Source organism: Faecalibacterium sp. OM04-11BH (assembly GCF_003482185.1).
Taxonomy (GTDB): Bacteria; Bacillota; Clostridia; order Oscillospirales; family Ruminococcaceae; genus Faecalibacterium; species Faecalibacterium tardum.
Genome location: NZ_QULS01000013.1, coordinates 1 through 57,200, shown reverse-complemented (window position 1 = coordinate 57,200; position 57,200 = coordinate 1). Strand labels below are relative to the sequence as shown.

The following is a 57,200-nucleotide window of genomic DNA, read 5'->3' as shown; positions in this document are numbered from 1 at the left end:
TGACCGGTCTGGCTGCAGCCGAAGGGATGGGTGAAGGTGTACAGACCCTCGATGGAGCCGGTGACCAGATCCTGATTGTCGGCTACCATCTTCTTGGCGATATCGTTCACACAGCCCACGGTGGGGATGATCCAGATCTCGTTGCGGATGGCGGCACGGCCGTCCTTGCGGCGGAAGCCCATAAAGGTCTCCGGCTCGACCTTAGGCAGCGGAGCCAGATCCGGGGCGGGGTTATAGCTGTACTCCACCTCGCCGGACAGGTTGGTGTGCACGTTGTGGGTGTGCATCCAGGTGCCGGGGGCGGCGTCTGCGGTGGCGTGACCGATGGGGAAGCCGTACTTGATGACGTTCTCGCCGTTCTTAATGGGCTTGACTGCCATCTTGTGACCCTGCGGGATATCCTCCAGTGCGGTGACGGCAAGGCCGTCCACCTCCACCAGCGTGCCCTTGGCAATGGGGTGCAGGGCAACGACCACATTGTCGATGGGGCTGATATGAATTGCCTGCGGCATAGTTTTTCTCCTTATCGTATCGCACAAAAGGGCTGCTGCCCAAAGCAGCAGCCCTTTGTTGTGCGGGTAGGTTGATTTTTCAGCTTACAGGCAGCTCTTGTAAGCAGCCTCGGCACCCTGAGTGCGGATCATTTCCAGATCTGCCAGCACAGCGGCCTCCAGACCCTCGATCTTGGTCAGATCCTGATCCCACATCTGGGTGTTGGTCAGCACAGCATGCACCAGCTGCGCAGCGGTGTCGTCCTTGTGTGCGTAGTAGAAGTCCAGAGCCCATGCGTCATCCTGGATCTTGTAGGTGTTGCCTGCGGGGCGCTTGCAGATCAGGCCGTCAGCGGTGCGCTCCTGAATATCGTTGGAGTAGAAGGCGATGTAGGCTGCCAGAGACATGGTCAGGCACTTGGGCAGCTGCTTCTGCTCCTCGATATAAGCGAGGAAGGAGGGCATATTGCGAGCCTTCCACTTGGAGGTAGAGTTCAGGGAGATGCTCATCAGCTCGTGGTTGACGAAGGGGTTGTTGAAGCGGTCCTCAACAGCAGAGGCAAAATCCTCCAGATCCTTCTTGTCCAGCGGCAGGGTGGGGATGATCTCCTCGTGCAGCATCTTGTTCATAAAGCCGCGCACGGTGTCGTTGTGCATGCAGTCGCGGACGATGTCAAAGCCTGCCAGATAAGCGCCCAGCACAAAGCCGGTGTGTGCACCGTTCAGGATGCGGACCTTGCGCTTCTTGTAGGGGGTAACGTCGGGCACGACCATCACGTTGACGCCTGCCTTCTTGAACGGCAGCTTGTCCTCCAGACCTGCGGGGCCCTCGATGACCCAGACGCCGAACACTTCGCCCACGTCCAAAACGGCATCGTGGTAGCCGTTGGCCTCTTCCAGAGCGGCCAGCTCCTTCTGGTCACGGATGCGGCCCGGAACGATGCGGTCCACCAGAGTGGAGCAGAAGGTGTTGGCAGTGTTCATCCAGTCGATGAAGGCGGGCTCCAGATCCCAATCCTTGGCGTAGTTGTTGCAGCACTTCTGCAGCTCCTTGCCGTTGTTGTCGATCAGCTCGCAGCTCAGGATGACCAGACCCTTATCGGCAGCGCCGTTGAAAGCCTTGTAGCGCTCGAACAGCACGCGGGTCAGCTTTGCGGGGAAGCTGTTGGGGGGAACCTGATCGAACTGGCTGTCGCCCTTGGTGTAGGCAATGCCGGCTTCGGTGGTGTTGGATACAACCGTCTCCAGATCCTCAGAGCGAGCCAGCGCCAGAACCTCGTCCCACTTGCCATCGATGTAGGGGCACACACAGTCAGACACACAGGAGATCACCCGCTTTGCGTCCACCTTCTGGCCCTTTTCGCTGCCGCGCAGGTACAGGGTGTACAGACCCTCCTGCTCGTTGATCCAGTCTGCCATCTGGGGGAAGTTGCCGATGGGCTGCACCAGCTTGACCTTGCCGTTATAGCCGGCCTTCTCGTTTGCAATATCGTAGAAATAGTCCACGAAAGCACGCAGGAAGTTGCCCTCGCCGAACTGCATCACCTTAACGGGAGCATCCTTCAGGATGTAGCCGTTGTAGCCAGTGCCTTCCAGAACCTTGTAGTTCAAAGTTTCCATCTTATTGATCTCCTTTATAAACTTGCTTTGCATGGCAGGCTCTCGTTTTCCCTGCCATCTTCTGCTCCTATTTTATGCTGTTGTATACAAAGAAGTCAAGTGTTTTGTGCAATGTTTTTAGTCCAAAAATGGCTATTCAGCGCATTTCCAGCGGTTTATACAATTCTGAGGGTGAAATTTTGGCAGTTTTTCAGTTGTATACATCGGCGTTTTCCGGTATACTAAGGATAAGGCAGCCTGCCCGTCCAAAGCAGGTGCATTTCATGCCCGTTTTTGTCTAAATTTTAACAAACTCATCAGAGAAAAGGAGTTAAAATCCCATGAAAGCATTTATGGATAAGGACTTCATGCTCCAGTCTGCTACCGCACGGCATCTGTATCACGACTATGCAGCTGCTATGCCCATCTGCGACTATCACTGCCACATCCCTCCCCGCGAGATCTACGAGAACCGCCGCTTTGAGAACATCACTCAGGTGTGGCTGGGCGGCCGCAACCCGGACGGCAGCTATTTCGGCGATCATTATAAGTGGCGTGTGATGCGTTCCAACGGCGTGCCCGAGGAGTACATCACCGGTGACAAGCCCGACCGCGAGCGCTTCCAGAAGTTTGCCGAGGCTCTGCCCATGGCTATCGGCAACCCCATGTACCACTGGACCAATCTGGAGCTGCACGTTTTCTTCGGCTACGACGGCGTGCTGAACGGCGACACCGCTGAGGAAGTGTGGAACCTGTGCAACGACAAGCTGCAGCACGACCCCAAACTGACCGTCCGCGGCCTGATCGAGCAGAGCAACGTGGCCTTCATCGGCACCACCGATGACCCCATTGATGACCTGTACTGGCACAAGAAGATCAAGGAAGATCCCACCATCAAGTTCACCGTGGCTCCCTCCTTCCGTCCTGACAAGGCCGTCAACATCAGCAAGCCCGGCTTTGCTGAGTACATGGGCAAGCTGGCTGCCGTTGTGGGCAAGGAAAAGCTGGCCTGCATCGACTGCGTGACCGATGCCCTGACCAAGCGCATCGAGTTCTTTGCCGAGATGGGCTGCCGCGCTTCTGACCACGGTCTGGACTACGTTCCCTACCGTGAGGCCACCAAGGACGAGGTGAACGCCATCTACCAGAAGGTGATGAACGGCGAGAGCTGCACCGTGGAAGAGGCCGAGAAGTACCAGACCTACATCCTGATCCATCTGGGCAAGCAGTACCATCGTCTGGGCATTGCCATGCAGTTCCACTACAACTGCCTGCGCGGCATGAACCGCAAGATGAACAGCCTGCTGGGCCCCGACACCGGCTTTGACATGATCAACACCGCCACCTGCGGCGGCCAGATCGCACAGCTGCTCAGCGCCCTGAACGACACCGACGAGTGCCCCAAGACCATCATCTACAGCCTGAACCCCGCCGACGATGCACAGATCGGCACCATTCTGGGCTGCTTCCAGAACAGCGAGATTCCGGGCAAGATCCAGCACGGCTCCGCATGGTGGTTCAACGACCACAAGATCGGCATGGAGGATCAGATGATCCGTCTGGCAAGCCTTGGCCTGCTGGGCAACTTTGTGGGTATGCTGACCGACAGCCGCAGCTTCCTGAGCTACACCCGTCACGATTACTTCCGCCGCATCCTGTGCAACATCATCGGCCAGTGGGTCGAGGATGGCGAGTATCCCAACGACGAGAAGGCTCTGGAGAAGATCGTCAAGGGCATCTGCTTCGACAACGCAAAGCGTTACTTCAACCTGTAAGCGCTTTCTCCTTTTCCTGAACTGAATCCCCAGCGCCGCCCGCAGACAATGCCGTCTGCGGGCGGCGCTTTGTTTTGCCCTTTTACGTCTAAAATGCACCGGATATGCCTGTTTTTTCACCTTTCATCGGTTGTTTTCCGTCTTTTTCTACAACTTCTCCTTTATCCCTTGACTTCCCCGTATAAGGAGAGTATATTTTTGCATGGCATTCAGGCCAAATTACTGTATTTTTTGATTGAGGAAACCCATGAATGGTTTAAAAGAAGCCTTCAGCCGCGAAAATCTGCTGAAGAATCTAAATTTCTTTGCCCTGCTGAACCTCGGTCTTGTGCTTACGGCAGTGGGCATCGTATATTTTAAAAATCCCAACCACTTCGCCTTCGGCGGCACCTCCGGCCTGTCCATCCTGCTGGCAGACCTGTTCCCCCGGATCAATGTGGGCGGCTTTATGTGGATCATCAACCTGGTGCTGGTGGTACTGGGCTTTCTCTTTTTGGGCATCAAGTGCATGGGCTGGACGATCTACTCTTCCTTTGCACTCTCCTTTTTCGTGTCCTGCTGCGAGTGGCTGTACCCCTCCGGCGTGTCCCTGAGCGGCGATGCCATGCTGGATCTGGTGTTCGCGGTGTTTTTGCCCGCGCTGGGTGCTGCCATCGTGTTTGATATTGGTGCTTCCACAGGCGGCACCGACATCGTGGCGCTGATCCTTGCCAAGTACACCTCCATGGAGATCGGCAAGGCGCTGATGGTCAGCGATATCCTCATTGTGCTGGCCGCCGCCGTACGGTTCGGCATGGGCACGGGCCTATACTGTATCCTTGGCCTCATTGGCAAGTCCTTTGTGGTGGACGGCGCCATTGAAAACATCCGTCTGCGCAAGGTGTGCACCATTATGACTGCGAACCCGCAGCCCATTCTGGACTTCATCATTCACGACATGAACCGCTCTGCCACTGTGGAAAAGGCCTACGGTGCCTACACCCACCACGAGCTCAGCGTACTGGTGACCGTACTGACCCGCCGTCAGGCCTTGCAGCTGCGCAACTTTCTGCGGGAGAACGACCCCCACAGCTTTATCACCATCGTCAACTCCAGCGAGATCATCGGCAAGGGCTTCCGCTCCTTCAACTAAGACTGCCGCCCCCTGCCACGCAACTCCGTACTTGAAGAAAAACGCAAAATAGTGTATTATATAGTATTATGAGTAAAAGGGGGCACGCTGCGTGCCCTGACAGGGGGAACCTATATGGCTGATAAAAACTTTCTGACAGATATCATCGACGCCGACCTTGCCGAGGGCAAGGTGCAGCAGATCCACACCCGCTTCCCGCCGGAGCCCAACGGCTATCTGCACATCGGCAGCGCCAAGGCCATTTATATCAACTGGTCCATTGCCAACCAGTACGGCGGCAAATTCAACCTGCGTCTGGACGACACCAACCCCGCCCGCGAAGGCGAGGAGTACGTCAACAGCATCATCGAGGATCTGCACTGGCTGGGTGCCGACCCCAACGGCGGCATCTTCTACGGCAGCGATTACTTTGATAAGTGCTATGAGTACGCCGAAAAGCTGATCACCGAGGGCAAAGCCTATGTGGACGATTTGACCCGCGAGGAAATGCGCGAGTACCGCGGCTCCGATGCCGGCAAGCCCTCCCGCCCCTCTCCGTGGCGCGACCGCAGCCCGGAGGAGAATCTCGACCTGTTCCGCCGGATGCGTGCCGGTGAGTTCAAGGAGGGCGAAAAGACCCTGCGTGCCAAGATCGATCTGGCAAGCCCCAACATGAATATGCGTGACCCGGCCATCTACCGTATCAAGTACGCCGAGCATCACCGTCAGGGTAACAAGTGGTGCATCTACCCCATGTACGACTTTGCCCACCCCATTCAGGACGCCATCGAGGGCATCACCCACAGCATGTGCAGTCTGGAGTTCGAGAATCACCGCCCGCTGTATAACTGGGTCATCGAGAACATCTTTGGTGCCGAGTTCCCCAAGCAGCGCGAGTTTGCCCGCCTGAACATGACCAACACGGTCATGAGCAAGCGCTATCTGCGTGAGCTGGTGGAGATGGGCATCGTGGACGGCTGGGACGATCCCCGTATGCCTACCCTGTGTGGTCTGCGCCGCCGCGGCTACACCCCCACTTCCATCTTCACCTTTGTGCGGGAGGCCGGCATCTCCAAGTCTGACAACCTGATCGATATGCGCCAGCTGGAAGCCTGCATCCGCAGCGAGCTGGACCTGACCGCACAGCGCCGCATTGCCGTGCTGGAGCCGGTCAAGCTGGTGGTGGACAACTACCCTGCCGACAAGACCGAGTACTTTGACGTGGCCAACAACCCCAACCGCGAAGCCAACGATACCACCACCCGCAAGGTAGCCTTTACCCGCGAGCTGTGGATCGACGCCGAGGACTTTGCCGAGGTGCCGCCTCCCAAGTTCAAGCGCCTGACCGTGGACGGCGAGGTGCGTCTGATGGGTGCCTATATCGTCAAGTGCACCGGCGTGGATAAGAACGCCGACGGCAGCATTGCTGCCATCCACTGTACCGCCGACCTTGAGACCGGCAACGGCAACCCCGCCGATGGCCGCAAGGTCAAGGGCACCATCCACTGGGTAAGCGCCGCACATTGCGTGGACGCCGAGGTGCGCCTGTACGACAAGCTGTTCACCGAGGCCAACATGAACGGCATCCCCGAGGGCAGCGATTACAAGGACTACCTGAACCCGGAAAGCGTCACCGTGCGCACCGGCTGCAAGCTGGAAGAGAGCCTGAAGGACGCAAAGCCCGGCGAGAAGTTCCAGTTCGTGCGCACCGGCTTCTTTACCCCGGACAGCAAGAACCCCGGCGTGTACAACCGGGTGGTCACCCTGCGCGACAGCTTCAAGCCCGCAAAATAATCACCCCCAAGGAGAAGATACCATACCATGACCGCGAAAATGACCCGTAATATCCTGCTCATGCTGGCAGCCACCGTGCTGATGGGCATTGTGCTGAACCTGTATATCCACAACACCGGCACCGTACCCGCCGCCGACAACGCCGCCCCCCTGACCGATGGCAGCTACACCTCCTCTGCACAGGGTTGCTTGAGCGAGGTGACCGTCACGGTCACCGTGACCGGCGGCAAGGTGACCGCCGTACAGGTGGACGCCTCTGCCGAGACCCCGGAGCTGGGCGGCAAGGCCGCCGAGACGCTGGCAGCGCAGCTGACACAGACCGGCTCCACCACCGGTGTGGACGCCATCACCGGCTCCACCATGACCAGCGAGGCCATCTTTACCGCCATGGACGCCTGCCTTGCACAGGCGCAGTGATGCTGTAAAGCACAAGAACAAAAGCTGCCGCACAAAAAACTGAACTGCACCCCATTTGTTAGACAGTATGGTATACTGTTTAGGAAATGGGGTGTTTTTGTATGCCGGAAAAGAAAAAGCAAAAGACATATAGTGGAGAATTCAAAATTGAAGTCGTTGAAACAATGCGAAAAGAAAATCTAAGTTACAAAGAAACCGTGAGACACTTTGGGCTGAGAAGCGATAAGCAAGTGCGTATGTGGGAGCGCATCTATCTGGAAGAAGGCAAAGAGGCTCTCTTGCTGGAACGTCGTGGACGAGCTTGTGCAGCCAGCGGAACACGGAAAGGGCGAAAGCCGAAATTAGACAAGCAGGTAGAAGAAGATCTCATTGCAGAGAATCAACGGCTTCGTATGGAGATTGACTACTTAAAAAAATTGAGAGCCTTGGTACTGGAAGAGGAACGTCAAAACAGAAAGCACAAGTAGTTCAGGAACTAAGGCAGAAATATCCGTTAAAAGCGTTGCTGCAGCTTGCCGGGCTTCCTCGCAGCACGTTCTACTACTATCTGCATCAATCTCAAAAGCCTGCGAGATACCAGATGGTAAAAGAAGCAATCGTTGCGATCTTCAACAAGAACAAGAAGCGGTATGGATATCGCAGAATCACACAAGAACTACATAACAACGACATTTGCGTGAATCACAAGACGGTTCGGAAGCTCATGAAACAGTTGGGCTTGGTCTGCCATGTCCGTGAGAGAAGAAAGTACAATTCTTACAAAGGGGAGGTTGGCGAAGTGGCTCCCAATCTGTTAGAACGACATTTCAAAACGAACGAACCAAATCGAAAATGGGTCACAGACGTTACGGAGTTTAAGGTAAATGACCAGAAGCTTTATCTATCACCAATCATTGATCTGTTCAACGGAGAAGTGGTCAGTTATAACCTTAGCCACCATCCTAATTTTAAGCAAGTCACGGATATGCTGGAAGGTGCTTTTCGGAAGCTGCCAGATAAAGTAGATGATTTGATTCTGCATTCAGATCAAGGCTGGCAGTACCAGATGAAGCTTTACCAAAACCTGCTGAAAGCGAAAGGCATTACACAGAGCATGTCTCGCAAAGCTACTTGTCTGGATAATGCCGTCGCCGAAAACTTCTTTGGCTTGCTCAAGACAGAGTTGTTCTATTTGGAAAAATTCAGTTCCATCGACCAGCTCGAAAAGGCCATTGCTGAGTATATCGACTACTACAACAACCGCCGAATCAAATTAAAACTAAACGGCCTGAGCCCTGTGCAGTACAGGATCCAGACCGTTCGAGTCGCTTGATCTTATTTTTGTCTAACTTTTGGGGTTCACTTCACAGTTGTGCGGCAGTTTTTTTGTTTCTGTTCCTTCGTGCTGAACGATTTAGAATGCGCTCCGCGTTTGCTCTGCGCATGTTCAGCGGAAATGCTATTTATAATTTCGTAGTACCGGAGCGCCTGCGGACGCTCCGGTACTACATTTTCACGGTTGGGGTCGTAAAGGAAAGCTACATATTGTGCCATCATCCTTACGAACACTGTGCAGCAGGCCGTTTTTCATTGCAGAACCCGTTGGACTATGCTATACTTGATTTGCCGCTGCAAAAGCGGCAGGTGCTGTCTGCATTGCAGGTGGTCAGCTCCCTCCCGGCAGAAATGTCCGGAGAGAGTTACTTACTGTTCTCCTCCGGACGGTTTGAATGTTTTACAACAGGATACCCAAAGGAGGAGTTCCATCATGGAAGTTTTGAATATTGTTTTCAGTGCACTGAACCTTCTGGCCACAGTCATTATCGGTGTCATTCAGTTGACATGGACGATCTCGCGGGATGTCTTTGGGGACAAGCCGCGCGCAAAGCATTATTCTCACAACAAAAAGTAACGACCGCCCCAGCGTACCAATTCTGAGCGGTCGTTTACTTTTTTAATCGATTGCCAGAGAGGGTAGCTGACCATTGCAGGCAGCACCTTTTCTATTTGTAGTATAACGCCCCCACGCCGTTTTGTCAAGCAGCGCCGGTTTTACAGGGTGCTTTGCAGCCGTGCACCGCTGGCGTACTGGGTGCGGCGGTCCATCTGGTTATCCAGCGGCTGGCCGGCGGCATAGCGCTTGAGGTTATGTGCAAAGATATCCACGATGTTGTCCAGCGTCTTGGGCAGGCTGAAGCCGCCGGTGACATGGGGTGTGATGATCACGTTCGGCTCTGCCCACAGGGGATGCTCCGGCGGCAGCGGCTCGGGGTCGGTCACGTCCAGTCCTGCGCCGGAAAGCCGCCCGCTGTGCACGGCAGCTGCCAGTGCCTCACCGTCCACGGCAGTGCCGCGCCCCACATTGAGCAGGATGGCACCGGGCTTGCAGAGCGCCAGCCGCTCTGCGTTGAACAGATGCAGCGTCTCCGGCGTACCGGGCAGGCTCAGCGCCACAAGGTCAGCCTGCGGCAGCTCTGCGTCCAATTCGCTCTGCGCCACCACCCGGGTGCAGTAGTCCGGGCAGGGGGTATCCGGGTGCACGGTGCGGCGCACGCCCACCACCTTGGCACCCAGCGCATACGCCCGCCGGGCAAAGTTCGAGCCGATATCGCCCATGCCCACGCACAGCACCCGGCTGCCCGCAATGCTGCCCACAGAGTGGCCGGTGGGTGCCCAGCGGTGCTCCCGCTGGTTGTCCCGGTAGGTGGGCAGCTCCTTAAGCAGACTGAGCCACATTGCCAGCATACACTCGCTGATGGCCAGACCGTAAGCGCCGGTGGCGTTGGTCACGATGCACTTCTCCGGCAGCACCCCCGGCTCCAGATAGTTATTGGGGCCGGCTGCGTTGGACTGGAACCACTCCAGATGATCGTTCTGCCGGATCAGCGGCACCGGCAGGTTGCCCAGCACCGCATCAGCCCACAGGGCATCCTCCGCTGTGGCGGTATCCGGGGTGGTAAAGCGATATGCAAAGCCCTGCACCGCCTCAATGCGGGCCCTCTGCTCTGCACTGATGGGCAGGCAGACAAGGATATGTTTGGACATAATGGGGCTCCTTCCCTCTTTTTTATCTATCATACCGCAAACTGTGCGGCGACACAAGAGGGTGGTTCTGTGCTTTCAGACGCATCCCGTAAAAGAACAATGCCGAGCAGCCCGAAAGCCGCCCGACACCCCATTATATTTTAGTCCAGTGCACGGATGGCGTCCACCGTGCAACGGTACTGCTCTGCCACCTTTGCAAACTGCTCCTGCGTGCCCTCCAGCTGCCCGGCGCGCAGGGTCTCGGTCAGGGTATAGGTAGGCGCATACAGATTGGAAAATCCCAGATTCTGGCAGACGCCCTTGAGGGTATGCGCTCCGCGGAACGCCTCTTTCACGTCTCCCCTGCGCAGCGCTTCCTCCAGGATCTGAAAGCTGTCGTCCTGCAAGAACATCCGCACAAATTTGCAGATCATGGCTTCGTTATACAGCCGCCCAAGCACCTCCTGATAGTCTGCGCCCATCTTTTTATAGCATTCCTGTATCGTCATCGCTTACGCCGTGCCTTTCTTTTTTGCTATCGTTTGCTTTCCCACCGCCGCATCTTACTACGCTTCACGGCGATATAGTGTTATGATAGCACCTTTCCGGCCAGCTTGCAACTAGAGCGCAACAAATTTTGCACTCTATCTAGTTTTTGCGTTCTCTTTTTGGCAGTTGCACCAAAACCGCGCCCAGCTCTTCAAAAAGCGCCTGCTACCGCGCCCTTTTCCGCTGCTGCCAGCTGCCGCTTCTGCCGGCTGAAAAAAGCAGACCGTGCAGCGCCGTCAACTGCGGATTCCGTATTGACGAACCGCACAAAAAACGATATACTATATTTTGGCGGTGCAGCTGTGCCGCCGGATGCCGGGGTGTTGCGCAGTTGGTAGCGCGCCTGCTTTGGGAGCAGGAGGCCGCGAGTTCGAGTCTCGCCACTCCGATACTGCAAACGCACGTTGATTCGATAAGAGTCAACGTGCGTTTTTATTTTGCCGGTAAACTTGACGGGGAAAATCCAAATGTGTGCAAAAACTACGCACACTGCAAGGACGCTTTTAAAAAACAGAGCAGCCTTTTTTCTATTTCCTCCCCTTTTGCGGGATTGATAAAAGCCCACAAGTGCGGTATACTGAATAGTACTTTATTTAAGAGAAGTAAGGAGGTGCGGCCCATGGCGATCGGTGTGCCCCGCCCGCTGGCGATAGAAAAACCGCAGGCCGTAGATCTTATACAGGCGGCGCGGTATTTCGGTGCGCACGGCGAGCCGGACGCTGCCACGCTGGCACTGCTGCAAAAGTGCGCAGTGCCGCTGCTGGCGGCGGCGATGCCCCGGGCGGTGTGGCTGCTGGCAGACACCCCTGCCCTGACCGAGGCCGGGCTTCTGCCCGGTGAAGACGTGCACAAGCACCTGACCGGCTGCGGGCAGGCCATTCTGCTGGCAGTGACGCTGGGTCCCGGGGTGGATGCCCAGATCCGCCGGGCGGGCGTGGGCGATATTGCCGCCGGGGTAGCCTCCGATGCCTTGGGCAGCGCACTGGCCGAGCAGGCCGCCGATGCCGCCGAGGCGCAGCTGCGCCAGTGGGCGGCGACAGTGGGAAAGTATCTGACCGGGCGCTTTTCGCCCGGCTACGGCGATTGGGATATCGCGGTGCAGCCGATGGTGGCAGCGGCGCTGGACACCGTGCGCAAGGCCGGGCTGTGCGTCACCGACACCAACCTGATGACCCCGCGCAAGAGCGTGACTGCCCTGCTGGGGGTCAGCGACCACCCGGTAAAGGGACAACTGGCCGGGTGCGGCCATTGCGTGCTGCGCACCCGCTGCGAATACAGAAAGAGGGGAAAGACCTGTGCAAGTGAATGAACTTTTCAGACAGAGCAATACCATCCTGCTGGACGGCGGCATGGGCACCATGCTGCAAGCTGCCGGGCTCAAGCTGGGCGCACGCCCGGAAGAGCTGAACATCACCGACCCGGCGCTTATCGAGGGCATCCATGGGCAGTACGCTGCGGCGGGCAGCCGCATCGTCAACGCCAACACCTTCGGCGCTTCTGCCCACAAGCTGGCAGGCAGTGCTTACACGCTGGAACAGATCATCACCGCAGGCATTGAAAACTGCAAGCGCGCCTGTGCGCCCTACGGTGCGCTGACCGCGCTGGACGTAGGCCCGCTGGGCGAGCTGCTGGAGCCCAGCGGAACGCTGGCCTTTGAGGATGCTGTGGCCGAGTATGCCCGCATCGTCAAGGCGGGCGAAGCCGCCGGGGCAGACCTGATCTTTTTTGAGACCTACACCGACCTGTACGAGCTGAAAGCCGCCCTGCTGGCTGCCAAGGAGAACACCCATCTGCCCATTCTGGCCAGCATGAGTTTTGAAGCGGGCGGGCGCACCTTTACCGGCTGCACAGTGGAAAGCTTTGCCGCCACCGCCCGGGGCTTGGGGGCAGACGCCGTGGGCATCAACTGCTCGCTGGGTCCCAAAGAGATCTTCCCCATGGCAAAGCGGCTGGCCGAGGCCGTGCCCGGCAACTTCCCGGTGTTCGTCAAGCCCAACGCCGGTCTGCCCCGGGCGGACGGCAGCGGCTACGATATCACCCCGCAGCTGTTCGCCTTGCAGATGAAGCCCTACCGGGAGCTGCACCTGTTTGCCGCCGGCGGCTGCTGCGGCACCACCCCGGAGTTCATCAAGCTGCTCAACGGCACCTTTGCAGGCTGCACCCCGGGGCGTCCCGCGCACCGGATGCCCTCGGTGCTTTGCACCCCGGTGGACACGGTCACGGTAGACGGCATCACGGTGGTGGGCGAGCGCATCAACCCCACTGGCAAAAAGCGCTTCCAGCAGGCTTTGCGGGAAGGCGACATGAACTATGTGCTGGAACAGGCCGTCAGTCAGGCAGAGGCCGGGGCGCAGATCCTGGACGTGAACGTGGGCGCACCCGGCGTAGACGAGCCGGTGCTGATGGAGCAGGTGGTCAAGGCGCTGCAAAGCGTGACCAGCCTGCCTCTGCAGCTGGACTCCTCCAACGTGGAAGCGCTGGCGCGGGGTCTGCGGGTGTACAACGGCAAGCCCATCGTCAACTCCACCAACGGTGAGCCGGAAAAGCTTGCCGCCATCCTGCCGCTGTGCAAGAAGTACGGTGCCGCCATCGTGGGGCTTGCCATCGACGAAAAAGGCATCCAGCCCAAAGCCGCAGACCGCGTAGCCATTGCCCGCCGCATCACCGAGGCCGCGCTGGCGGCGGGCATCCCCCGGGAGGATATCTACATCGACTGCCTTACCCTGACCGCCAGCGCCCAGCAGGAGGATGTGCTGGCTACAGTACAGGCACTGGAGACCTGCAAAAAGGAGCTGGGAGTGCGCACCGTGCTGGGCGTGTCCAACATCAGCTTTGGTCTGCCCTGCCGCACCTACCTGAACACCACCTTCCTGACCATGGCCATGTACGCCGGGCTGGACCTTGCCATCATGAACCCCTCCAGCGAAGAGATGATGGCGGCGGTGTACGCCTACAACGTGCTGACCAACCGGGACAAACAGAGCACAAAGTACATCGAGCGCTTTGCCGACCGTGTGCCCGCCAGCACTGCGCTGGCACAGGCTGCAAAGACCGTGCCTGCCGCCAGTGCCGCCGAAACAGAACTTACCGGTCCCTACGCCGCCCTGATGAAAGCGGTGGAAAAGGGCTTGAAAGGTGACGCCGCCGCCCATACCCGCGCCCTGCTGGCAGAAAAGCAGCCGCTGGAAGTGGTGGACGAAGCCTTGATCCCCGCTTTGGACATTGTGGGCGGCAAGTATGAAAAAGGCACCCTGTTCCTGCCGCAGCTGCTGCAGGCTGCCAGCGCCGCCCAGAGCGCCTTTGAGGAGATCAAGACCGCCATTGCCCAAAAGGGCGAAGGCAGCGCCAGCAAGGGACGCATCGTCCTTGCCACCGTCAAGGGCGATGTGCACGACATCGGCAAAAACATCGTCCGGGTCATTCTGGAAAACTACGGCTTTGAGGTGCTGGACCTTGGCCGGGATGTGCCGGTGGAAACGGTGGTGGACACGGTGCGGGAAAAGGACGTGCATCTGGTAGGCCTTTCCGCCCTGATGACCACTACCTTGAAAAGCATGGAGGAGACCATCGCCGCCCTGCACGCCGCTAAGCTGGACTGCAAGATCATGGTGGGCGGTGCCGTGCTGACCCCGGAATACGCCGAGAAGATCGGCGCGGACTGGTACGCCAAGGACGCCAAACGCAGCGCTGACATCGCCAAGGAGTTCTTTGGGGTGTAACGCAAAAAATTTCAGATTCAGACTGCTGAGAAGTGCAGATTTTTCAGCAGTCTTTTTTCATGGGCAGGGCGTTTATTTGCAAACTGTTCAAAATTACCACAAAAAATTGCCACGATTGTCTGGCATAATAAGGGTGCACTCAGGGAGAACGGAACGGACATCCCCCATAACCTCCGAAAGGTTCTCCCCGCAAAAGCCCATGCAGGCACATTTTCCTGCGGGTGCGGTCGCAGCAGCGGCGCACAGCAGGCCCATAAAAAACTGTCTCCCGTTTCTATGCGAGGCAATAGCCAGAACGGCGGACAGACTACCAAATCCCTCCTGACCAAGCCGCAATGTTCAGGGGTTCCTATACAGCAGGCAGTGTCGCTTTCCTCCTCCTTTCCACGACACTGCCTGCTTTTTGTTTGCGCATTCTTCCGTGAAATACAGGCAGTCTCAAGGTCGGAATGTTGCCCTGCCGCCCGCTCCCCCGCATACAAAAACCGCCCCGGCTTCCTGTTATGGAAACCGGGGCGGTTCGTTTGCTTTATTTGTGCTTTTTCAAGCGCTCATGATTTTTCTGGATCTTCCGCGTGTAGTATCTGCAAAGGTTTCCTCTTCGCTGAACCGCAGCCAATAGGGATCTTCCGTCAGACAGGCATTGGTACGCTTAACAATTTCCCACGCATTGTAGTCCGGAAGGCCCATCATTTTCAGAATACCCTTGCAGTCCATCCGGTTTTTCGGAAAGATACGCTTCTTGGCCCAAACAACCACATCCACCAATGGAACTTTGCGTTTATCTCCGATGAAAAGATTCAATGGCAGATTATACTGCAGAACGCCCTCATTTGCGCAAAGATACTGTCCATCTTCGCTCAGGTGGGCGATTTCCTTTTTACACTAAAAGCACTCTTGCTCTGCGCTGTACCTCTTTTTCGATCATCTTCAAGCGATTTGGCGGCAGATTATAACGTGTCGCTCTGCGGTCAAAGGTGTAGCGCACAGCGATTTCTCCTTTCATCCATGATCTTTTTCTTTATTATACGGCATCAGAATCCGAATGAAAAGCACCACCGTCATTCCGCACAAAATTCAAGGATAAAATTTTATACCCAGAAATCTGCAAAAATCGGGTTTCTGATGTCATTTTGCCGATCCTCCACGAATTTTGCTACAAACTTGCTACAAACGACTGAAAAGGGGGCCTCCTACACGTTTCATTATCAATATGCAGAAGTGAATTTGTTTCACTTTTGCATATCAAAAAGCACGTAGATACAAGAAAAAGCCGCTTACCTTTTCAGGTAAACGGCCTTACGCTTGGTGGAGCATTGTCCACAGCACTCGAACCCAACACTTCCTCACGGGTGACCGTCTTGGCATCGTCTGTGAAGTTGAAATTGAGCACGACCCGGTCGTCAAAGACGTAGACCGAGTTGACAAAGGTATCAATGATCTGCCGCTGGTGCTCCGTACTGCCCACGTCACCCTTGCGGAATTTTTCAAGCCAGAACCGAATCCACTCACGGGTCAGGACGGGCTTTTTCAGCTCTTCTTCCAGAATACTGGTGTTCAGGGCTTCTTTCCGGGCTTCCAGCTCGTCCAACCGCTGCTTGGTGGTCGGGGTCAGGATGCCCTGTTCAATGGCTTCCAGAAGGTTTGCGAGCCGTTTCTCCGTATCCCGGAGCTGCTCTTTCAGAACAGGCAGGCGGGTGTTCTCCTGCTGCTGGGCTTCCATAATCAAATCTATCAGCCGTTCGATGATTTCATCGCTGAAAATCACCTTGATGGCAGTCTCCACCACGAACCGTTCCAACGGCTCTTTGCGGATGGCTTTCAGATCGCAGTGCGCCTTGCCGTGGCGTTTGGCTTTGCCGCACTTGTAGTAATAGTAGGTGTTTCCCATGTGGCTTGTGCCGCTTTCGCCGCCCATGAGCGTACCGCACTTGCCGCAGAACAGCTTGGTGGTCAGCAGATAGCTCACATCCTCTTTTGCAGGGCGACCGTGGGCGATCTTGTTCTGCTCGAAACGCTGCTGCACCCGGTTGAACAAGTCCTCGTCCACGATGGCGGGAATGCCGCCCGGTGTCACGATGTCTTTATATCGGTATTCACCGATGTAACGGCGGTTCCGGAAAATTTGGAAGAAGCTGTTCTTCACGAACGGCTTCCCGGTGCGGGTGCGCAGCCCTCGCTCATTCAGGGAGGCTGCGATTTTCTCGGCAGGCTCGCCGTTGGCGTACCGGGTGAAGATCTCCTGCACAATGGGAGCCGTCTCCGGGTCGATATGGTACAGTCGGTCCTCCTTGCCAATGGTGAAGCCCAGCGGAACGATACCGCCGTTGTACTTGCACTGGAGGGCGTTTTCGCGCTCACCGCGCGCTACTTTCAGGGCAAGTTCGGCGGAATAATATTCTGCCATGCCGATCAGCATACTCTCCACCATAATGCCTTCAGGTCCCTGCGAAATGGGTTCCATGGCAGACACCAGATGGACACCGTTCTTTTCCAGCTGGTACTTGTAGTTCACGGCATCGAACCGATTCCGGGCAAAGCGGTCGAGCTTCCAGACCAGAACCACATCGAAGATTTTCTTCGCGCTGTCCTTGATCATCCGCTGAAAGTCCGGGCGGTCATCCGTTTTGGCAGAGTAGGCACGGTCAATGTAGGTGCCGACCACAGTGATGCCGTTCTTCTCGGCGTAGTCCTTGCAGTCGCGCAGCTGTCCCTCAATGGACGCTTCACGCTGGCTGTCGGATGAATAGCGGGCGTAGATCACGGCGGTCATGGTTGCACCTCCTTGGCGTGTATTCGACTTGCCTTTATAGTATCGGGTCAAGCGCAGCTTGTCAACAATCTGCGAGCAGATTGAAATGTGAAAATTGCGAAACGCAGCGAAAAAGGTGAGAGCAAGAATCGTCCCGTGGCCACAAATTTTCAATTCTTGAAAATTCTTGCCCCTTTGGGACAGCTTCTTGTTGGGGCGTGCCTGCCCCAAACCCTGCTAGGAACGAGTACAGCAAACTGGAAGTTATAGTGCTATCTTTTTCCATTTTCTAATCTTAGTTCTAAATGTTCCGAACGGAGCAACCGTGTTAACATGTATAAACTTGTATACTTCCCAGACCGCTGTTTTGGTTGCTTCATCGGCCCACTTTCTCATATGTGGCTCGAATAACTCTTCGTCGCTTAATGAGTCAATCATTTCATAAATCGAATTAATATTCTCTCTCAGCATATCTTTCAACTCCTGCAACGACAGATAAGCATATGTATCTGTAAACCATTGATATAATTCGCCAAGCTGATTCCACTTGAAATCATCCGAAGGAGTCTTGACATGAAGACCATTTCTTTCGTCTGATTCCCATTTAAGAACAAGAGTTGTCCAGCCAACCTGGTAAGCAAGATTTTCTGCTGGAGTTCTGTCAACTTCCTCAACTCTCTTATCTTTTAATGATTCCGGAATAATATCAAATTCTGAAATGTACTTTGCAAAACTTTTATTTATCTCGTTCTTAAGTTCATCTTTATTCTCGTATGTTCTCACTAGTCTATCTCCTCAAATTTCGATTTGTTGAACTAAGCCGAGTATATCATACTCTCCAATGAAAGAACACCCCGATATAGTGAAATTTTGCCGTTTTCCTGCGTACGTGTGTACACACTCCACAGGAATTCTAAGGGGCCTGCCCCTTAGCACACGGACTTTGGAACAAAGTCTAGTGTGTTACACATTGTCAGAGGTGTACAGGCTCCCGGTACGCACGTACGCAGCGATTACCCCCAAACGCGCCATATAGGGGGACGATCAAGTTCGCACAAAGCGACCTTGATCCCGCAAAACAAAAGGCAGGATACCATCACCACGATGATACCCTGCCTTTGCTCGTTTACCGTTCCGAGTAGTCCTTCCGCAGAACCTCCGATAAACAAAAAACGTACCCGAACCCTTTCTCGTAAAGAATCGGGTTCGAGTACGAACTGTTTGGTGGAGAATTAGGGACTCGAACCCCAGACCCCCTGCGTGTGATGCAGGTGCTCTAACCAGCTGAGCTAATCCTCCATATTCGCTTGTGTTGTGCGCTCCGAACTGGAACGTGATTATTATAGCACGGCATTTGCCGAAATGCAAGCCCTAATTTAAAATTATTTTACTTTTTTCGAAACACTTTCCTTCCCAGCAAAAACGCCCTGCCGGGCTCCGGGCGTGCAACATTACCGCCGGGCAGCCGCACCGGCTGCGGCCTGCACAAAAAATGTGCGGCAGGCTGTTGCTCTTTGCCTGCAAATCGTGTATACTTGGGGGCAGAAAGCTGCATAAGAGAAATCGAGGGATGAATATGACACTTCGCGGGATCATCACGCTGGTAATATTGGCTGTGCTGTTTGCGCTGGCTGTGGTCTGGATCTCCAGACAGGGCGGCTGGAAGGGTGAGGGCTGCAACGGCAACTGTGCCTCCTGCCACAGCCATTGCGAGGACCCGGACACCAAAAAGAAATAACCCAAAACAGGGCTGCTGCACGAAACACGGTGCAGCAGCCCTAGTTTATGTTTGTACGCCAAAAACGTCTGCGGACATTTCCCCGGGGTACTTTTCACGGTTGTTTGCTCAGAGCGCACCGCGCTGGGCGGCGTAGACCGCGATGGTGCTCAAAAGATCCTGTAATGCCTTCTGGTAGGTGGTGCGGCCGATGTGCAGCTGCTCTAAAATCTCGTCCTCCGGGCGCTGCTCAAAAAAACGCATCCGCAGCAGGTCTGCCCGCATGGGGTCATGCACCTGATAATAGTCGATGCCCTCATCAATGGCGCTTTGCCAGCGGCGGTTTTCCGGCGTGCGCGCCCAGTGGCGCTCGCCATACTTGCGCAGGGCGTTCCGGGTCAGGTCGCGCTGTTCCGGTGTCACTGGCGCTTCCCCCTTTTGGGCAGTTCCAGCGTTGCACTGCGCGAGAACCGGTTCTCGGCATCGAAAAAGCAGGCGTCCCGCTCGGCCATCGTCAGGCCAAGCATGGTGGAAAGCCGCTCGGCTTCGTCCAGCTTGAACTGAGTCTCACCCAGCAGCTTGTGCCGCAGGGTGTTGCTGCTGATGTGCAGCACACTGGCCACATATTGCAGTTTGTAGCCGCTGTCTTGGATGTAGGTGTAGATCAGGTTCGTGTTTGCCATGGCTTCTCTCCTTTTTGTAGTTCACCGCGTTTGCAACAATCATTGGTTGTATTATACTCCGTTGTTGATTTGCTGTCAACCTACAATTTCCAAAACGCTCCGTAATTGTTGATTTTCAGGAAATTTTCTGTTATACTCAAAGCAGAAAACCGCGTCCTACACCACAACCCATAGTTTTCAGGAGAACTGTCATGTCCGATCTATCTACCCGTGTCCGGCTGCGCCGGGAGCAGCTTGGCCTTTCGCAGCAGGAGCTTGCCCGGCGCATGGGCTACCGCTCCCGTTCTTCCATCACCAAGCTGGAAAAAGGCATCAACGATCTGCCCCAGTCCAAGGTGGAGGAGCTGGCGCAGGCGCTGGAGACCACCCCCGCCGCCCTGCTGGGGCTGGACGCGCCCTGCGCCTGCCCCCTGGGCTTTGAGCCGTTGCCTGCCATGGTGCAGGTGCCGCTGATCGGCTCCATTGCCTGCGGCACCCCCATCACCGCCGAGCAGAACATTGAATGCTATATCGGGGTGCCCGCCGCGTGGCACGCAGATTTTGCCCTGACCTGCCACGGCGACAGCATGTCGCCCACAATATGCAACGGAGACATCGTTTGTATCCGCTGCCAGCCCGAGGTGGAGCAGGGCGAGATCGCCGCCGTGCGGGTGGGCGAGGAAGCCACCCTCAAGCACTTCCACCGGCAAGGCGATGCCGTGATGCTGCTGGCGGATAACGCCGCCGTCTGCCCGCCCATGTTCTACGCCGGCGAGCAGCTTTCGGAGCTGCACATTGAGGGCAAAGCCGTGGGGCTTTGCCGCGGTCTATAAGATAAGGAAAGAAAGGAGCAGCCTGTGTTCGGCAAAAAGAAAGTATCCTCCTACGACCCCGCCGCCCAGAAGCCGGTGCTGCGGTGCAGCATCTGCACCGGGGAGCAGGTGGCCGGATTTCAGGATCTGCACACCGGCCATTTTACCGAGGTACAGCTGATCCGCAGCCCGCAGGAATTGCAGGCCTTCCGCAGCCGATACGGCATCCCCGCCGACTGCCCCATTGAAAAGATCTATTGAGCAAGGAGTTCATCATGCAGCAGGCACCCGAAGCCATGACCCTGAAGGTCATTGCCCATATCCATACCGCCTTTCCCACCAAGTTCGGCATCCCGCGCCAGAGCGGGCTGGTGGAAGAGCTGCGGGGCGAGATCATCTTTACCCCGGAATACCGCAATCCCGACGCCCTGCGCGGGTTGGAGGATTTCAGCCACATCTGGCTGGTGTGGCAGTTTTCCGGTGCAGTGCGAGAAAGTTGGTCTCCCACCGTGCGCCCGCCGCGCCTTGGCGGCAACACCCGGGTGGGCGTTTTCGCCACCCGGTCGCCCTTCCGGCCGAACCCGTTGGGACTTTCCAGCGTTAAGCTGGAAGCCATTGAGCAGCGCCCGGATGTGGGACCGGTGCTCATCGTGCGCGGTGCCGACCTGATGGACGGCACCCCCATCTACGATATCAAGCCCTACATCCCCTACGCAGACTGTCACCCGGACGCCGCCGAGGGCTTTACCGGGCAGACCCGCACCCACCATCTGGAGGTGTCCTGCCCGGAGGCGCTGTGGCAGACCGTACCGGAGGCCGACCGTGCCGCTTTGCAGGGCGTGCTTGCCAGTGACCCCCGCCCCTCCTACCAGCACGACCCGCAGCGGGTGTACGGCATGGAGTTTGCCGGGCTGGAGGTGCATTTTACCGTGGACGGTGCTCAGCTCACCGTGCGGGACATTACCCTGTTATAAAAGGAGCCGTTCATGGAACTGCGGACTGTCAACACCTTTCTGCACATCGCCGAGCTGCACAGCTTTTCCCGCACCGCGCGACAGCTGGGCTACTCGCAGTCGGCGGTGTCCTCCCAAATCGCACAGTTGGAAGCCGAACTGGGCACCCCGCTGTTTGACCGCGTGGGCAAGACGGTGCGTCTGACCGATGCCGGGCAGACCTTTTTAGGCTACGCCCGCACCCTGCTGGAAACTGCCCAGCAGGCACAGGCTGCCTTGCAGCCCGCCCAGCAGGTGCGGGGCAGCCTGCGCATCGCGCTGGCAGATTCCGTGTGCAGCACCTTTTTGCCCGGACTGTTGCAGCGCTACCATGCCCGCTGCCCGCAGGTGGAGCTGGTGCTGCACACCGCCTCCACGGACGAGATGCTGCAACTGCTGAGCACCAATCAGGTAGACCTTGTCTACACGCTGGACCAGCCCCTTTTGCAGCCTGCGCTGGTGCTGGCTGCGGACGTGCCGGAGCCTGTGTGCTTTATTGCGCCGCTGCAGCATCCGCTGGCGCAGGAAAGCGTGCTCCCGCTGGATATTCTGCCCCGGCAGGAGTTTCTGCTCACCGAGCGGGGCATGAGCTACCGGGACGCGCTGGACCAGTGCATGGCGGCGCACGGTCTTGCCATCCATCCCTATCTGGAGCTGGGCAGCGCTGCGCTGCTGTGCCAGATGGTAGAACAGGGCATGGGGCTTTCCTTTTTGCCGGAGTACATCGTGCGCAGTGCGCTGGCCGAGGGGCGTCTGGCGCGGCTGAACGTACCGGACTGCACCGTCATGATGCACCGGCAGCTGTTCTACCACCGCGATAAATGGGTGACCCCCCAGATGAACGTATTCATTGAGCTGGTGCGGCAGGGCGCACAGACAAAATGATTTAGAATGCCCGCCGCGCTGCTTTGGGCATATTCAGCGGAAGAAATATTTTTATTTCGGGGTTCAGAAACGCCTGCGGGCGTTTCTGAACCCCATTTTCACGAGAGGGGCAACCCTCTCAGTCACGCCTTACGGTGTGCCAGCTCCCCCGAAGGGGGAGCCAAGGTCTAAGGCTTATTGCTGAAGGTTTAAAGTACAATGAGAAAGTTTCCCGCAGTGCTCTTGCCTCTCCCTTTGGGAGAGGTGTCACCGCAGGTGACGGAGAGGGCGCACGCCGTTGCCCTTGTTGTTAAAGCACTAAGTGCAATAAGAAACCTTCCCGCCATGCTAAAAGCTCCCCCTTTCGGGGGAGCTGACATCGCGCAGCGATGACTGAGAGGGTTTTCCAAAACGAAAAACCGCCGAAGGTTTCCCTTCGGCGGTTTTTCGTATGATAGGAGGATCAAAAATGATCTTTGCTAAGTCTTAGTTCAGGATGGTCTGCTCGGTCTCGATGTCGAACAGGTGCACCTTATGGGGATCGAATGCAACGCGGACGGTGTCTCCGTTGCGAGCCTTGGAGGTGGGAGCAACGCGGGCGGTCATCTTGTTGCCCTTGTACTCCAGGTACAGGTAGATCTCAGCGCCCATCATTTCGGAAACATCGACCTTAGCATCCAGCTGGCAGTCGGTGTGCTTTGCCATAAACTCGGGCTCGTCGTCGATATCCTCGGGACGGATGCCCATCTTGATCTTCTTGCCAACATAGGAATCCAGCTTGCCGTCGGCGGTCTTCTCCTTGGGCAGGGGAATCACGTCGCCGCCCAAGTCAACACCGTACAACTCGCCCTTCTTGATCAGGGTGCCGTCCAGGAAGTTCATCTGGGGGCTGCCGATGAAGCCTGCAACGAACATATTGCAGGGCATATCGTACAGGTTCTGCGGGGTATCGACCTGCTGGATGATGCCGTCCTTCATAACCACGATACGGTCGCCCATGGTCATAGCCTCGGTCTGGTCGTGGGTAACGTAGATGAAGGTGGTAGCCAGCTTCTTGTGCAGCTTGATGATCTCGGTGCGCATGGAGGTACGCAGCTTAGCATCCAGGTTGGACAGGGGCTCGTCCAGCAGGAAGACTGCCGGGTTACGAACCATTGCACGGCCCAGAGCAACACGCTGACGCTGACCACCGGACAGAGCCTTAGGCTTGCGGTCCAGCAGGTGCTCGATCTCCAGAATCTTAGCAGCCTCGTGCACGCGCTTGTCGATCTCGTCCTTCGGGGTCTTGCGCAGTTCCAGACCGAAAGCGATGTTCTTGTAAACGGTCATGTGGGGGTACAGAGCGTAGCTCTGGAACACCATGGCGATATCACGATCCTTCGGGGGAACGTCGTTGATCAGACGGCCGCCGATGTACATCTCGCCCTTGGAGATCTCCTCCAGACCGGCGATCATACGCAGGGTGGTGGACTTGCCGCAGCCAGAGGGGCCGACGAAGATGATGAACTCCTTATCCTGGATCTCCAGGTTGAAGTCGGTAACGGACGGGGCAGTTGCGCCCGGATAGATCTTGTAGATGTGCTGGCAGCTAATGGAAGCCATAATCGTTATCCTCCGTAAAATATTTGATGTTTCACGCCCTTGACGGCGTGTTGTTTCGTTGGTACTATAATAGCAGATAATTTTGTGATATAAAATAGCATTTTATTGATTAGAGGTGTCAGATATTGCTGTTTGACTGGAACACCATCGCCGCACCAGCTGCGCTGCTGGATGTGCAGCTTTCCGCGCCCCGCACCCTGACCGGCGAGGGGCTGTGGGTCTGCCTTGTTTCCAGCGGCAGATGCACCGCCTCCCTGCCCGGGGCGTCTGCCGCACCCGCCGGCTCTGTGCTGGTGCTGCCGCCGCAGTCCGCTGCGGCAGGACACCTGATCTTAAGCCGTGCCCCGCTCACCCTGACCCCGGAGGACAACTGCCACCTGTTGTGCGTTCAGCTGACCGGGCAGGCCAGCGCGCAGTTCTTAAACGGTCTGCGGGAGCTGCCCTACCTTGCCAAGGGCGAGACCTGCCCTGCCGCCGCCGAGCTGATGGGGCGGCTTGCAGAGGAAAAGCCCACCCACAGCCGTGCCTGCAGCCAGCTGGCCTTTGCCCTGCTGTGCGAGTTGGCGGGTGCCGACAGCGCCGCGCCCGCCCTGCCGCCGCTGGTGCAGGCCGCCATTGAGGATATCCGCGCCAACTATGCCGGGCTGTACGGCGTAGAGGAACTCAGCGAGCGGCTGGGCGTCTCCAAAAGCCATCTGGTGCGCACCTTTACCGCCGCCGTGGGCGTGCCGCCGGGCAAGTACCTGACCACCGTGCGCATCGAGGCCGCGCAGCGGCTGCTGCTGCACCGGGAGTACACATTGGACGTGGTGGCCAGCCTATGCGGCTTTTCCGGGGCGAACTACCTATGCCGGGTATTCAAAAAAGAAACCGGCCAGTCCCCTGCACAATGGCGGGCACTGACCGGTCGCGCCGCACAGGCCGGGCTTACGCCCGAGGAGACCATGCGGGAACAGGAGATGTATATTTAAGCCGTCTCGGCCTTTTTTCTGCGCAGCAGAAACAGGGTCAGCAGCGCGGTGAGCAGTTCCGAGGCCGGGAAGGCCGCCCATACGCCCGGCATCCCGAACACTGCGCTGAGCACCAGCGAGCAGACCACAATGGCTACCATTCCCCGGCAGATGGAGGTAACGGAAGCCTCCGCCGGGCGGTTCACGGCGCTCAGATAGCCCGCCGCCATGATGTTGAAGCCCGCAAAGAAGTAGCCCACAAAGTACATCCGCATCCCGGTGTGGGCGTACTGCGCCATCTGCACCGAGTTTTCGCTGTTGAACCAGCTTACAAAGGTATCGGTCAGGCCGAACACTGCGGCGTACAGCACCGCAGCCAGCACCAGCACGGTGCCGCTGCCCAGCAGCAGCAGCTTCCGCGCCCCGGCGCGGTCGTTCTGGCCGTAGCAGCAGCTCACCAGCGGCTGTGCGCCCTGCGCCACGCCGTTGAAGATGGCCGTAGCCACCAGTGCAAAGTTTGCCACCACGCCGTAGGCTGCTACGCCCACGTTGCCCGCCAGACCCAGCAGCAGAAAGTTGAACACCGTGGTGGTCACGCCGGAGGAAAGCTCGCCCACAAAGCCGGAGACGCCCAGCTGACAGCTCTGTCCCAGCAGCCTTGCCGAGGGCATCTGCCGCACGAATTGCAGGGTGTTTTCCTTTTTAAGGAAATGGCGGCTGCAAATGGCAATGCTGATAATGGGCGAGACCGCCGTTGCCAGCGCCGCACCGGCCAGCCCCAGACCCATGGGGAACATGAAGATATAGTCGAACACCACGTTGAACAGACTGCCGCTCAAGGTCGCCACCATGGCAAGGGAGGGGTCGCCGTCGTTGCGGACAAAGGCCGACACGATGTAGTTGCACATAAAAAACGGGGTGAACAGCAGAAAAATGCGGGCGTAGGGGATGCCCAGCGCCACGATGCCGACATCACCGCCCATGAGCCGCAGCAGCGCCCCGGGCGCAAAGACACCCGCCAGCATCCACGGGATAGACGCCAGTACGGCGCACAGGATGGCGTTGGAGAAATACCGCTGCCCCCGGGCATCGTTCTGTGCCTTGGCAATGGCGTAGCGGGTGGCCGAGCCCAGCGCGATCATGGAGCCAATGGCAAAAATAAAGTTATAAATGGGCAGGCAGAGGTTGAGCAGGGTAACGCCGTCTGTACCGGCGGCCTGTGCAATAAAATAGGTGTCGGCCAGAATATAGCACGAAGTACCCAGCAAGCCGAAAATATTCTGCGAGACATATTTAAAGAACTGTTTTGTCAGATCCATACACTTTTCCCTTTTTTCCCTGTTTTTGCATACGTCTGGAAATTGTAGCATATCTGCCGCTGCAAGTCAACCGCAAAACCCGCCCATTACCGTATAAAAGAAGCAGTTGCGCACAGCGCCCTGCGGGTGTATACTGAACACTGCCGCACCTTGCGGCACACCTGTATGCAGAAAGGAAGAAGCCCTATGTCCGACAGGATCTTATTTTCCATCGGCGAAGCGCTGATCGATATGATCCCCTCCCGGGTGGGGTGCAGCTTTGACGAAGTACCCGCCTTCAGCCCCCGGGTGGGCGGTGCTCCGGCCAATGTCTGCGCCGCCGTTGCCCGGCTGGGCGGGCGCAGTGCGCTGCTGAGTCAGCTGGGCGACGACCCCTTTGGCCACAAAATTGCCCGGGTGCTTGCCGCCTGCGGCGTGGAACTTTCCCATCTGGAATTTACCGGCAAAGCCAGCACCGCGCTGGTCTTCGTCAGCTTAGCGGAAAACGGCGAGCGCACCTTCAGCTTCTGCCGCAAGCCCTCCGCAGACCTGCTGTACGCCCCGGAGCAGATCGACCCGGGCTGGTTTTCGCAGGCATTTGCCCTGCATTTTTGCAGCGTCTCGCTGGTGGACAGTCCCATGCGCTACGCCCATCTGGCTGCCATCACTGCCGCGCGGGAGGCGGGAGCCATCCTCAGCTTTGACCCCAATCTCCGCTTTCCCCTCTGGCCGGACCGGGAGCAGCTGCGCCAGACCGTGTGGCAGTTTTTCCCCTTGACCCATATCCTGAAGCTTTCGGACGAGGAGTTGCCCTTCCTTACCGGCACCGAGGATATTGAAGCCGCGCTGCCCCGGCTGTTTACCGGCGATGTGCAGCTGGTGCTGTACACCTGCGGCAGCAAGGGTGCCCGCGCCTACACCCGCACCGTCAGTGCCCGCGCCCGCTGCCCCAAGGTGACGGCGGTGGACACCACCGGCGCGGGGGACGGCTTTATCGGCTCGTTCCTGTGGCAGCTGCAGCGGGACGGCGTGACCACCGCCGAACTGCCAAAGCTTTCCCGCAAACGCCTGACCGAATATCTGACCTTTTCCAACCGCTTCTGTGCTATCAGCGTGCAGCACCACGGCGCCATCGACAGCTACCCCACCTTGGAGCAGATGGAGCAGCCGGAGGCCGATTTGCCCCTGCCATAAAGGCAAATTTACAGCACATTTTGTATTTTTTAACATTTATATGCTATATTGTATAAAAAGTTCGCTCTTTCACCACCCAAAAGGAGGAACCCATGCCCTTTGAGTTTGCTTTTCTGGACTGGCTGTACCAGTTCCGCAACCCGGTAATGAACGCAATTTCCATCTTTTTTGATTACGCCGGGGCTCACGGCGAGATCTGGATCGCCTTCACCCTGCTGCTTTTGCTCTTCCGACGCACCCGCAAAGCGGGCTTTGCCATGGCGGTGGCGCTGGTGCTGTACATGGCGGCGGGGCACTTCTTCCTCAAGCCGCTGTTCGCCCGCCCCCGCCCCTGCGATCTCAACACTTCCATCACCATGCTGGTGGCGCGTCCGCACGGGCACTCCTTCCCCTCCGGGCACACCGCCTCCGGGGTGGCGGCAGCCTACGCGCTCTGGCTGCAAAACCGGAAGCTGGGCGCGCCCGCGCTGGTGCTGGCAGCCTTTATCGCCTTTACCCGGCTGTACCTCTATGTGCACTTCCCCACCGATGTCCTCGGCGGCGCAGTGCTGGGCATCGCGCTGGGCACTGTGGCCTCCGCATTTGCAAACTATATGGCAAATTGCAAAAAGAAACAACAAATTGTATAAGAAAAGGTCGCTGCATCCATTTGTGCAGCGACCTTTTTGCTCTATTATTCTGTCGGGAGCTGTACCTTCCGGTTCTGTGCCGGGTCCCAGCACACCAGCTCCAGCCGGCTGCCCGCAGGCAGGGCGGCGTCCGGCTTTGCCGCCTGCCAGCAGCGCTTGAGCACCGCAGCGGCTCCGGCGTCCTCTACGCCGGGCAGCTCGGTGCACAGCACCGTGCCCTGCCAGCCGTTCTCCGTGTACAGGCTCAGTGCGCCCGCCTTGCCGTCCAGAATGGCGGTAATGTCCTGCTGCAGCTGCGCGTAGCCCTCGGCGGTGGCGGCGTACTCGCCGTGCCACTTTTCAAAAAACACCGAGAACTCCCCGCACAGCTCAATGAGCAGATCCTCTGTGCCAGTAGGGCTTTGCACCACCAGCGCCAGATCCTGCTCTTCCATGTAGTCAAAGTCCGGGTCGTCCCATGTGTGCACGGTGACCTTCTGCCGGCTGAGCAGCATCAGCAGCTCCCCCTGCTTTTCAGCGGTGTCAAAATCGCCCTGCGGGCTGTTCCAATCTGTGTTCATCGGTGTTCCTCCGTTTTTCTGTTGTACGGGCGGGGTTTCCCCGCTGTATGATCTGTTCAATCCTTCTCCTCGCTGCCATCTGCGGGCTTTTCCGCTGCGGCGCGGGCCTTCTGTTCCTTTTTAGCGCAGTAGAGCGCGCGGTCGGCGCGGTCCTTCACTGCGACCACGTCCTCCCCGGAAAAGGCGGCAGAGCCAAGGGAGACCGTCGGCAAAATGGTAAGCGTCTTGCGCCGTTCCGCCAGCAGAGATTGCAGCGTTGCTGCGCAGCGGGCTTCGCTTGCCTCGTCCTTCAGCAGCACGCAAAATTCATCGCCGCCGATACGGTAGCAGTAGCCGCAGCGGGCGTAGGCTTTTTTGATGCAGTCCGCGATCTCGGCAAGGCAGACGTCCCCCTGTAAATGGCCGTAGCGGTCGTTGATCTGCTTGAAGTCATCCACATCGAACACCACCAGCACCCCGCCGCTGCGGCGCATCTCGGCGGTGCGGTTCAGGTAGCTATTCTGGTCCAAAAGCCCGGTCAGCGCGTCCAGCTGGTTCCACATCTCGCTGCAATAAATATAGTATAGCACCGACAGCAGGGTGACGCACAGCCATGTGACGTGCAGCGCCGGCAGCGCGATCTGAATCACGGTCTCCGCGCCCAGAAACAGGGTCAGCGGGTAGATCAGCGTGCGGCTGCGGTTCTGAAAGACCGCCGCCGTGCGCACCGTAGCCACCATAAGGTACAGCATGGAGGCATAATACATGATGACATAAATGAAAAAGTACCCACCCCGGGCATAGAGGTTTTCCGCACTCACCGAGAACACCGGCCCATAGGGCAGCGTTGCCGCCAGAAAAAGCAGATACGCGCCCTCGCAGCACACCGCCGCCTTGAACCCGCGCCGGATGATGGTTTTTTTGTCCAGCACATACACAAGGCACAGCGCCACCGCTGGTGTCAGCCCGAAGCCCAGATAGTTGGACAAAATATTCAGCCAGCGGTAGCCCGGCGGTGTGCCGTCCACCACGATGGTGATGACTTCCAGCACCGAGATCGCCGCGATCAGCGCAAAAGCCAGAAAGAACCCGCGCTTCTGCTTTTTATTCAAAGATTCGCTCAGCCTTGTAAGAAGGCACATAAAGCCAAGCACGAAAAGATCAATAGTCGTTAAAATAAAAAAATAGCTATCCATTGCAAATTATCTCACTCTGCGCGCTGATGCCTTTGATAAGGCGCAGACAACTTCGATATGTGTCGTCGCTAGAATCGGAACACATGGATTCAGCCTCGTTAGAAGCATGGGAACACAAAACAGCAGGGGAGTGGTTCTCCTTGCTATTCTTGCGAAGCGGCTTGAAATTCTTGCCGTCCACACTGTTTTTGAACCCGGTCTTGTAAACAAAGACAATCATGTAGGGGTCTTTGTTCCCATTACTATCATAACCGCCCACGATTACTTTTTCAACTATACTTTCAAAAATATGTCGGTCAAAGGTGTCCAGAACCTCGTTCTGTTCAAGGGTTTGCCGGAACGTGGCAACACGCTTGCGCATTGTAGATTCGGTTTCGGCTGCATCTTGCAGGCTTTCACACTCTTTCTGCAACTGCTCAATCTGGCTGGACAGGTCTAAATACTTTCGGTCGTAGGTCTCCTTGTCAATGGTATCTTCAAGACGCATATCAACCAGCTTGTTTTTCTTGACTTCCAGAGCGTGAATGTCCTTTTCAGCTTTTGCAAGACGCTTGCCCGCGTTGCTTTCGGAAAGGGCTTCTTCCGTCCGTTTCATAAACTCGTCCAGAACATCCTTGTTGTTCTGGCACAAGAGGCGATAGGATTCTACAAAAGCCCGTTCAATCGTTCTTTCGTCAACACCCTTGCTCTCCGGGCAGAACTTTTTTCCTTTTTTGGTGGAAACGACACATTGCCAGATTGCTTTATTATATTGTGAACTGCTATGCCAACTCCTCCTTGTCAGGGTGCCACCACAGAAACCACATTCTATCATGCAACTAAAAGCGTATTTCCGGCTGAACTTTTCACGTTTGCCGTCTACATTAAGGCTGCGGGGCTTTGCACGCCGCCGCAAAATTTCTTGGGCGGCTTCAAAGACTTCTTCCGAAATAATGGGCTCGTGGTGCTCACGAATATAAAATTGATCTTCCTCGCCGAAGTTGTACAGACGCCGTTTTGAAATAGGGTCAACGGTGAATGTCTTTCCTAACAAAATGTCGCCTTTGTATTTTTCGTTTTTGATAATGCCGATTACGGTACTGTCCGCCCATTTGGGACTGCCGCGTTTGGTTTTATAACCTAAGTTTTCAAGTTCTTTGGCAATAACCGAACCACCGGCACCCTCCGTGTATCGCTGAAAAATGTAACGGACAACAGCCGCTTCTTCTTCGTTGACGGTGAGGGTTTTGTCCTCTGGATTGTAGTCATAGCCTAAACAGCCCTGAAAACCGACCAGCTCACCGCGCTGCATTTTCATCTTCAAGCCCTTTTTGACATTCGCAGAAATATTTTCGACTTCCTGCTGTGCAACAGAACTTAAAATCACAAGGAGCAGTTCGCCGTCCATAGTAAGGGTGTTGATGTTTTCTTCTTCAAAAAACACAGCCACACCTTTATCTTTGAGCATCCGAACATATTTCAGAGTGTCAAGCGTGTTTCGTGCAAACCGCGAAATGGATTTGGTAATCACCATGTCCACGTCACCGTTCATACAGTCGTTGATTAACCGCTGGAAATCCTCGCGCTTTTTCACCTGCGTACCTGTGATAGCTTCATCAGCATAGATGCCTGCCAAAGACCATTCCGGCTTACTTTTTATAAGTTCGGTATAGTATTCGACCTGCGACTTGTAGCTGTTCAGCTGATCTTCGGTATCGGTGCTGACACGACAATAGGCGGCTACGCGCAGCCTTTTTTCAAAGTTTGTGCGCGCTCGTGGAGAGAGCGTGTTTCGCGCTTTAATGACTTCAACATCTTTCATGCTTGACCTCCTTGTTGAATGTGTTCCTTTCATTGCGTTAATCATAACGCCAATGCAACACAAAATCAAGAGGATAGTTCGGAAACCACACGATAATCTTTCATTAAGCGCTGCTTGATAAGGGAATACTCTCTATCGGTTATGAGCTTTCTTTCTAACAGCTGCTTCAAAAAAGCAAGCTGAATGCTATAACGTATCAAATTTTGTTCTTTCAAAAATATCCCCCTTTCACAAAATAAAAAATGAGCCAACGGACGGCTGCTGGCAGCAACCCACGGGAATCTCACCCCTGCATTCCTCATGCAGCCCTACTCATTGCCTGCGACGCTCTGAACGCTCGGACTTTGACGGTAAGGGAGTATCAGCCCGCCTGTATGTCATGGCCCACAAGCAGCCGCGCTTGCATTGCGGCATGGTGATGATCGCTCCACTTTTCAGAGAAAAGCATCATGGCGCACCCGCCGTCCGGCTCGATACAGACAGCAACGTATCCGTTTGCCCTATGATGCACCACCATTATCCTGCGGGCATATTTTTCAAGGTGCTGTCCCGAAACGTGGAAAGGGTCAGACCGTTTCGGCTTTGGTTACAATAGAAGAAATCAGTTTGATTTCCAGATGGCGTTTCATGTACTCGTCTATGCACACATGGGGCTGGCCGTGCTTATCGTAGAGAATGCCTGTACAGAGCTTGTTGATGTAACCTCTGTAATGCTGCAAAACCTGTTCAACTGCATCGGTGTCCCCAGCGCAGGCAGAGCGAATCACCGAGAGCGGCAAAAAATCTCTGCTCGTGTGTTCATAGGAGTTCATTTACGCCTAACCTCCCTCCGGCAAGTGCACCTTTAGCTTTTTTCGCAGCTCGTTCAGCGTTTTTGTCCGGTGGCGCTGTACAGCACTCCGGGACATTCCCATGAGGTCGCCAATCTCGCCATCGCCCAGTTCCAGAACGCAAAACAGAATCAGAATGCTTTGTTCTTGCTTTGGCAGGGCGGCAAACGCATTGGCAACAAGCTCATTGTCGAGGTGCAGATCACAGCCGTAGGACGAAAATATAAATTCTTCGCTCGGATAATGGTCTACACTCGTGAGCTGCCCCAGTTCTTCCAACGAAAGAACGCTGAATGACTTTTCACGGTCAAGCAAGCGTTTCTTATTTCGGTGATAGTTCCGGGCCTCATTTCGCAGTACCGCTTTGCAGAACGCATCGAATCGGTACTGTTCGCCATCGTTGCGAGGGATAGCTTCCATCTTCTCACCCCCTTTCCGTGGGGATGTCGGGTGGATTTTTCCCTTTCCGCTAATATGACACCTGAAACACCCGATTCTGCCCGCTTTTTTGAAAATTTCCAAAAATATTTTTTGAAGCAGGCAGATTTTCAGGTGGCAACAGAAAAGCCCAGCAAACCGAAAACGGCCAACCGGGCATAATGGCAGTATTAAACGCGTAGCAGCTACATTGTATAGTACATAGTAAAAGCCCTGCTGACCCTGTGCGGGAGCAAGGCTTTTTTTGATAGGTCAAGATTGAACGGTCGATAGAATATCAGGCGCATGGCGGCATCCTCCTATGGCCGCCATACGGACGATGAAACGCTCTGATAAGCAAAAAGAACCGGCGGCCTTGATTTTCTCAAAAGCCGCCGGTTCAAAATGGGCGCACGGATGTGTCTGCTGTACGACGGCTTTTTTCTTTTGCCGTCGTGCGGCAGCTTGCTAACAGGCTATTTCTCTTTATGAGGATTATTATAAAATCCAAATGTTACACAAATGTCCGAGGTGCCTTTGATTTCGACAGAAAAACAGGCTGAATTGTTACAAAGCTCGGACATTTCAAAAGAATTTTTTGAAAAACACTAAAGAAGCGGAGCAGCTAAAATCTGCTCCGCTTCGATATGATTGATCTAAGGATGTTTTGCTATTTGATTAAACTCACTCTGTCAACCGCAATCGCTCCACAACTGGAAGGTTAACGTCAGTTTTGTAGACCCATATAGGCACAATAAGGCAGATTAGCAACACCAGTCCAGACACCAGCACCAGTGGGATAAATGGATAGGAGAAAACAGCATAATAGGCCACTTTACTAAAAATCATATATAGCAAGATGAAGATTGCTGTTCCAATGGTGACTGCAAGGGAAAGGGAAACGCCCCAATAATAGAAACCTTCCATAAATAGCATTCGTTTGATTTGTCGCTTTGTCATTCCAATGCTTTCAAGAACAGCTAATTCATAGCGCCGAGTATTTACATTGACAACCATTGTATTGACAAAGTTCATGACACCAACAAGCAGCAGGATCACGGACAACCCTGTTCCTAAAACCTTTGCTGTAATGAGATATTCCTGCATTTCTTCTCGCCGTTCATATCGGGATATAATATCAATGTTAGCTTGTGATGCGGTGATTTGCTTTAATTCTTGCAGTATACTTTCGTCATGTTGACCATCCGTATCAAAGGCCACGCGGAACACTCTATATTGCGGAAAGAGTTCTTTCAAAGCTGTTTGACTAATATACAAATCAGGAGCCGTCCCTCTCTCATTGCCTCCTCCTGCTCGAAACCCTTCATTCAAATAACCGTTCGCTACAATAAAGGAATGCTGTCCGTTCTGCGTCTGGATTGTTATTTCCTGCCCCGGCTGAATAAGGTCTTCTACTGTTTTAGACAGCAGCACAACCTTTCCTTGTTCAAAGGCAGACGTGTCAATAGGCAAGTTTAAGGTTTTATTGATTTCTTCCAAATATGCACTGTCAATTCCAAAAACCCCACTAAAAAAGTTTTGCTGATAATTTTCTAATTTTGCCGGATCAGAAAAATCAATGCCGTTTACTCCGTCTAATGACGCAAGAAACTCGTGAAATACAGCATCGTCATATACAACATCTGCTACTACTTGAGGATAAGGTGCATAGGTCAACCTCAAATTCTCAATGCCGTCAAGCTGACCAACCTCTGAAACCATTTCGCTGGAAATTAAATCTTCTCTTTCGTGGATACCATATGTGAGTGCAAAATCGCTTACTCCCCATTGGCTCACATAATTCTCCGGGTTTAAACCATGTAATAGCCCTGTGACGACAAGGAACAAGGAAAGGCCGAAAAAAAGCGATGCAAAAACAAGGGTTGTACTCTTAGCATTACGAAAGACATTGTTCCATGCCATTCTGGACAACTTCATTTTGCTACAATTTCTGGCGCTACTCTTTGTGCTGGCTGCTGTATATTGGAGTGCTGCTATTGGTGAAACACTTCCGGCAATTTTGGCGGGCTTCATGCTTGCAATCATAACGGTAATGAACGTAAATATGGCCGCTCCTATGAAAATAAACGGCGAAAAAGATACTTTTGTTCCCACATCAGAATTTGTTGAATACATCATATTCAGGAAGTAAGGAACAATGCCAAAGGAAACAACCGCACCAAGTAACAGACCAATCGGAATACCAATACAAGAGATTCTGATTGCCTGCTTATAGATAATTCTCTTTATCTGCCTTTGGGTCGTTCCAATCGTTTTAAGACGGCCATAGAATTGCACATCTTTTATGACAGAGACATAAAGAATATTATAAATCAGCAGATAGCCGCTAAAGGATATAAAAACTGCTAAAATTATTACAGCTAAAATAATAGTTCCACCATTTGCCTGTTCTAATGGTACAATTTCAAATGTTTGCCCTTCTGTAAAGTCAATCTCACGCCGCAATCTTTCACAGTTTTTGTCAGCATTATCATTGCCTTGAAAACGGATCATTGCCGTAACACTATTATCCAGTGATACATTTAAGCTATCCTTAAAAGCGGATGAAACATAAACATAACCACGATTATTTGTGCGCATTGGAATGTAGTCCGTATAGTAGCCCGACAGCAAAAAGGTGTCCGTGACATAATCATAGCTATCGCCAATTTGGTATGACAACACAATCTCCATCCCTATTTGCGGATCAGAAATGCCCATCTGTTCAAGCACCCATGTAGGTAGCATAATTTCGTTTTTACTTGATGGGTAATTTCCTACAACACCTGATATAGTAGGAAGACGGTGGTGTTCCCACTCTGTATCATTTATCCATACTACACCTAATCTTGCGTTTCTCAGTTGTTCTGTATCAACACTACCTAAACGCTGCTGTATACCTACGTCAAGGACAAGGTTTGATTTTGAAATTTCAACCAACTGATTTTCTGTTACATTTGTGATTCCGACATCAGCGGTAGTTCCCATTAACCGAATTTGTTGCATTTGGTAGGTTTCAAAGTAACTAAAACCAATACTGAATGTCGCAGTTATCATAAATGCAGTTAGCACAAGAGCAATGATTGCAAATAAATTACGCTGCCGTTCACGATGCAAACTGCGCTTTGCCAGCTTCTTTTCAATGTCACTGGTATCATTTTCAAAAGGCCATGTCATAGCTTGCCACCTCCTTATTCCACAATCCTGCCATCCTCAATGCGGACAATCCGATCTGCAAGGCGGGCTATGTCGTCATTGTGGGTAATCATTACAACGGTTTGCCGGAACTCCGCGCTGGTGCGCTTGATAAGTCCCAGCACCTCGGCGCTGGTCTTGCTGTCAAGGTTACCGGTTGGCTCATCGGCCAGCACAATAGCCGGTTTGGTAATCAGAGCGCGGGCAATCGCCACACGCTGCTGCTGTCCGCCAGAAAGATTATTCGGCATATTTTTCAGTTTATCTTCCAGCCCCAGCAGGTGAACGATCTCGTCCAAAAACTTCTGATCCACCGTGTCCCCGTCCAGCTCCACCGGCAGGACGATGTTCTCATACACATTCAGAATAGGAACAAGGTTATAGTTCTGGAAGATAAAGCCGATGTTGCGGCGGCGAAAGATGGTAAGCTGTTCATCGTTCTTCTTTGCCAGTTCTTCGCCCCGGACGATCACGGTTCCGCTGGTGGGAGTGTCCAGCCCGCCCATCATGTGAAGCAGGGTGGACTTGCCGCTGCCGGATGTTCCCACAACGGCCACAAACTCGCCGTCCTCCACGGAGAAGTTCACACCGTCAAGGGCGCGGGTAATGTTCGGCTCTGTGCCGTAATACTTTTTCAGATCAATCGCCTGTAAAACGCTCATACTCAAAACTCCTTTCAAGGCTTTCTGCCTGTTGATAAGGCTATTGTAAAACCCAAATGTCCGCGAAATGTTACAGCGGCCAAAAAATTTCATTGAAAATCGGGGGTGAAATGTTACAACGCTCGGACATTTCAAAATTATTATTCAACTACCCTTAATCGAGCTACAATACTTGTTTTTCTAAAATAGCGAAACGAAACATGAGGAACTATAATCGCCACAACGCAAATAACAATTCCCTCTAATATCAACGGGAAAATCGTAGGCTGTATTGTAAACAGCCATAAGTCAGGTTGATTAAAGAAAGTAGGAAGAATTGTATTTGCAACAATAAGAGAGAGAGGTAAACCCATTACACAAATCAGAAATGCGTAAAACAATCCCTCCAACACGGTCAATTTGTTAATTTGTTTTTTCGTCATTCCGATGCTCTCTAATGTAGCAAATTCCCGTTGCCGGTTTATAATGCCCGTTATAATGATGTTGGAAAAATTCACAAGCCCGATACTTCCTAATAGAAACCCAATAAGGCCACCTATGATAAAAATAGTTTGTTTTAATCCATTCATAGTTTGTGCCAATGTTTCAGACGATGCGTATTCAACGGTAGGCAAAGAATTGATGTACTCGGTCGCTGGCAAAAAGTGTTCTTTTTCCACATCAAACACATAACTCATTATGGCTGGATTGTTATACAATTCCACAAACATCTCATTACTCATATAGAAAATAGGACAATCGCCGCCAACATCAGTGTAGCCAACATTCTTACCCGGAGATTCTACCAATGAAAAATCAACCACTGCACGCGCAATTACCGAAACCGTTTTATAAGGCAATCCATCTTTGTAAATGGTAACTTCCTGATTGAGCGGACAAAGAAATTCAGGAGATTCATTTGGGTTGATCGCTGAAATTTCTATAACATAGTTTCCACTTTCCAAATATGAGGTTAGTTGCTGTATATCTGTTTCTCCCTCAATGAAATTCAATTTAGGAAGTATTGATTTTTCTACCCCGTAAATATTGCAAAGAGGTCGATAATCAACACCGAGTTTTACTGGATAAGTTCTGCCATCAACCATACCACTTCGTATAAGGTGATTATCTTCTGTGTATTCGTCTAATACTTCCGTGACCAAACTACCATAATCATAAGTAACACTGACATCATCCAAAGTGTTTTTATAAATTCGACTTCCGTTCAGCACAGGAATATTATTTTCAATATCAGATATGATTTCATTACTAACAGAATCATCTTTAAATCGAAAACCTTGCACATTAGAAAATGTGTTTGGGCTTGCCACAACAAAATCAAATGAGGTAACAGAAGATACATATTTTTTAACATCAACACTATTTCCGATTGCGATTGCACTGTTTAGGAGAATAATGCAGAGTATCATGGATAAGACGATAAATATGGTACGCTTTGAATTTCTTCTTAAATTTCTCCATGCCATTTCTGTTATTCTATTCTTAAACGAAAGACGATTCTTGTTGGCACTATGATAATTGTCTTTTTCATAGTATCTAGTTGCCTCAATGGGCGAAATCGTAGCTGCAATTTTGAATGGTTTCTTTATACTCACCCAAACAGTAATCGCACTAAATATCCCGGCAACGACAAAAATAATAGGATTAAAACTCAAGTTCACAGAAAGATTGTGATACTCGCCTTTCATAAAATTAAGAATCCACGGAAGCATAAGTATTCCTACTATATATCCTAAAATCAACCCAATAGATATAGCAATTATAGACAGCCAAAATGCTTGCTTATAAACAATTCGCTTGATTTGCTTCTCCGTTGTTCCGATTGTTCTTAATAAGCCATATTTCTTTATTTCTTGAACAACAGAAATCTCAAAAATATTGCGAATGAGCAAATAGCCCGTTATTACAAAAATCATAATAAAAAACAGGGCTGCTATTATGGCAATCCAATTTACAGATGTACCAGTGGACGGGCTGGTTCCCCTAATTTGCAAAATAGTTGTCTGTATAGACTGGATCGCTCCAACACATAAAGTCGTTACAGAAGTAAAAAGCATTGATGTTAAAACGATTGCTATTACAGCAACAATATTTCGTAATTTGTTGGCTTTGAAGCTTCTTTGCGCCAGCTTCTTTGTAATGGCGCTGGTGTCATTTTCAAAAGGCCATGTCATAGTTGTATCACCTCCATATTTGATAAGGGTATTGTAAAACCTAAATGTCCGCGAAATGTTACAGCGGCCCAAAAATTTCATTGAAAATCGGGGTGAAATGTTACAACGCTCGGACATTTCAAAAAAATTTACGGCGGGCAGCCGGAAATGGCCGTCCGCCGCATTCTATTTTGTCGGCAGCATAATGGAAAATTCCGAGCCCTTGCCCGGCTCTGAAACCACTTTGATATAGCCGCCTTGCCGCGTTACGATCTCTCGGGCCAGATACAGTCCAATGCCCACGCCCTGCTGTTCGTGTACTTCTTCCTCACGATAAAAGCGCCGGAAGATAGCAGCCTGATTACTTTCGGAAATGCCCTTGCCGGTATCGGCTACTTTGATCTCCACATACATTTCCCACGGTATCACCGACACCGTAATTTTTCCACCTGCCGGAGTATACTTCACCGCATTGTCCAACAGGTTAAAGAGGGCTTCGGATGTCCACTTGCTGTCATGGGAAAAGGTCAAATTCTCCGGGCAGTCCACAGATACAGCGATTTTCTTTTTTTCCGCTGCATACACGATTCCACTCATGGCTTGCGCCACGGTATCAAAGAGGCAGACCGGTTTCTTATTCAACTGGATTACGCCCGTTTCCAACCGTGAGGTTTTCACAAGAGCCTGAAAGAGAAAGTCCAGTTTATCTGTCTGGGTGCGGATTCCACGGATAAAATCGGTACGCTCCGCCTCGGTCATAGGCTTTTCCAGCAGGGTGTCCGTCGCCATTTTCAGATTGCTTACCGGCGTTTTTACCTGATGGGAAATATCCGATACAAGGGTTTGTAACTCCTGCCGTTCCTCGTCCACCCGGCGACGGTTCTCCTGCATGATCTGGTAAAGTCTCGCCAGCCGGTGCCCGATTCTGGCGAGCTGGGTTTCGCTGTCCTCTGGCCGCTGGGGTGCTTCATTTCCGGCGATCATGTGGTCTAAGGTCTGGCACAGGTCAGTGGTAAACTGCGACAGTCGCTTTCCAAACGCCTGCGTCAGTACAAAAATCCCTACAATGGCGCACAGCAGCAGCGCCCCGCCTGTCAGCAGCACCGCAATCTGTTTTGTCACAAGAAAAAGAGCTATGGTGATCCCGGACATGGAGAGGACAAGCTCCATTGCCACCCGGCCAAACAGCCGCTTTACCGAGAGGTTTTGAAACTTCATTTTGCCTCGCCTCCCGTCCATTGATACCCCATGCCGTAAACGGTCTTGATGTAGGGTGCGCCGCCGTCGGCTTCAATCTTGCTGCGAATACGGCTGATGGAGGTTGTCAGGGTGTGTTCGTCCACAAACCGCTCGTCTATATCCCACAGCTTTTCCAAAAGCTGCCCACGGGTCAGCACTTGCCGGGGATTTTTACGAAACAGGTTCAGCATTTTGTACTCCATCGGGGATAGAGTCAGGGGCTTGCCGTTTAAGGAAGCCGTCTGCTCCGAGAAGTCCAGAAACAACCGCCCGTCGTCGTAAATGTCCTTGGCCGGTTTGTGGTGTTCCAGCATGGCGAACATGGCTTTGATTTTCCGCTGCAAGGCCCCAATCACAAAGGGCTTTGTGATGTAGTCCACCGCGCCCACCTCATAACCCCGTATCTGGTCGCTCTCCTGATCGTTGGCGGTCAGGAATATTACGATGGTGTCCGGGTGCTGAGGCTTTATTAGCTTGCACAGCTCAAAGCCGTTCCCGTCCGGCAGGTTGATGTCCAGCAGCACTAAATCAAATTCCCGCTGGCGGATGGCGTCGGCTGCGGTTCTGGCATTTAGGGCAGAAGTCACGCCATAGCCGTCTGCGGTCAGGTTATAGGCCACCATCTTATTCAAAAAACTGTCGTCCTCGACAATTAAAATCTGCTTCATATCCTCACTTCCTTTGCTTTTTGCAGATAGTATAACAGGCAAATGTCCGCGAAATGTTACAGCGGACGGATTTTTCAAAAAAGGGTTTCTTCCTTATTATAGGATAGCCCACTTTACAATACAATGCTCAAACTATGAACAATAAAGTTTAGCAACAATGCGCTTTGCATCATTTCGCCAATCGTCCATGAACTATAAAATGTATATGGGTGATGCAGAATGGCGAAAATCGAGGACTGTCCCGGCTTTGAAACGTTCGGAGCGGATGTCAAGGCAGCTCGAAAGGCAAAACAACTTTCCCGCAGTGCGCTGGCTGACATGATACATTGTGACAGCCGGTATCTTGCGAACATCGAAAACGAAGGCACGCTGCCCAGCCTGCCGGTGGTGATTCAGCTGATAAAAATATGTGGTCTGCCCGTGGAGCGGTACTTCAACCCGGAACTCATGCGGGAAGAAAGTGCGGAACGTCAGCGGGTCAGCCACAAGCTGCAGCTTTGCCCGGAAGAATACTTACCCATCGTAGAAGGTGCCATTGACGGTGCCTTACGAATCCATGAACAGGAAAAAGAGCCCGTGTGTGTCTGATTGTCATGCACGGTCATTGAGAGGATGCAAAAGCGTCCTCTTATTTTTTTTTGCATTTTGCGGGCAAAACGGGGGCGTTTCGGTGTCTTAGTAGTGGGAGAGGTAACGTAGCAAGCATAGGGAGTGTAGCCACTCCCGGCAAAAATGCTTGCTGGGGAGTACCCCAGACCCCCAAGAAACGAGGTGAAACTATGACGAACCGAACCCGAAAAATTGTTCTGCGTGTTCCCGTGACGCCGGAGGAACAGGAACTTATCCGGCAGAAGATGGCTCTGCTGCACACACGGAATTTTTCTGCCTACGCCCGGAAGATGCTGATAGATGGTTATGTTGTCCACATCGACACCACCAACATCCGGGCGCAGACCGCCGAACTGCAAAAGATTGGTGTCAATATTAACCAGATCGCGCGGCGGCTGAACAGCATGGGGCCGCTGTACACACAAGACGTTGCGGACATCAAGGGAGCATTGGCGCAGATATGGCAGTTACAAAGATACATCCTATCAAGTCAACGCTGAAAAAGGCATTGGACTACATCGAGAATCCGGCCAAGACGGATGAAAAAATGTTGGTGTCCTCCTTTGCCTGTGCCTACGAAACCGCAGACATCGAATTTGAACTGCTGTTGTCACAGGCCATGCAGAAAGGCAACAATCTGGCCCACCACCTGATACAGTCTTTTGCGCCGGGCGAAACCACGCCGGAGCAGGCCCACGAAATTGGCCGACAGCTTGCAGATGAAGTGCTGCAAGGAAAATATCCCTATGTGCTAACTACGCACATTGACAAAGGGCACGTCCACAACCACATTATCTTTTGCGCTGTGGACATGGTGAATCAGCGAAAGTATGTTTCCAACCGACAAAGTTATGCCTACATCCGGCGCACTAGCGATCGGCTATGCAAGGAATACGGCCTGTCTGTGGTGATGCCCGGTCAAGACCGGGGCAAGAGCTATGCCGAGTGGGACGCACACCGCAAGGGCACGAGTTGGAAGGCGAAGCTGAAAGCCGCCATAGATGCCGCCATCCCGCAGGTCAAGGATTTTGACGATTTTCTGCGGCTCCTGCAGGAGCAGGGCTACGAGGTCAAGCGTGGCAAGTATGTTTCGTTCCGCGCGCCCGGACAGGAACGGTTCACCCGCTGCAAAACGCTGGGCGAAGCCTACACCGAAGAAGCCATCACCCAGCGCATCAAAGGGCGGTTCGTGGAGCGGAAGCCCAAAGAAAACCGCAAAATTTCTCTGCGGATTGATTTGGAGAACAGCATCAAGGTCCAACAGTCCGCAGGGTACGAGAAGTGGGCAAAGCTCCACAACTTGAAACAGGCTGCCCGGACGCTGAACTTCCTGACTGAGCATGAAATCGAAAGCTACCCGGATTTGGAAAGCCGGGTGGCCGAGATCACCGCCGCCAGCACCGAAGCTGCCGCCGCATTGAAAGCAGCAGAGCGCCGACTTGCAGAAATGGCCGTGCTGATAAAGGATGTCACCACCTGTAAGGAACTGCACCCACTGTTGCAGGAGTATCAGCGGGCTGCTGACAAAAAGCAGTTCCGACGTAAACATGAAGGAACCTTGATTCTCTATGAAGCAGCGGCCAAGGCCCTGAAAGAGCAGGGCTTTCAAAAGCGGCCCGACCTCTACGCCCTGAAAGCCGAGTATAAGCAACTAACCGAGCAGAAAAAGCAACTGCAACAGCAGTACGCCGAAATCAAACGCCAGATGCAGGAGTATGGCATCATAAAGCAGAATGTGGACGGCATTCTGCGGATAGCACCGGGAAAGGAGCAGATGCAGGAACGGTAAATCTGCACAAAATATTGTTCGGATTTTTGAATTCCAAACGCTTAGACCGGGTGGCATTTCCGCCCGAAATCATGTAAAATAGACTTAGACAACGAAAGCGAGGAACCCTCTATGGCAGAAGTGAACGATAACAGCTCTATCCAGCTTTTTGAAGATCAGAAAATCCGCACTGCATGGGATGCAGAAAAGGAAGAATGGTATTTTGCCATCGTTGATGTGATTGCTGTTCTGACTGACAGCGCAGACCCACAGAACTATTGGCGCGTTCTAAAAAAGCGTCTTAAAGACGAAGGAAATGAAACCATTACAAATTGTAATGGTTTGAAAATGACCGCTCCTGACGGCAAAAAGCGCAAAACGGATGTTGCTAACACCGAACAGCTCCTGCGCATCATCCAGTCAATCCCATCTCCGAAAGCTGAACCGTTCAAGGCATGGCTGGCAATGGTGGGCAAGGAACGCATCGAAGAAACCATCGACCCGGAGCAAGCTATTGACCGTGCGCTTGATACCTATTTGAAGAAAGGCTACTCCGAAGAATGGATTCACCAGCGGCTTTTGGCAATCCGCATCCGCAACGAACTAAGGGACGAATGGAAGAAGCGCGGAGTGCAAAAGGGCAAGGAGTACGCCATCCTGACCGATGAAATCTCCCGCGCATGGTCCGGCATGACCACGGGGCAGTACAAGCGGCTGAAAGGTCTGACAAAAGAAAATCTCCGGGACAACATGACCGATTTGGAACTTGTGCTGACCATGCTGGCGGAAGCATCTACCACGGATATTTCCAAGACTGCAAAGCCGCAGACCTTTGAAGAAAACAAGCAGGTTGCTAAACGCGGCGGCAAGGTAGCCGGTATTGCACGGCAGGCTCTTGAAGCAGAAACTGGCAAGCCCGTTATTACAGAAAAGAATGCGTTTGACTTCCAGCAGCTTGTGACCGACATTGTAGAAGATGCCGCCGAACTGCCGGAGCAGTCCAATGACAATTTGAAAGAAAAATAATAACCAAAGGAGAAGTTCATCTATGAACAAGTATGAAATCGAAACAGCAATCCTGAAAGAGTTTGAGGCATTTTTACCCGCGATTGAAAATATGCCGTTTGATAAAGGTTTAATACTGATGCGTAAAGAAGCATGGCGGCTGGCGGATAAATATGACACCGATGGAGCAAACGTGTTCGCTATTGTGTTTAAGCGATTTGGAGAAATCAAGCATGGGTAAAGTGAAAAAAGGACTTGCACTTGTTCTTGCAAATGCGCTATATCAAACACAGCCGGTTTTATTGTCATGCAATAAAGATGGATTGGATATGAAAGCCAAGTTAGAACAGCTAGATTTTGATGTCTTACATTACGCAAATACAACTAGAGTGGCTACGCTTGAGGCAATCGCTGAATTTATTAAGCTGGCTGATTTATATTCAGTACTTTTGGTATACTACGCTGGACATGGAGTGCAAATCGATGGAAAAAATTATATTGTTCCGATTGATTGCATTTATAAGCCCATAAAGGATGTTTTTATTTCCAGTTCTTTAGTTGACGTAAGTACTATTACGAACTATATGAGTATGCACGAAGAAAAAACAAATATCCTGATAATGGATGCTTGCAGAAATAGTCTATCGTTTTTAAGAAGTTTTGGCAGTACAGGACTAGCAGAAATGACAGCTGGAAACGGTATGATCATAGCATTTGCAACGTCGCCTAATACATCAGCACTGGGTTCGGAAAGCCCTGACGGAAATGGATGTTACACTAAACGATTGCTTGAACACATTGATCACCCCAATATGAAAGTCGAGGATATGTTTAAGCTAGTCAGAAAAGATGTTATAAAAGACACTGCTGGCCAACAGGTTCCATGGGAAAATACTTCTCTGAATGGAAATTTCTACTTTTGTACAATGGCACAAGATGAAATCAATGAAGTCATTTATCAAAGCATTAGGAACTACCACTGTGCTGAAATGTTAATTAACCTAAGTAAACGCTTTGGATATACAGTATCCGATGTTATGAGAATCTATGAACGACAAAAGAGCGAAAAAGTTGGAGGCATTCGTATTGTTGATGAAAAGGAGTTTGAAAGTTATATATTAAAACAAATTTTAGATTTAGGGTTTGAATTTATAAATTACCGTTGGGTATATCGTAAAACACCTGTTTTGATGGGAGATTTTCAGCATGATTATACAAAAGCGTTATAATAGATAGCAAATAGCCGGACACAGTAGCCACAAGGCCACCGTGTCCGGCTGTTTCTGTGTTGACAACGACACATTACTTTGATTAAAAATAATGCGTCATTGTCAAGCTGACGGTATTATTCACCCGTAAAATCAAACCTCTGTCCGTCAAAGTCTGCATCGGTCATGCGCTCCAACTTTGCAATGGTACCGTTTGCCAGCCGCCGCATTTCCGTGTCCATATCCGGCAGGGCGGCGAGCATCCGCGCCATCGTGCGGCGGCGGTCAGAAGTGTGGTACATACAGATCAAATTTTCTTCTTCCACGCTGAAATTCATGGTCAGACCTCCATTTCGTGTTGTTTGCTGCGGGCCGCTGCCTTTTTCGGGCTGGCGGCCTGTTTTGTTTCGGAAAGCTGCTTGCGGACGGAAGCACGGGGTTTGCGAATGTTCTTATCTCGGTTCTCGTTTTTGTCAACCAGCGCGTAGATGCCAAAACGGTCTTTTACGCTGGACAGATGTAAAGATTTATACGGCAGCATGGCAAGCAGCTGGTCCGTGTCCCGGCTGGATGCCAGCTTGGTAAAATAGGGCGATACCTCTACCATGAAATGATTCTTGTCCGGGCTGTTGGGAGCAGCCAGACGCTTCATATCGGCTACGATACGCTGTGCCTCGGCCTCGATCAGCCCGGTGTGCAATGCCGCAAGGTGTTCTTTGAAATCACCGGGCTGTGCAGATTCCCGACTGCGCTGCTCCTGCCGGATGGCCGCTTGCAGAAGTTCCGGGTCACGGGGCTGCATTTCATACCGCACGAACTCCCCGAAATATTTGTCCGGGCAGCTGTCGAAATGCTCTTTCGGGCCAATCTCCCGCATCCCACTTTCGTAGATCAGACGGTTGGCACCCACGGGCAGGGCGGCATCCCGGATATGCTGGAAGTGCTGCTGATAGTCCAGTTCATACAGATTGCTTTGCACAGTTCCGTTGGCCGCGCCGGTCAGCTCCACTGCATAGGCAAGAATCCTGTCATGGGTCTGTTCGCCGCAGAATTTCCATGTGTTGTAGGCTTGGGTGTCTTTGAGCAGCACGTCCCGTTCCCGGAAGCAGAATGTTCCAGAGGGCCGGGACAGCCACAACAGCAGCTTATCTTCCGGCTGGTCGCTGCGGGCCGCTTCCCGCATCATCTTGATGTCATAGGCAAAATCGCTCTGGTAGTATGCGGTGTTCTGGTGCATGATAGCTTCCAGCGCAGTGATCACATCCATATTTTCAAATTTTTGCACGGCTTATACCTCCAATTCCTTTGCCTTTTCCCGTGGCAGTGTTTGCTTGCTCTGCTCCTTTTTCGCAGCATCCAGCTGTGCCCGGATGGACGGCTTTTTCGGTTTTGTTGCGCGGGACTTTTTTGCTTTTGGTGCCTTTTCCTCGGCCTTGACTGCGGCGGCAAGGTCCGTCAGGGAAATTTGTTCTCCGGCCTTTGCTTTGGCCTCCAACTCACTTAAAGAGGGCGCATTGTTCAGCACACTGTCAATCATGTTTTCGTTCTGTTCGGTGGAAAGCTCTGCGGTGCGCAGCGGGTTTTCCCGTAAGAACTCCGGCACCTGCTGAAAGCCCACACTGTCGCAGTAATAGGCAGTGTCGTGGCCGTTCTGATGCAGCACCACCACATCCGAAACAGACAGCGAATGCCCGTTGAAGTCTGCCGGATGGTCCACATTGAATGTGCGGTAGATGTCCTCCAACGTGGTACCAGCAGTCAGCGGCGCGGCGTATACTTCCGTATAGTTGGCCTTGTCCACAGTCCGGCCAGCGGCCTGCAGGTGGTCGTATGGCTCAAAACGGTAATCACGGGTGGAAGCCTCATTGCGCAGCTGGTAGATGGAAAAGCTGTCCTGCTGCGGTGCTTCAAATCCTGCCGCTGCGTATTCCTCTACCGTCATTCCGGCAGCGGCCGCTTCCTGCGCGATCTCGGCCTGCACCTGTGCCTTGTAGTCCTGCAAGCTCTGGTCAAAGTCAGCCAGCTTGGGCGGTTCCGGCAAGTTGTATTGGCCTTGGTTGAGCAGCGGGCGGCAGTCCTGCACATAGGTCACAACCGCGTTGTAATAGACGGTCTGTTCCGGCGAAATGTTCTGTTCCTCCCGCAAAGCAGCGGTAGCGGTTTGCTCCATAGCCGAAAGATTGCAATGCTGTTTGAGGTACGGAATAAACTCGGTCAGCACCATTTCCCGCTCTGCCTTGTCCTGCTCCCACGCTTCCGGGCCTTTGTTGTGCAGAACAAAATTCTTCCAGTTTTCATCTTTGGCGTAGTATTCGTGATAATTCTGGATATGTTGCACCAAAGAGCCCGCACCATCACCAAAATCCTGCCGTCCCTCGTAGTTGTCGGGTTGGCCGTTCAGGGTAAAATCAATGCGGAATGCAGTCTTATCGTACCAGCCGCCCTCGTAACCGTCCTTTTCCCGTTCTGTGTGCTGGGCAGTGTCCAGTTCTTCAAAGACACGGTTTGCCACGGACAGCGGCATGGTTTCGCCGTCCTGCAGCTTGTCGCTTTCACTCCACAGAATCGTGACTGTGGGCTCTGCGGCAGGGTCAGGAATTTTAGCAGGTTCGGGAAGTTCATTCGCTTTTTCTGTTGCCTCTTGGAACACCGCCAGCTTATCACCCAGCATAACTTCTGACACTTTAGCTGTCTGCCCCAGCAGAGCAAGAGCTTCCTCTCCGGCATCCGGCAGGGTCAGACCGGGTGCGTCCAGTTGGCCGCCGTCCAGAGCCTTATTATCCGGGCCATACAGGGTGTAGTCATAGCCGGAATCGCAGGTCTGGATGAACAGCGTAATGCCGTTGTCCAGCGCAAATGCAGCCTCCTGTGCAGTGGAAAGTTCTGTTTCCCGCTGCTGGCGCAGTTCTGCCAGATGTTCGTCCAGCGCAGAGATCAGCTCATGGGCCGCGCTGCGGATAATTTCCAGAGAGGCTTTCAGTTCGGCCAGTTCCCGGCCAGAACTCCACCCGGCCACATAGCCAAAGGAATACTCGGACGTGTCCAGCCCGTAATGCTGGCAGACGGCATAGGCCACGCTTTCGGCCTGTACTTCGCGGGTGCGGCTGTCCGGGCGGTTGGTCTGTTCCGGGTCGGTGGGGTCGATGGCGTGCAGCTTTGCATGGGCAATCTCATGGATGGCTGTCTTGATGGTTTGCAGCTGGCTCATGCCCTCTTGGATGGCAATGCGGTTGTCGAGCAGATGAAAGTACCCATGCGCGCCGCCCTCGATGTCCTCAAACCCGATGGGCACCGGGGATGTCTGCTCCAATGCCTTGAAAAAATCTTGGTAGTCCTGCACGCTGCCGGACAGTTCATTCACTGCAATAGAGGGCAGCGGTTCGCCCTCGGTCTGGCTGACATCGAACACAGACACCACCTTGAACGCCGGAATCTGCACCGTTTTTTCTTCCGTCAGCGGCTTGCCGTCCTTGTCCAGAATCGGCTTACCCTGTTCGTCCCGCTTTTCCATCTTCTGCTTGACCTTGTACGGCGCAGGGGCCAGAATTTTGATGCCTTTTTCGCCTTTCTTTACGGTGCGGTGGAACGTGTCTTTCCACTTGTTGAAGCCGGCCACCAGCTGCCCGCCCTGCATGGCAATCAGCAAGGTGTTGTTGAAGCTGTAATTGTGGAATTTTGCCATCGTGGTGAGGTAAGCTTTGTAGCGGTCACTGTCGAACAACTGCTGAATGCCTGTTTCCAGCCGGTCCGTGATTTCTTTCATCCGTTCTGCGCTGTCCTTACCGTTCAGGATAATGGGAATAACTTTCTGCGGTTCTGTTTCAGGTTGAACAGGCGGCGGGATATTGGCTGCATCCCGCATGACTTCCGGCACAGGAAAGGACAGTACCCGGTATTCCTCCGGCACAGGCTGGCCTTCGTGGACTTTCTGCCACTCGTCCCCGCTTTTGATAAGGTAGCCGTACTGGGTAAATGCGCCCTGCTCTTGCTGGGCCACATAGCGGCCAAACTGGGCCGTGTCGATGCCTCCTTTCCATTCGTCCGGCATATCCACCATGCCGGAACGGTTCAAGTAGTAGTCTCCCAGCTGGGCAGGGCCGCGCACATCCGGCAGATGCACATAATATTCCACGTTTTCGGGAAAGTCGGTGATTCTCCCGATGCTGAAAAGCTCACTCTGCGGGGCTTGCAAGGCGGCGTTCAGTTCTGCGCGTTCCCCGGCAGAAAGCGTTTCCAGCCGTGCGGCAAGAAAGTTCAGTTCGTCCACATTGGATGCCAGCACCATGTTGTAGGGGATGGCAAAACGCTTTTCTTCCTCGGCAAAATAGCCGGAAATGAAAAGGCCCTGCGGATTATCGGACGAAATGCCGATTTGCCGCAGGGCCGCTTGTACCTGTTCGGTTGTAGTGGGCAGGTCCAGCCAGATGCCATCCCTGCCTTGCTGCTGCCGATTTTGCAGCTGGATGGAAAATAATTCGCTCATTTGGTCACACTCCTTTTTTGCTATCCTACGGATAGAGAGAGCCGGTTATGGCAAAATGAATGCTTCACCTTACCATAACTGGCCCTCGTATTTTTGCCTTACTCTTTGCGCTCTACCCGGTAATTGACGTACTTGCCTCCCGTATCTGCCAGAAGCACCGTTGCATCATAGGTTTTGCCTGTCTTTTCGGAATAGAGACCCTTGACCTTTGCCTTGCCGTTTTTGAGCAGAGCGGCGGCGATCTTCGGGGTGAACGCCTTTTTTCGCTGCTCAAAGAAGCGGTCATTCTTCCACATTACGAACTGACAGCCACGATTTCCGCAGTAGAAGTTTTTCTTGCCCTCGTAGACGTTTTCACCACACCGGGGACACTTGCCGATGATAACCCGTTCCGACTGGAACAGGTTTTGCTTGTCCGCGCTGATGCAGAAGTAGGTCTTGACCAGCTGACGCACCTGCGCTTCAATTTCGGCCATGAACTCGTCCGGGTCTGCATTGCCCTTGGCAATCTCGGTCAGACGGTTTTCCCATTCAGCGGTTAGGGCGGGAGAGGTCAGGCTTTCCGGCAGAACCACCGCCAGATTGATGCCGTCCTTGGTGGGGACAAGCTGTTTGCCCTTGCGCTGCACAAAGCCCATTTGCACCAGCTTTTCCAGAATCGCGGCACGGGTGGCGGGAGTACCCAGTCCCTTGCGCTCTGCTTCCTCTGGCATATCCTCGGCCCCGGCCCGCTCCATTGCTGACAGGAGCGTATCTTCGGTGTAGGCTTTCGGCGGGGATGTGAAGTGTTCCGATACAGTAGAAGTTACGCGGAAACTCTGTCCCTCGGCCAGTTCCGGCAGGGTGTGCAGCACTTCTTCCTCGGTATCTGCTTTCAGGGTGGAGCGGAACCGCTGGTCGATCTCTTTCCAGCCGGGAACAAGCACCGTCTTTCCCTTGGTGGTGAACTCGTTCCCGGCGCAGGAGAACACAGCAGTCACAGTTTCGTACTCATGGGGCGCGGCTATCGCGCAGAGCAGTTTGGAGCAGACAAGGTTCATCAGCTTGCACTCACTTTCCGCAAGGCCGGTGAAGCCCTGTTTTACAAATTCGGCTGTGGGAAGGATGGCGTGGTGGTCCGATACCTTTTTGCTGTTCAGCACCCGGCCCACATCCGGGGTAAGTGCAAGCCCTTGGGCAATGGGCAGCAGCCTCAGCAGGTCAGACACAAGATGTTGTGCTGTCTGGCCCATGTCCTCGGTAAGATATTGACTGTCCGTGCGGGGATAGGTCAGCAGTTTCTTCTCGTAAAGCTGCTGGGCATAATCAAGGGTCTGCTTTGCCGTAAATCCGAACAAGCGGTTTGCTTCCCGCTGCAAGGTGGTCAGGTCATAGAGCTTGGGCGGCTGTTCTGTCTTTTTCTCCCGCTTGACAGAAGTACAGACGGCAACTGCACCCGTGCATTTTTCTTTGAGAGAATTTGCGGTTTCTGCATCCGAAATGCGCCCACTGTCCGCTTTCAAGCTGCCGGACTGGATGCCGACCGTGTAATACTTTTCTTTCTGGAAGCGCAGGATTTTTGCATCCCGGTCCACCAGCATTTTCAGTGTCGGGGTCTGCACCCGGCCCACCGTCAGGGTCTTGTGGTACAGCACCGAAAACAGCCGCGTTGCGTTGATGCCCACCAGCCAATCCGCCTTTGCACGGCAAAGGGCCGATTGGTACAGAGCATCGTAGTCCGAATCCGGGCGCAGGTTTGCAAAGCCCTCTCGGATGGCTGCATCCTCCATGCTGGAAATCCAGAGCCGCTTTACGGGTTTCGTGCAGCCGGCCATTTGGTAGACAAGGCGGAAAATCAGTTCTCCCTCCCGGCCTGCGTCGGTCGCAGCGGTCACACTATCCACATCGGGGCGGTTGAGCAGGGCACGCAGAACTTCAAACTGCTGTTTCTTCTCGTCCGGGACGATGAACTGCCACGGCTGGGGCAGGATGGGCAAATCTTCATACTTCCACTTGCAGTATTTTTCATCGTACTGGCCCGCCTCTGCAAAGGACACCAGATGCCCGATGCACCAGCTGACCAAATACCCACCGCCCTGCCAGTAGCCGTTTTGCTTTTCAGTGGCCCCGATCACGGCGGCAATGCTGCGGGCCACACTGGGTTTTTCGGCGATCACCAGCTGAAAGCTCATGTTTCGTCCTCCTGTCCGTCCTCTGAATGAATTTCGATTTCAGCCGGTTCCTCGTCTGCATCCTCGTCCTCGCCAAAATCGTACTCGTCCAGATCATCGTGCCCGGTAGTGTCGGCCTTGGGCTTGCGGAACTTGAAATAATAGAGTGCTGCGCCGCCGCCCGCCAGAGCCAGCACCAGCAGGATTATCAGATTGCCCATGTTGGACTTGGGCTTTTCCTGCGGCGTTTCGGTGTCGGTTTTCACCGCTTCCGGGACCGTGCAGTTGCGCAGGCTCTTTTCACACAAGGGGCAGCTTTCGTTGACGTTTCCGGCCTCACATTTCACAGTGCAGGTACAGACTTCGGCGGCCTGCGGTTCTTCATCCAGCAGAGCCAGCAAGTCGGCATCGTCCACTTGGTTCAGGAAGTGAACGGACGTTTCCTTGTCCTCGTTGGCACGGTCAATGAGAATGTAAAAATAATTCCCGGCTTTGGTGGTCACGGTGATAAGCTGTTTGTCCCCGTAGAAATCATCCACCAGTGTTGCGTTGCCTTTGGGCGTGATAGGTACACCCTCCGGCTCCATGCCGCCAGTGGTAGGTTTATCGTCCAGAATTTCCGGCAGAGGTTCCGGGGCAGGGTCAGAGCCGCTTGCAAAAGCGGGCATGGAAAAGGAGCAGAGGCAGAGCAGGATAGCCAGCAGTCCGGCAGCGAAACGGTTCCAGTTGTCAGATTTCATCGGCGGCATCCTCCTGTTTGTGGTACGGTGTGGCGGTGGGTGCAGCATTCAGCGCACCGCTGCGCAGGAAGGCCGCGAACTCGTCCGGCTTCATGTTCATGCTGCGCACCAGCTGAATGATCTGCAAGTTTTCCTGTTCAGTCTTTGCAGCTTCCAGTTCTTTCAACTGCTGCTGGTATTCGCTGATTTTTTCTTTGAGCCGCTCAATGTCGCGCTCAATGCGGGAAAGTCTTTTTGCCATACAAAATCCTTTCTGGCGTCATGGTAAACGCCCATAGCTGTAAAAATGTTCCTGCCAATATTTTGAGTTGAGGTTTGTGTAAGAGATAGGGTCGCCGCAGTGCAGCATGATGGAATTGCCTACATAGATACCGCAATGGCTCACGCCGGGGGTATCGTAGGTTCCCTTGAAAAACACAAGGTCGCCCGGTTTGACCTGCGCCGTCGAAACAGGGGTGCAGAGGTTGTAAAGGCCCTGTGCGGTCTGGCGGCCCACGTTCCAGCCGGAGTGATTCAGCACCCACGAAATGTAGCCGCTGCAATCAAAGCTGGTGCTGGGCGAACTGCCGCCCCACACATATGGGTAGCCGATGTACTTGGTGGCTTCCTCCATCATGGCGGCAAACTTATCATCTTTGAGGGCTTCCGGGGGAATGTCGTAATAGGTGGGCTGCTTGATGGTGGACGCATTGGGGTACTGTGCCTGCCCGAACAAATCCGGCCGGTTGCCCAGCGTGCGCATATAGAGCGAATAAGCACTGAGTTGTTCTTCGGTCAGCACTTCCACGGGCAGGTGGGATAAATCCTTGTTCTTCAGCTTGACCGTGCAGATGTAGTATTCATACGGTTCTTGGTAGGTGATAACTTGCGGCACACCATACGGGCCAATAATGACCATCATTTTTGTACGGTAACGTATCTGCATGGTCACGGTCTCGGTCAGGATGTACTCCTTTTCAAAGAGCATTTCAATCTCGCTTTGCACCTCGGCCAATGTAAAAACGCCATCATGGAGCGCGGACAAAATCGAGATCAGCACATAGGGGTCATGCTCGATTTCGTCCAGATAAAAATGGTATTCGTCGTAGTTGTGGGTGGCCTCGTAGGTGTCGAGATACCGTTGCAGTTTTTGTTCCAGCTTGGCGTAGGCTTTCTCTGCACCCAGCATATCCTTGTCCTTGGAAAAGTAAGAGGATGCCGTCACGCCGGTTCCAGCGGTGCCCGCCATCACGGTGCAGGACTGCAAACCCGTTATCAAGAGCAGAGCCAGCAGACCGAACACCGCCACGATCAGAATGGTTTTCCAGTTCCGGGCCGCAAATTCGGCTACCCGTTCGCCGCCCTCGGCCGCCAGCTTCGTTACCCGGAAACCGTTCTCTGCGGTGGCGGCTGCACCCTGCGCGGCGGCTTGTCCGGCCTGCCGTGCAGCTTTGGCATACTGCTGTTTGATACGCCGTTTCTGCCACATCCGGGAAATGGGGTTGCTGGCCGCCTGTGCAATTTGCGGATTGTCCCGCAAGGATTTCTGGTAAAAGTATTCTGCATTGGCAGACATGAGCTGACGCTCTGCCTTTTCCACGGCCTTGTAGGGCTTCATCTTGTGGTGCCGGATGCCGCTGCGGATGACCTTGGCGGTCTGATGCTCCACCAGTTCTTCACCCTTGTGGCCACCCTCCACACCCACATTTTCGTGTTCGACTTCATGGATTTTTCCGTGAGTGAACAGCAACGCTTCCGACAGTGGGCGGCTGGCCGGGTTTGGTTTCAGGCTGGGCGGGCCTTTGTCCTGCTGCTCAAAGCGCAGGGTGGATTTTGCCTTGCCGTTGGCAGCATCGTAGACTTTTTCCTTGACCGGGACACGCTTTTTCGGCAGAGCGGCGCGGGCTGCATCCAGTTTGTCGGCTTTCGCTCCCGCCTTTTGGATATACGGCTGCAACGCCGGGTCTGCCCGTTCTTCCTCGGTCAATTCCAAACGGGCAGCGGAACGGTGCAGACCATCTTCACTTTCGGCGGTGGCTGCGGTTTCTGCCGCCTTTTTCGCTTTCTTTTTATTTTCATGCCCGTCCTTGATGTCCTCGGCCCGTTCCAGAATTTTTTCGGCTTTGCCCTCGGCATCCGTGGAGTAGTTCTGTTCCACTTCCCGACTGGAAACATTCTCTACAGTGCCGTCCGCTTGATTTTCCACCACCAGACCGTCACGGGTCATGGTCTGGGTGACTTTGGCTTTTGCCTGCAATTCTTTCAAAGTTCTTCATCTCCCATCGGGCAGCAGCTTGTTTCAATGTCCGCAATGTATTTGAGAATCGGGAACACCTGCGGCGGCGAAACTGCATTGCCCAGTGTTTTCATCCGCTTGCTGCGGTTCGGCACATCTTCGGTCAGGCGCGGGATGTCGGCGGGTTCTTCGGCCCAAAGGGAATGTCCGTCCATTTGCGCGGGAAACCCATCAGCCACTCTACCCAGTCCGGGTTGAGGTAGGGCTTTTCCAGCGTGGTGGGGGTCATCCGGTAGACCACATGAGAGAGCCGCGCCGTCCATGCCTTGCCGTCCTTGTTCATCTTGCGGTAGCTGCCGTTCGCAGAGATTTGAATGTCCAGTCCCTTGCCCACATTCCCGGTGTCGCTGGCAAGGGGCGTGGGAAGCAGCGGAGCCGATGATGAATACTCGTTTCCGTTCGTGCCACGCGCCAACGGCAGCAGCAGGTAATACGAAAACCCGAACATCGTAACCTGCCTGCTCCAAGTCAATGAGCGTTTTGTCGAGCCCCATACGGAGGAAGCCAGCAACATTTTCTCCAAGCACCCAACGGGGCTGCAATTCCCGGATGACCCGCAGCATTTCGGGCCACAGGTAGCGTTCATCGTGGAAGCCGCGCTGCCGCCCTGCGGTGGAGAACGGCTGGCACGGGAAGCCACCTGAAATGAGGGTGACGGTGCGAAGTCCTGTTTTTTCAAAGAAAGTCTCCTTTGTTACGGTGGTGATGTCCTGAAAACGGGGCACCTCCGGCCAGTGGCTTGCCAGAACAGCGGCGGGAAAGGCCGCCCACTCGCATTGACAGACCGAAGTAAAACCCGCTGCTTCCGCGGCAAGGTCGATGCCGCCGATGCCGGAAAACAAGCTGAAATGCGTTAGGCTCATAGCTCCACTACCTCACTGAGCCGGGTGGTCATGATCTTATAGAGCTGGGTGTTTTTCGGGATGGGGTTTGAGAACGGCAACACCACGTTCTCAAAAATCAGCAGTCCTTCGCCCGGTTCGGAATTGTCGATGTATTTCTGCTGGTCTGCGGAAAGGTTCAGCCGTTCCGAAAGGATTTTTCGGTCACCGGATGCTTGATTCAGCAGCGTGATGAAGTCGCTGTTTTCCAGAATGTTCTCAATCTCCGGGGAAGAAAGAAGGTCCTTCACATTTTGGGTGGCACCTGTGGGCACGCCGCCCCATTTGCGGAAGCGCTTCCAAATCTCGGCACTGTACGCGGCGGTCTGTTCCTCTTTCAGCAAAAGGTGGAACTCGTCTGCAAAATACCATGTGGCCCGGCCTTGGCTGCGGTTCTGGGTGACACGGCCCCATATCTGGTCTTGGATAATGAGCATCCCCAATTTTTTTAACTGCTTGCCTAACTCTTTGATGTCAAAGGCCACGAGCCGGTTGTGGATGTCCACATTCGTTTTGTGGTTGAAAACGTTCAGCGAGCCGGATACATACAGGTCGAGTGCCTGCGCCACCCGGTCCGCTTCCGGCAAGTGCTGGTCGAGCAGGGCTTGGTGGAGGTCAGACAAAATCGGCATATTCTCCGGGCAGGGATTCGCTAGATAGGGGCGGTAGATGGTTTTCACGGCACGGTCTATCACGGTGCGTTCAATCGCTTCCAGACCCGTTTTGCCGCCCATGACCAGTTCACAGAACGACAGCACAAAATCCGATTTCAGGGCAAGCGGACTATCATCCTCGGAGTAGTTGAGGTTGATGTCCAGCGGATTCACATAGTCCTTGCTGGTGGGCGAAAGTTTGATGACCTGCCCATGCAGCCGCTTGACCAGCGGATAATACTCGGCCTCTGGGTCTGAAATAAAAATATCGTCAGCAGTCGTTAAAAACACACTGACGATTTCGGACTTGCAGCTCATTGATTTGCCGCTGCCGGGCGTACCCAGCTTCAAGCCGTTGGGACACCGGGCCTGCTTGCGGTCCAGCATGATCATGTTGTGGGATTTTGCGTTGATGCCGTAGTACATGGCCGCACCGCTCTGGAAAAGCTCCTGCGTGACAAAGGGCACAAACACCGCCACGTTGGAGGTGGTAAGGCTGCGCTGAATCCTTATCTGGTTGATGCCCAGCGGCAGCGAGGACACAAGGCCCTGCTCCTGCTGGTAGTCCAGCCGGACAAGAGAGCAGTTGTACTTCTGGGCCACACCTGCCGCTTGGAACACATCGTTGCCCAGTTTTTGCTTGGTGTCGGCCACATTCAGCACTAAAAAAGTCAGCATGAAAAGCCGTTCGTTCCGGGTCTGCAATTTGTTCAGCAGCTTTTTGGCGTCCTCACCGTAGGTGGCAAGGTCGCTGGGGAATAGCGATAGGTAAACCTTTGAAATTATCTCCGATTTTTC

54 protein-coding genes, 2 tRNA genes and 1 pseudogene (1 of these 57 running past the window's edge) are annotated in these 57,200 nt (G+C 53.6%); 25 read left to right on the top strand and 32 right to left on the bottom strand.

From position 1 onward, the window contains the following. Both DXB44_RS11090 and DXB44_RS11085 read right to left on the bottom strand, forming a co-directional pair. On the bottom strand, positions 1–512 hold the beginning of the coding sequence (locus DXB44_RS11090) for an altronate dehydratase family protein (RefSeq protein WP_118658762.1). It extends 979 nt beyond the left edge of the window; the window shows 512 of its 1,491 coding nt (coding positions 1–512); it begins with the start codon at positions 510–512; its stop codon lies off the left edge, out of view. Between the two features lie 84 nt (positions 513–596). Beyond that, positions 597–2,111 carry a tagaturonate reductase gene (locus tag DXB44_RS11085; RefSeq protein WP_118658761.1) on the bottom strand — a complete coding sequence of 505 codons (1,515 nt, stop codon included), beginning with the start codon at positions 2,109–2,111 and terminating at the stop codon, positions 597–599. Positions 2,112–2,431: 320 nt separating this feature from the next. Between DXB44_RS11085 and uxaC the strand changes: the two genes are divergently transcribed. From uxaC to DXB44_RS14655, 7 genes are all read left to right on the top strand, one after another. Continuing rightward, complete coding sequence (gene uxaC / locus DXB44_RS11080; protein ID WP_055186762.1) at positions 2,432–3,865, top strand: glucuronate isomerase; 1,434 nt, start codon at positions 2,432–2,434, stop codon at positions 3,863–3,865. Between the two features lie 247 nt (positions 3,866–4,112). Beyond that, positions 4,113–4,997, top strand: a complete 885-nt coding sequence (locus tag DXB44_RS11075; protein ID WP_118658760.1) for a YitT family protein — start codon at positions 4,113–4,115, stop codon at positions 4,995–4,997. Between the two features lie 114 nt (positions 4,998–5,111). After that, positions 5,112–6,770, top strand: a complete 1,659-nt coding sequence (locus DXB44_RS11070) for a glutamine--tRNA ligase/YqeY domain fusion protein (protein ID WP_005920796.1) — start codon at positions 5,112–5,114, stop codon at positions 6,768–6,770. Between the two features lie 27 nt (positions 6,771–6,797). Further along, on the top strand, positions 6,798–7,187 hold the full coding sequence (locus DXB44_RS11065; protein ID WP_118658759.1) for an FMN-binding protein: 390 nt from the start codon (positions 6,798–6,800) through the stop codon (positions 7,185–7,187). 101 nt (positions 7,188–7,288) lie between these two features. Then, complete coding sequence (locus tag DXB44_RS11060) at positions 7,289–7,654, top strand: helix-turn-helix domain-containing protein (RefSeq protein WP_118658758.1); 366 nt, start codon at positions 7,289–7,291, stop codon at positions 7,652–7,654. Beyond that, a complete protein-coding gene (locus DXB44_RS11055; protein ID WP_118658757.1) occupies positions 7,603–8,499 on the top strand; it encodes an IS3 family transposase in 897 nt (298 codons plus the stop codon). The genes DXB44_RS11060 and DXB44_RS11055 overlap by 52 nt, the downstream gene beginning before the upstream one ends. Before the next feature lie 435 nt (positions 8,500–8,934). Continuing rightward, a complete protein-coding gene (locus tag DXB44_RS14655) occupies positions 8,935–9,078 on the top strand; it encodes a hypothetical protein (RefSeq protein ID WP_199680601.1) in 144 nt (47 codons plus the stop codon). A 140-nt stretch (positions 9,079–9,218) separates the two neighbouring features. On the opposite strand, the gene DXB44_RS11050 is transcribed toward DXB44_RS14655, so the two are convergent. Both DXB44_RS11050 and DXB44_RS11045 read right to left on the bottom strand, forming a co-directional pair. Continuing rightward, the gene (locus DXB44_RS11050) at positions 9,219–10,211 is read right to left on the bottom strand and encodes a D-2-hydroxyacid dehydrogenase (RefSeq protein WP_118658756.1); all 993 of its coding nucleotides are present in this window, start codon (positions 10,209–10,211) and stop codon (positions 9,219–9,221) included. A gap of 140 nt (positions 10,212–10,351) precedes the next feature. Then, on the bottom strand, positions 10,352–10,699 hold the full coding sequence (locus DXB44_RS11045) for an Hpt domain-containing protein (RefSeq protein WP_118658755.1): 348 nt from the start codon (positions 10,697–10,699) through the stop codon (positions 10,352–10,354). 356 nt (positions 10,700–11,055) lie between these two features. Between DXB44_RS11045 and DXB44_RS11040 the strand changes: the two genes are divergently transcribed. From DXB44_RS11040 to DXB44_RS11030, 3 genes are all read left to right on the top strand, one after another. Then, positions 11,056–11,128 (top strand) — tRNA-Pro (locus tag DXB44_RS11040). Positions 11,129–11,358: 230 nt separating this feature from the next. Further along, entirely contained in the window at positions 11,359–12,048 is a 690-nt protein-coding gene (locus tag DXB44_RS11035; protein ID WP_118658754.1) for a methionine synthase, read from the top strand. Beyond that, complete coding sequence (locus DXB44_RS11030; RefSeq protein WP_118658753.1) at positions 12,035–14,458, top strand: homocysteine S-methyltransferase family protein; 2,424 nt, start codon at positions 12,035–12,037, stop codon at positions 14,456–14,458. The genes DXB44_RS11035 and DXB44_RS11030 overlap by 14 nt, the downstream gene beginning before the upstream one ends. Positions 14,459–15,001: 543 nt before the next feature. Here the strand turns inward: DXB44_RS11030 and DXB44_RS11025 are convergent. The 4 genes from DXB44_RS11025 to DXB44_RS11010 all read right to left on the bottom strand — a co-directional run bounded on the left by DXB44_RS11025 (position 15,002) and on the right by DXB44_RS11010 (position 18,509). Then, positions 15,002–15,262 (bottom strand): hypothetical protein, encoded by a 261-nt coding sequence (locus tag DXB44_RS11025; protein WP_147366452.1) that lies wholly within the window; start codon positions 15,260–15,262, stop codon positions 15,002–15,004. 481 nt (positions 15,263–15,743) lie between these two features. Then, positions 15,744–17,231 (bottom strand): recombinase family protein, encoded by a 1,488-nt coding sequence (locus DXB44_RS11020; protein ID WP_118658751.1) that lies wholly within the window; start codon positions 17,229–17,231, stop codon positions 15,744–15,746. 243 nt (positions 17,232–17,474) lie between these two features. Next, entirely contained in the window at positions 17,475–17,993 is a 519-nt protein-coding gene (locus tag DXB44_RS11015; RefSeq protein ID WP_110104029.1) for a ClbS/DfsB family four-helix bundle protein, read from the bottom strand. A gap of 439 nt (positions 17,994–18,432) precedes the next feature. Continuing rightward, a tRNA-Val gene (locus DXB44_RS11010) sits at positions 18,433–18,509 on the bottom strand. Between the two features lie 271 nt (positions 18,510–18,780). Between DXB44_RS11010 and DXB44_RS11005 the strand changes: the two genes are divergently transcribed. Next, the gene (locus tag DXB44_RS11005) at positions 18,781–18,948 is read left to right on the top strand and encodes a FeoB-associated Cys-rich membrane protein (protein ID WP_005923123.1); all 168 of its coding nucleotides are present in this window, start codon (positions 18,781–18,783) and stop codon (positions 18,946–18,948) included. A gap of 108 nt (positions 18,949–19,056) precedes the next feature. Here the strand turns inward: DXB44_RS11005 and DXB44_RS11000 are convergent, their stop codons facing one another. Both DXB44_RS11000 and DXB44_RS10995 read right to left on the bottom strand, forming a co-directional pair. Further along, positions 19,057–19,350 (bottom strand): hypothetical protein, encoded by a 294-nt coding sequence (locus DXB44_RS11000; RefSeq protein WP_118658750.1) that lies wholly within the window; start codon positions 19,348–19,350, stop codon positions 19,057–19,059. Next, positions 19,347–19,610, bottom strand: a complete 264-nt coding sequence (locus DXB44_RS10995; protein WP_015536590.1) for a hypothetical protein — start codon at positions 19,608–19,610, stop codon at positions 19,347–19,349. Before DXB44_RS10995 ends, DXB44_RS11000 begins: the two co-directional genes overlap by 4 nt. A 191-nt stretch (positions 19,611–19,801) precedes the next feature. Here DXB44_RS10995 and DXB44_RS10990 point away from each other — a divergent pair, with 191 nt between their 5' ends. The 4 genes from DXB44_RS10990 to DXB44_RS10975 are packed head-to-tail and all read left to right on the top strand — an operon-like array spanning position 19,802 to position 22,278. Then, a complete protein-coding gene (locus tag DXB44_RS10990) occupies positions 19,802–20,422 on the top strand; it encodes a S24 family peptidase (protein WP_055186264.1) in 621 nt (206 codons plus the stop codon). A 24-nt stretch (positions 20,423–20,446) separates the two neighbouring features. Beyond that, positions 20,447–20,662, top strand: coding sequence for a hypothetical protein (locus DXB44_RS10985; protein WP_055186263.1), 216 nt, complete (start codon positions 20,447–20,449; stop codon positions 20,660–20,662). A 14-nt stretch (positions 20,663–20,676) separates the two neighbouring features. Beyond that, complete coding sequence (gene tsaA, locus DXB44_RS10980) at positions 20,677–21,375, top strand: tRNA (N6-threonylcarbamoyladenosine(37)-N6)-methyltransferase TrmO (RefSeq protein WP_112090831.1); 699 nt, start codon at positions 20,677–20,679, stop codon at positions 21,373–21,375. A 12-nt stretch (positions 21,376–21,387) separates the two neighbouring features. Then, positions 21,388–22,278 carry a LysR family transcriptional regulator gene (locus DXB44_RS10975; RefSeq protein WP_118658749.1) on the top strand — a complete coding sequence of 297 codons (891 nt, stop codon included), beginning with the start codon at positions 21,388–21,390 and terminating at the stop codon, positions 22,276–22,278. A 465-nt stretch (positions 22,279–22,743) separates the two neighbouring features. Here the strand turns inward: DXB44_RS10975 and ugpC are convergent, their stop codons facing one another. Continuing rightward, positions 22,744–23,859 (bottom strand): sn-glycerol-3-phosphate ABC transporter ATP-binding protein UgpC, encoded by a 1,116-nt coding sequence (gene ugpC / locus DXB44_RS10970; RefSeq protein WP_055186260.1) that lies wholly within the window; start codon positions 23,857–23,859, stop codon positions 22,744–22,746. Between the two features lie 125 nt (positions 23,860–23,984). Between ugpC and DXB44_RS10965 the strand changes: the two genes are divergently transcribed. Continuing rightward, positions 23,985–24,830 (top strand): AraC family transcriptional regulator, encoded by an 846-nt coding sequence (locus DXB44_RS10965; protein WP_118658748.1) that lies wholly within the window; start codon positions 23,985–23,987, stop codon positions 24,828–24,830. On the opposite strand, the gene DXB44_RS10960 is transcribed toward DXB44_RS10965, so the two are convergent. Further along, a complete protein-coding gene (locus DXB44_RS10960; protein WP_118658747.1) occupies positions 24,827–26,128 on the bottom strand; it encodes an MATE family efflux transporter in 1,302 nt (433 codons plus the stop codon). The genes DXB44_RS10965 and DXB44_RS10960 overlap by 4 nt on opposite strands. 186 nt (positions 26,129–26,314) lie before the next feature. Here DXB44_RS10960 and DXB44_RS10955 point away from each other — a divergent pair, with 186 nt between their 5' ends. Together DXB44_RS10955 and DXB44_RS10950 are read left to right on the top strand one after the other, a co-directional pair. Further along, a complete protein-coding gene (locus DXB44_RS10955; protein WP_118658746.1) occupies positions 26,315–27,301 on the top strand; it encodes a carbohydrate kinase in 987 nt (328 codons plus the stop codon). A 92-nt stretch (positions 27,302–27,393) separates the two neighbouring features. Continuing rightward, complete coding sequence (locus DXB44_RS10950) at positions 27,394–27,930, top strand: phosphatase PAP2 family protein (RefSeq protein WP_118658745.1); 537 nt, start codon at positions 27,394–27,396, stop codon at positions 27,928–27,930. Between the two features lie 44 nt (positions 27,931–27,974). Here DXB44_RS10950 and DXB44_RS10945 read toward each other — a convergent pair whose 3' ends face one another. The 6 genes from DXB44_RS10945 to DXB44_RS10915 form a co-directional block, all read right to left on the bottom strand. Then, positions 27,975–28,490, bottom strand: a complete 516-nt coding sequence (locus DXB44_RS10945) for a hypothetical protein (RefSeq protein WP_118658744.1) — start codon at positions 28,488–28,490, stop codon at positions 27,975–27,977. Between the two features lie 56 nt (positions 28,491–28,546). Continuing rightward, positions 28,547–29,581 (bottom strand): GGDEF domain-containing protein, encoded by a 1,035-nt coding sequence (locus tag DXB44_RS10940; RefSeq protein ID WP_243111128.1) that lies wholly within the window; start codon positions 29,579–29,581, stop codon positions 28,547–28,549. 76 nt (positions 29,582–29,657) lie between these two features. After that, positions 29,658–31,466 (bottom strand): recombinase family protein, encoded by a 1,809-nt coding sequence (locus DXB44_RS10935; RefSeq protein ID WP_118658742.1) that lies wholly within the window; start codon positions 31,464–31,466, stop codon positions 29,658–29,660. 65 nt (positions 31,467–31,531) lie between these two features. Next, positions 31,532–31,768 (bottom strand): SHOCT domain-containing protein, encoded by a 237-nt coding sequence (locus tag DXB44_RS15035; RefSeq protein WP_015536580.1) that lies wholly within the window; start codon positions 31,766–31,768, stop codon positions 31,532–31,534. Positions 31,769–32,032: 264 nt separating this feature from the next. Beyond that, complete coding sequence (locus DXB44_RS10920; RefSeq protein WP_117506283.1) at positions 32,033–32,278, bottom strand: helix-turn-helix domain-containing protein; 246 nt, start codon at positions 32,276–32,278, stop codon at positions 32,033–32,035. 6 nt (positions 32,279–32,284) lie between these two features. Further along, positions 32,285–32,716 carry a sigma-70 family RNA polymerase sigma factor gene (locus DXB44_RS10915; RefSeq protein WP_118658741.1) on the bottom strand — a complete coding sequence of 144 codons (432 nt, stop codon included), beginning with the start codon at positions 32,714–32,716 and terminating at the stop codon, positions 32,285–32,287. Positions 32,717–32,746: 30 nt separating this feature from the next. Here DXB44_RS10915 and DXB44_RS14560 point away from each other — a divergent pair, with 30 nt between their 5' ends. Next, complete coding sequence (locus tag DXB44_RS14560) at positions 32,747–32,896, top strand: hypothetical protein (protein WP_156071490.1); 150 nt, start codon at positions 32,747–32,749, stop codon at positions 32,894–32,896. Positions 32,897–33,397: 501 nt separating this feature from the next. Here the strand turns inward: DXB44_RS14560 and DXB44_RS10910 are convergent. The 5 genes from DXB44_RS10910 to DXB44_RS10890 all read right to left on the bottom strand — a co-directional run bounded on the left by DXB44_RS10910 (position 33,398) and on the right by DXB44_RS10890 (position 40,630). Continuing rightward, a complete protein-coding gene (locus tag DXB44_RS10910) occupies positions 33,398–35,890 on the bottom strand; it encodes an ABC transporter permease (protein WP_118658740.1) in 2,493 nt (830 codons plus the stop codon). A 14-nt stretch (positions 35,891–35,904) separates the two neighbouring features. Next, positions 35,905–36,570: an ABC transporter ATP-binding protein gene (locus DXB44_RS10905; RefSeq protein WP_014079454.1), complete on the bottom strand. Its 666-nt coding sequence runs from the start codon at positions 36,568–36,570 to the stop codon at positions 35,905–35,907. 140 nt (positions 36,571–36,710) lie between these two features. Next, the gene (locus tag DXB44_RS10900) at positions 36,711–38,744 is read right to left on the bottom strand and encodes an ABC transporter permease (RefSeq protein ID WP_097783440.1); all 2,034 of its coding nucleotides are present in this window, start codon (positions 38,742–38,744) and stop codon (positions 36,711–36,713) included. 165 nt (positions 38,745–38,909) lie between these two features. Then, a complete protein-coding gene (locus DXB44_RS10895; RefSeq protein ID WP_118050872.1) occupies positions 38,910–39,941 on the bottom strand; it encodes a HAMP domain-containing sensor histidine kinase in 1,032 nt (343 codons plus the stop codon). Further along, positions 39,938–40,630 carry a response regulator transcription factor gene (locus DXB44_RS10890; RefSeq protein WP_021738113.1) on the bottom strand — a complete coding sequence of 231 codons (693 nt, stop codon included), beginning with the start codon at positions 40,628–40,630 and terminating at the stop codon, positions 39,938–39,940. Before DXB44_RS10890 ends, DXB44_RS10895 begins: the two co-directional genes overlap by 4 nt. 219 nt (positions 40,631–40,849) lie before the next feature. On the opposite strand from DXB44_RS10890, the gene DXB44_RS10885 reads away from it, so the two are divergent. The 6 genes from DXB44_RS10885 to DXB44_RS10865 all read left to right on the top strand — a co-directional run bounded on the left by DXB44_RS10885 (position 40,850) and on the right by DXB44_RS10865 (position 45,241). After that, entirely contained in the window at positions 40,850–41,218 is a 369-nt protein-coding gene (locus tag DXB44_RS10885; protein ID WP_005927725.1) for a helix-turn-helix transcriptional regulator, read from the top strand. 191 nt (positions 41,219–41,409) lie between these two features. After that, positions 41,410–41,739, top strand: coding sequence for a plasmid mobilization relaxosome protein MobC (mobC, locus tag DXB44_RS10880; RefSeq protein WP_118658739.1), 330 nt, complete (start codon positions 41,410–41,412; stop codon positions 41,737–41,739). Further along, positions 41,700–43,028, top strand: coding sequence for a relaxase/mobilization nuclease domain-containing protein (locus DXB44_RS10875; protein WP_118658738.1), 1,329 nt, complete (start codon positions 41,700–41,702; stop codon positions 43,026–43,028). The genes mobC and DXB44_RS10875 overlap by 40 nt, the downstream gene beginning before the upstream one ends. A 111-nt stretch (positions 43,029–43,139) precedes the next feature. Continuing rightward, positions 43,140–44,033, top strand: coding sequence for a Bro-N domain-containing protein (locus DXB44_RS10870; protein ID WP_118658737.1), 894 nt, complete (start codon positions 43,140–43,142; stop codon positions 44,031–44,033). 22 nt (positions 44,034–44,055) lie between these two features. Then, the gene (locus tag DXB44_RS14455; protein WP_147366450.1) at positions 44,056–44,253 is read left to right on the top strand and encodes a hypothetical protein; all 198 of its coding nucleotides are present in this window, start codon (positions 44,056–44,058) and stop codon (positions 44,251–44,253) included. After that, positions 44,246–45,241, top strand: coding sequence for a caspase family protein (locus DXB44_RS10865; protein WP_158581892.1), 996 nt, complete (start codon positions 44,246–44,248; stop codon positions 45,239–45,241). The genes DXB44_RS14455 and DXB44_RS10865 overlap by 8 nt, the downstream gene beginning before the upstream one ends. A gap of 116 nt (positions 45,242–45,357) precedes the next feature. Here the strand turns inward: DXB44_RS10865 and DXB44_RS10860 are convergent, their stop codons facing one another. From DXB44_RS10860 to DXB44_RS10820, 9 genes and pseudogenes are all read right to left on the bottom strand, one after another. Continuing rightward, positions 45,358–45,558, bottom strand: a complete 201-nt coding sequence (locus DXB44_RS10860) for a transposon-transfer assisting family protein (protein ID WP_118564492.1) — start codon at positions 45,556–45,558, stop codon at positions 45,358–45,360. 2 nt (positions 45,559–45,560) lie between these two features. After that, positions 45,561–46,487, bottom strand: coding sequence for a hypothetical protein (locus tag DXB44_RS10855; protein ID WP_118658782.1), 927 nt, complete (start codon positions 46,485–46,487; stop codon positions 45,561–45,563). Positions 46,488–46,508: 21 nt separating this feature from the next. Next, on the bottom strand, positions 46,509–49,703 hold the full coding sequence (locus tag DXB44_RS10850) for a YodL domain-containing protein (protein WP_118658735.1): 3,195 nt from the start codon (positions 49,701–49,703) through the stop codon (positions 46,509–46,511). A 98-nt stretch (positions 49,704–49,801) separates the two neighbouring features. Next, on the bottom strand, positions 49,802–51,874 hold the full coding sequence (locus tag DXB44_RS10845) for a DNA topoisomerase 3 (RefSeq protein ID WP_118658734.1): 2,073 nt from the start codon (positions 51,872–51,874) through the stop codon (positions 49,802–49,804). After that, positions 51,871–52,593, bottom strand: a complete 723-nt coding sequence (locus tag DXB44_RS10840; protein ID WP_118658733.1) for a DUF4366 domain-containing protein — start codon at positions 52,591–52,593, stop codon at positions 51,871–51,873. The genes DXB44_RS10845 and DXB44_RS10840 overlap by 4 nt, the downstream gene beginning before the upstream one ends. Further along, positions 52,583–52,834, bottom strand: a complete 252-nt coding sequence (locus tag DXB44_RS10835; RefSeq protein ID WP_118658732.1) for a DUF4315 family protein — start codon at positions 52,832–52,834, stop codon at positions 52,583–52,585. Before DXB44_RS10835 ends, DXB44_RS10840 begins: the two co-directional genes overlap by 11 nt. A gap of 18 nt (positions 52,835–52,852) precedes the next feature. Next, entirely contained in the window at positions 52,853–54,838 is a 1,986-nt protein-coding gene (locus tag DXB44_RS10830; RefSeq protein WP_118658731.1) for a C40 family peptidase, read from the bottom strand. Next, the gene (gene dcm, locus DXB44_RS10825) at positions 54,835–55,731 is read right to left on the bottom strand and encodes a DNA (cytosine-5-)-methyltransferase (protein WP_118658730.1); all 897 of its coding nucleotides are present in this window, start codon (positions 55,729–55,731) and stop codon (positions 54,835–54,837) included. The genes DXB44_RS10830 and dcm overlap by 4 nt, the downstream gene beginning before the upstream one ends. After that, a pseudogene (locus DXB44_RS10820) lies at positions 55,728–57,200 on the bottom strand (PrgI family protein); the annotation flags it as partial. The pseudogene DXB44_RS10820 and the gene dcm, both read right to left, overlap by 4 nt.

What these genes read in the sequence shown, in the direction of transcription:
- DXB44_RS11085 (WP_118658761.1), bottom strand. Translation starts at nt 2,111, where the DNA reads ATGGAAACTTTGAACTACAAGGTTCTGGAAGGCACTGGCTACAACGGC.
- uxaC (WP_055186762.1), top strand. Translation starts at nt 2,432, where the DNA reads ATGAAAGCATTTATGGATAAGGACTTCATGCTCCAGTCTGCTACCGCA.
- DXB44_RS11075 (WP_118658760.1), top strand. Translation starts at nt 4,113, where the DNA reads ATGAATGGTTTAAAAGAAGCCTTCAGCCGCGAAAATCTGCTGAAGAAT.
- DXB44_RS11070 (WP_005920796.1), top strand. Translation starts at nt 5,112, where the DNA reads ATGGCTGATAAAAACTTTCTGACAGATATCATCGACGCCGACCTTGCC.
- DXB44_RS11065 (WP_118658759.1), top strand. Translation starts at nt 6,798, where the DNA reads ATGACCGCGAAAATGACCCGTAATATCCTGCTCATGCTGGCAGCCACC.
- DXB44_RS11060 (WP_118658758.1), top strand. Translation starts at nt 7,289, where the DNA reads ATGCCGGAAAAGAAAAAGCAAAAGACATATAGTGGAGAATTCAAAATT.
- DXB44_RS14655 (WP_199680601.1), top strand. Translation starts at nt 8,935, where the DNA reads ATGGAAGTTTTGAATATTGTTTTCAGTGCACTGAACCTTCTGGCCACA.
- DXB44_RS11050 (WP_118658756.1), bottom strand. Translation starts at nt 10,211, where the DNA reads ATGTCCAAACATATCCTTGTCTGCCTGCCCATCAGTGCAGAGCAGAGG.
- DXB44_RS11045 (WP_118658755.1), bottom strand. Translation starts at nt 10,699, where the DNA reads ATGACGATACAGGAATGCTATAAAAAGATGGGCGCAGACTATCAGGAG.
- DXB44_RS11035 (WP_118658754.1), top strand. Translation starts at nt 11,359, where the DNA reads ATGGCGATCGGTGTGCCCCGCCCGCTGGCGATAGAAAAACCGCAGGCC.
- DXB44_RS11020 (WP_118658751.1), bottom strand. Translation starts at nt 17,231, where the DNA reads ATGACCGCCGTGATCTACGCCCGCTATTCATCCGACAGCCAGCGTGAA.
- DXB44_RS11005 (WP_005923123.1), top strand. Translation starts at nt 18,781, where the DNA reads ATGAATATGACACTTCGCGGGATCATCACGCTGGTAATATTGGCTGTG.
- DXB44_RS10995 (WP_015536590.1), bottom strand. Translation starts at nt 19,610, where the DNA reads ATGGCAAACACGAACCTGATCTACACCTACATCCAAGACAGCGGCTAC.
- DXB44_RS10990 (WP_055186264.1), top strand. Translation starts at nt 19,802, where the DNA reads ATGTCCGATCTATCTACCCGTGTCCGGCTGCGCCGGGAGCAGCTTGGC.
- tsaA (WP_112090831.1), top strand. Translation starts at nt 20,677, where the DNA reads ATGCAGCAGGCACCCGAAGCCATGACCCTGAAGGTCATTGCCCATATC.
- DXB44_RS10975 (WP_118658749.1), top strand. Translation starts at nt 21,388, where the DNA reads ATGGAACTGCGGACTGTCAACACCTTTCTGCACATCGCCGAGCTGCAC.
- ugpC (WP_055186260.1), bottom strand. Translation starts at nt 23,859, where the DNA reads ATGGCTTCCATTAGCTGCCAGCACATCTACAAGATCTATCCGGGCGCA.
- DXB44_RS10960 (WP_118658747.1), bottom strand. Translation starts at nt 26,128, where the DNA reads ATGGATCTGACAAAACAGTTCTTTAAATATGTCTCGCAGAATATTTTC.
- DXB44_RS10955 (WP_118658746.1), top strand. Translation starts at nt 26,315, where the DNA reads ATGTCCGACAGGATCTTATTTTCCATCGGCGAAGCGCTGATCGATATG.
- DXB44_RS10950 (WP_118658745.1), top strand. Translation starts at nt 27,394, where the DNA reads ATGCCCTTTGAGTTTGCTTTTCTGGACTGGCTGTACCAGTTCCGCAAC.
- DXB44_RS10945 (WP_118658744.1), bottom strand. Translation starts at nt 28,490, where the DNA reads ATGAACACAGATTGGAACAGCCCGCAGGGCGATTTTGACACCGCTGAA.
- DXB44_RS10935 (WP_118658742.1), bottom strand. Translation starts at nt 31,466, where the DNA reads ATGAAAGATGTTGAAGTCATTAAAGCGCGAAACACGCTCTCTCCACGA.
- DXB44_RS15035 (WP_015536580.1), bottom strand. Translation starts at nt 31,768, where the DNA reads ATGAGGAATGCAGGGGTGAGATTCCCGTGGGTTGCTGCCAGCAGCCGT.
- DXB44_RS10920 (WP_117506283.1), bottom strand. Translation starts at nt 32,278, where the DNA reads ATGAACTCCTATGAACACACGAGCAGAGATTTTTTGCCGCTCTCGGTG.
- DXB44_RS10915 (WP_118658741.1), bottom strand. Translation starts at nt 32,716, where the DNA reads ATGGAAGCTATCCCTCGCAACGATGGCGAACAGTACCGATTCGATGCG.
- DXB44_RS10910 (WP_118658740.1), bottom strand. Translation starts at nt 35,890, where the DNA reads ATGACATGGCCTTTTGAAAATGATACCAGTGACATTGAAAAGAAGCTG.
- DXB44_RS10905 (WP_014079454.1), bottom strand. Translation starts at nt 36,570, where the DNA reads ATGAGCGTTTTACAGGCGATTGATCTGAAAAAGTATTACGGCACAGAG.
- DXB44_RS10900 (WP_097783440.1), bottom strand. Translation starts at nt 38,744, where the DNA reads ATGACATGGCCTTTTGAAAATGACACCAGCGCCATTACAAAGAAGCTG.
- DXB44_RS10895 (WP_118050872.1), bottom strand. Translation starts at nt 39,941, where the DNA reads ATGAAGTTTCAAAACCTCTCGGTAAAGCGGCTGTTTGGCCGGGTGGCA.
- DXB44_RS10890 (WP_021738113.1), bottom strand. Translation starts at nt 40,630, where the DNA reads ATGAAGCAGATTTTAATTGTCGAGGACGACAGTTTTTTGAATAAGATG.
- DXB44_RS10885 (WP_005927725.1), top strand. Translation starts at nt 40,850, where the DNA reads ATGGCGAAAATCGAGGACTGTCCCGGCTTTGAAACGTTCGGAGCGGAT.
- mobC (WP_118658739.1), top strand. Translation starts at nt 41,410, where the DNA reads ATGACGAACCGAACCCGAAAAATTGTTCTGCGTGTTCCCGTGACGCCG.
- DXB44_RS10875 (WP_118658738.1), top strand. Translation starts at nt 41,700, where the DNA reads ATGGCAGTTACAAAGATACATCCTATCAAGTCAACGCTGAAAAAGGCA.
- DXB44_RS10870 (WP_118658737.1), top strand. Translation starts at nt 43,140, where the DNA reads ATGGCAGAAGTGAACGATAACAGCTCTATCCAGCTTTTTGAAGATCAG.
- DXB44_RS14455 (WP_147366450.1), top strand. Translation starts at nt 44,056, where the DNA reads ATGAACAAGTATGAAATCGAAACAGCAATCCTGAAAGAGTTTGAGGCA.
- DXB44_RS10865 (WP_158581892.1), top strand. Translation starts at nt 44,246, where the DNA reads ATGGGTAAAGTGAAAAAAGGACTTGCACTTGTTCTTGCAAATGCGCTA.
- DXB44_RS10860 (WP_118564492.1), bottom strand. Translation starts at nt 45,558, where the DNA reads ATGAATTTCAGCGTGGAAGAAGAAAATTTGATCTGTATGTACCACACT.
- DXB44_RS10855 (WP_118658782.1), bottom strand. Translation starts at nt 46,487, where the DNA reads ATGGATGTGATCACTGCGCTGGAAGCTATCATGCACCAGAACACCGCA.
- DXB44_RS10850 (WP_118658735.1), bottom strand. Translation starts at nt 49,703, where the DNA reads ATGAGCGAATTATTTTCCATCCAGCTGCAAAATCGGCAGCAGCAAGGC.
- DXB44_RS10845 (WP_118658734.1), bottom strand. Translation starts at nt 51,874, where the DNA reads ATGAGCTTTCAGCTGGTGATCGCCGAAAAACCCAGTGTGGCCCGCAGC.
- DXB44_RS10840 (WP_118658733.1), bottom strand. Translation starts at nt 52,593, where the DNA reads ATGAAATCTGACAACTGGAACCGTTTCGCTGCCGGACTGCTGGCTATC.
- DXB44_RS10835 (WP_118658732.1), bottom strand. Translation starts at nt 52,834, where the DNA reads ATGGCAAAAAGACTTTCCCGCATTGAGCGCGACATTGAGCGGCTCAAA.
- dcm (WP_118658730.1), bottom strand. Translation starts at nt 55,731, where the DNA reads ATGAGCCTAACGCATTTCAGCTTGTTTTCCGGCATCGGCGGCATCGAC.